A 57,671-nucleotide genomic window follows, 5' to 3' on the forward strand; every position below is an offset into this window, starting at 1 on the left:
GCTGCCGTTTTTTGCGATCTTTATGGTATTTGGCTTCTATCCGATGCTGTATACCATTTATATTTCCTTGTTCAAATGGGATATGCTCGGGGATCGAACGTTTGTCGGGCTGCGGAATTATCGGCTGCTGTTGATGGAGGACCCCTTGTTTTGGAAATCAATCGGCAACACCTTTTTAATTTGGTTTGAATCGGTGCCCTTTCAAATTTTGTTCGCCATATTGCTGGCGGTGCTGCTGAATCAGGCGTTTATAAAAGGAAAAGGCATGTTCCGCTTTTTTATCTTTTTGCCTAATATTACCTCGCTTGTGGCAGTGAGCCTGATTTTTGCCAATGTGTTTGGTGTGAAATATGGCTTGTTCAACTATTTGCTTACGGTGCTCGGCCTCGATCGAATCGATTGGGCGGGGGCGCCGTGGGCTACGCAGCTCGCTGTTGCGGCTCTCGTCTTCTGGCGGTACCTCGGCTTCCATATGGTCATTCAGCTGGCGGGCTTGCAAAGCATTCCCGGGGATTTATATGAAGCAGCGACCATTGATGGGGCAAGCAAAGCGCAGCAGTTTTTCCGCCTTACGATTCCGATGCTGACGCCGACGATTATTTTCTCGACGCTGATTGCTACAACAGGAGGTCTCCAGCTATTCACGGAGCCGTTCGCCTTCATGTCCGATTTGGCAGGCACCAATGCGGCGGTCAATGGCGGTACGAACAATCAGGTGCTGACCGTTGTCATGTATTTGTACAAAACAGCGTTTACCGACCATGCCTTCGGCTATTCTTCTGCGATTGCCAATTTGCTGCTGATCATTATCTTGTTGTTTGCTTTATTTAATTCGCTGCTTGTAGGAAAGCTAAGGAGGTAGGAGGCGACCATGCGAAATCAGACGGGGCGTTCCATCGTTTATGTATTGCTGCTGCTGTTTGTCCTCTTCTCGGTCTTTCCTTTTTATTGGATGAGCGTCATTTCTACCCGTACGGTTGGCGAAATTTCGGCGATACCACCGAAGGTGTTTTATGGCAATCGAATGGCGGAAAACTTCGATAAAATTTTCAATAATGAAAATGTCGATTTTCTGCGGACGATGGGCAATACGGCCATTATTGCAGTCAGCATCACGATATCCATGCTGCTGCTCAGCTCGCTGGCAGGCTTCGCTTTTGCCCGGCTGAATTTTACGGGAAAAGGCTTTATGCTGCTGTTCGTACTCGGGACGCTGATGATTCCGGCACAGCTCGGCATTATCCCGCAATATTTGATTATTACGAAGCTGCAATGGCTGAATGATTATCGCGCGGTCATTGTACCGGGAATGGTCAGTGCCTTTGGGGTGTTTTTCATGCGGCAGTATATCGAGGCTGCTGTTCCCAGTGAGCTGGTGGAGGCGGGGCGAATCGATGGCTGCCGAAACCTGCAGCTGTATGCCTTAATAGCTGTGCCAGCGATTGCTCCCGCCTATGCGACCCTTGGCATTTTAACCTTTATGGGGGCGTGGAATGACTATTTATGGCCGTCGATTGTGATGAAATCCAATGAGATGCTGACGGTGCAGGTGGCGCTGCTGCGCCTGGACACGTCGTCCTATTTTCAGGATAAATCGCTGGTTATGGCGGCTTCGGTTATGGCTACGCTGCCGTTGTTTCTAATCTTTCTGTTTTTCAACCGCCAATTTATAGCCGGAGTGACGGATGGAGCGGTGAAGGGCTGATATTCACCGCCTGCCGACCGTATCCTAGGTAACGCTGAACGAGGCTGATTCTCCGGCCTTCATTGGCAGACGGCAGCAGCATTTCCATTGCTCGGTGCAGACAGCGCTGCATTTCGCGCCAGCAGGATAGTATATGCTGCCAGGCGGCGAGCTGCAAATTTTCGGAAGCGGGGAATGCTGCCTCCTTGCGATGGAGGTCGCGGGCGGCTTCACTGGCGGTATACTTCGGCTTGTATGCGACGGGTAATGGCAGGCGCAGCGCTGCTCCTGCGCTGTTCGATTGGTTAGATTATGCGGCGGGGGATAGCTAGGCGGCTTTGGGGGAATTAGTTCATAGCATAGCTTTCATTTCGAAAAAAACCGCGCTGCCGGCATGGGCCCCTGCTCATGGTGTGGGCGCGGTTTATGTTGTGTAAACATGCATTCAAGAAAGGAACGGACTCTAGGGTGTGCATGCAAATCGGAGTCGGCTTACTGAGGCCAGCTGCGCCTTGCGTACCGCTTATTCATGGCCAATTTCATCTGACGATTCATGGCTGGGAGAGCGCAGCGTGCGGTAGTTGCCGGGAACAGTATTGCTGAGACTGTGCAGCTAGGGACGCTCCCTCCTTTTTGGCGGACTGAGGTTCCGCTATTTGGGCATTTAAGCTGATTTCGAGTCGCAAGCGGACAGGAAATCCGTTATTGCCCTTCTAAACCCTTCAAAATGGCGATTAGCAGTCCATTAACGGCTCCTGAGTCCGCCACTTGCGCCATACCCGCGATTTTGTTGAAATAGCTGCTCCTGAGTCCACCACTGTACCATACCCGTGATTCTTTGAAATAGCTGCTCCTGAGTCCGCCGCTTGTGGCCTAACCCGCGATTCTGTCGAAAGGACGGCTGCTGTGCCCTCCGCTCCGGGGCCATTTTTGTATCCTTATGCATGAAGCAATCCCCTGGATTACCCCTGGATCAAAGAGCATGAGGTTGACTTTGGGAATGTAGATTTAGTGACGAGCAGAGCAAAAGTAGAAGCTATACCTCATAAATAGCTGATAGCCTTAATTATTAACGGTATCAATAGGTAAGGTAATTGCACATAAATCCCAACGGCAGCACGCAGAAATCAGCCACTCGTACAAGAATTGGACATTATGTAAAATGGATTATTGTGATTATGTAACACTCTGTCTAATGTAATTAAAACTGAGTGTTATATAATATTACACAAAGATAGCGTTGATTGAAGAGAAGGAGGGATGGCATGGACGCTCCGAAGGAAAATCAACCAGTGGAAATTCGTATCGACGATATATCCATGTATTTTGGCAGCGGGGACCGCAAGGTGGTTGCGCTGCAAAATGTAAGCTTTGACGTCCGCCAGGGCGAATTCGTTTCGCTCCTCGGCCCATCCGGCTGCGGCAAATCGACGCTTCTGCGTCTAATGGCCGATTTGCTGGAGCCAGCCTCGGGCCAAATTACGATTGGCAGTCAGCATCCCCGCGAGGCGCGCCTGCGCCGCAAATTCGGCATCGTTTTTCAAAATGCTACGCTGTTCGAATGGCGCACGGTCAAGGACAACATTGAGCTGCCGCTGGAAATAATGGGATTTAAAAAGTCTGAATATTCTGAAATAACAACGCATTTACTAGAGCTTGTCGGCCTTTCCAAATTTCAAAACCACTATCCGTGGCAGCTTAGCGGAGGCATGCAGCAGCGGGTCGCGATTGCTCGGGCCTTGTCCCTTGATCCGCCTTTGCTGCTGATGGATGAGCCCTTCTCTGCACTTGATGAATTTACGAAGGAGCGGCTGCAGCTTGATTTGCTTGATATTAAAAAACAAACGAATAAAACGGTCGTTTTTGTCACCCACAGCATTCCTGAAGCGGTGTATTTATCCGATCGGATCGTCATTTTATCGGCCCATCCGGGTCGTATTCATTCCATTATCAAGGTTGAGCGGGAGGAAGGGAGCTTCGCGCATACTCGCAGAACGGATAAGTTTCATGCGATGACCGATTTGGTGCGGAGCTGCTTCCATGAGGAGAGTGATTCGCTTGACGAGCAAATCGTATAGGCAATGGGGAATCAGTCGGAATGTAGTTCTGTGGACAGTGGGCGTGCTGTTGCTATGGGAAGCATTTGCTTGGCTTATAGCTGATGTATGGCAACTGCTGGCTCCAGCTTCAAAGCTGCCTTATTTGCATCTAGTATTGAATGCAGCTGTGCAGTATTGGCCTGTTTTAGCCGAGCAGGGTGCCATTACATTCGGCAATTCGCTTCTGGGTTTCGCCATTGGCTGTGCGGTCGGCTTCCTTCTCGCGGTGCTGATGAGCTTATCCCGTACGCTTGAGCATACGCTGTCGCCGTATATGATCGCCTCGCAAATGGTGCCTATTATCGGGCTTGCGCCAATCATTTACGGCATCGTCCATGATCCGGCGCTGTCGCGGACGCTGATGTCGGGCTACGTTACCTTTTTCCCGGTTGCCCTGTATACGCTGCGCGGCTTGCAGAGCATTCGGCTAGAGCAGGAAGAGCTCATGCGCTCTTATGCGGCCTCAACATGGACACTTTACTTGAAGCTGAAGCTCCAAGCCTCGCTGCCCGGCCTGTTCGCCGGACTTAAGCTGTCTGCGCCGCTTGCTATAACCGCATCAATCATTGTGGAGCTGATGGGGGCGCCGAACGGCATTGGCGTGCTGATGATTAGCTCGCTCTATTATGGGAACGCCCAAGTATACATGTTCTGGGCTACGGTGTTAATGAGCATAGCCATTGGCTTGCTGCTGCTCGCGGCTATTAGTATGGCGGAGCGACTTATTACGCCATGGCAGCCAGAGTTCCGCTCGCAAGGGAGGGACGAGTGATGAAGGAGATGGCTGCTGTGCCTGCGAATCAATCTGCGGTGCTGTCGCGGGAGAACGCTGGTAGACGAGTGAAGAAGGGGCGAAGGCGAAGAGGAAGCAAGGCGTGGCTGCTGCCGCTGGTGTTCGGGCTGCTTTTTCTGATGGCTTGGCAAACGGGCCTATTCCATAAGCTGTTTCAGCTGGAGTTATATCAGCTGCCGCTGCCGTCGGCGATTGCCTCGTCCATTCAAGAAAATGCTGAAATGTTGTGGCGCTATTCGCTGTTTACCGGGATGGAAATCATCATGGGCTGCTTGGTCGGCTCGCTGCTGGGGCTAATCGCCGCTTCCGCTGCGTCTTTTGCTCCGAAAGCTCTAAATGGCGGCATCGCTATGCTTGCGGCACTGAATGCCGTCCCGATTATTGCCCTTGCTCCCGTAATGAACAACTGGTTTGGCAGCGGAGCAGCTTCCAAAATAGCTATTGTCTCCGTTATGACCATGAGCACGATGGCAGTCGGCGCCTACAAGGGCTTGCGTTCCATTGATCCCATGTATGTGGAGCTGATGCATGTGTATGCAGCAAGCCGCCGCTCCGTATTTATAAAGCTTCGTTTTAAAAACGGAATGCCGCATTTTTTTACCGCACTGAAAATCAATATGTCGACGAGCATCATCGGCGCCATTGTCGGCGAATTTTTTATTTCGTCACGGGGGCTAGGCTTTCTGCTTTCCGATCAAATCAAGCTCGGCAATATGCCGCTTGCCTGGTCCTGCATAACAATTGCCGCTGCGCTCGGCATTGTGCTTTTTTACCTTGTGCAGCTTACAGAGAAGCTTGCTATTCCGTGGCATGTTGCGCAGCGCAATCGGTAGCTCCCTTCTTACGGAGCCTCGTAGATCCGCCTGCCTGATCGCGGGCCTGCCGACCTCGCCCCGCCACAGCTACAGCCTAAGCTTAATCCTCAGTCTCAGTCTCAGTCTCAGTCGCAGTTTCAGCAGCTAGGGATGACCCATATAAATAGATACGATTCAATAGGGAGAGGAATGGTCTTCATGATCAAGAGAAACCGAGGAAAAAGCTTGGCGATGATGGCAATGGCATGGCTTTTGCTGCTGGCGGCTTGCGGCGGCGGAGGCAGTGAGCCAGCAAGCACCCAGATGCCTACTGGATCAGAAGCAGCGGCTGAGGCGCCGCTTACGAAGGTGAAAATTCAGCTGAAATGGGTGCCGCAGGCGCAATTCGCCGGTATTTTTGTCGCTAAGGAAAAAGGCTTCTATGAGCAGGAGGGGCTCGATGTCGAGATTATTCCCGGCGGCCCGGATGTCGTCATTGAGCAGCAGGTCGTCAATGGGGCGGCGGATATTGGGGTGACGAGCTTTGACAGTCTTTTGGTCAACCGGGATAACGGCTTGCCTCTCGTTTCGGTCGCCCAGCTTATTCAGAAAAGCTCCTACCGCTTCGTCGCCGACAAAGCGTCTGGCATCGACGAGCCGGCGAAGATGAAGGGCAAGAAGGTCGGCATGTGGACGGGCAGCCAGCAGTTTCAAGTGCTCGCCTTCATGGAGAAAAATGGCCTCGATCCCAAAAAGGACGTGGAGCTTGTGAAGCAGGGCTTCACGATGGATCAATTTTTCAATAAGCAGCTGGATGTGGCCGTTTCGACGATTTACAACGAATACCATGTTGTGCTCGAGAGCGGTGTGAAGGAAGACGATTTGTACGTCTACGATTTTGAGGATGCGGGCGTCGGCATGCTGGAGGATACGCTGGTCGTGAAGGACGATTGGCTGAAAAAGAACCGGGAAACCGCCGTTAAAGCGATTCGCGCGACGATGAAGGGCTGGAACTACGCCATTGCCAATCAGCCGGAATCGGTTGACATCATTATGAAAGCCGTAACTGAAGGCAGCACGACGAAGGAGCATCAGGCGACGATGCTGATGGAAATGGCCAAGCTGGTCAAGCCGGAAGGCTTTACAGAGGCGCAGGTGGGCTCGTTCGTAGACGAGGCTGTGCAGCGGACGGTCGATATTTCGCTGAAATACGGGCTGATCAAGAAGGAGCCGGATTTGGCGGTGGCAGTCAATAAGACGATTTTGGCGGATGCGGCGAAGCCCTAAGCCTTAAGCGGTGCGGGACTTTGAGACTGCGAGAAAGCGAGCCTTATGGAATGAAAGAACCTCTTGGGCTCGTGCATAAATGGCTGTTATAGGGCATAGACAACATAAACGGCAGATCGAGCACATAGACGGCAGTCGGCGGGAAGGATGAAGAAGCTGATGGATATCCACGAAGCAATGGATGATGAAGCTAAGCATGCAGCCACGCAAGCAAGTGCGCTAAAGGAAGCGCTGCTGGAAAAGGATCGGGCGTACCTATGGCATCATATTACACCTCACAATGATCATCCGATGATTGTCGCGTCAGGGGAGGGCAGCTGGATCACGGATGTGGACGGCAATCGCTATTTGGATGGCATGTCGGGGCTATGGTGCGTCAATGTGGGACACGGGCGGAAGGAAATTGCCGAGGCGGCTGCTGCGCAAATGACGACACTGGCTTATTCGCCGCTCATTCAATCCCATGTCCCGGGCATTGAGCTGGCGGCGAAGCTGAGAGACTGGCTGGAGGGGGAATACCGGATTTTCTTCTCCAACTCCGGATCTGATGCGAACGAGGTTGCTTTCAAAATCGCCCGCCAAGCTTTTCATCAACGTGGAAAAGCGACCAAGCACAAGTTCATTTCGCGCCACCGTGCTTATCACGGCAACTCGATGGGAGCGCTAGGCGCAACGGGGCAGGCGCAGCGCAAGCTAAAATACGAGCCGCTCGGAGTGGGCTTCTCCCACGTGCCGCCGCCCTATTGCTACCGCTGCCCATTCGGCCAGACGAGTGGTGCCTGCGAGCTGCAATGCGCCCAGGCCTATGAGGACGCGATCATCTGGGAAGGGGCAGACTCCGTCGCCGGCATTATCGTTGAGCCCGTCATTACCGGGGGCGGCATGCTCGTGCCGCCGGACAGCTATTTGCCTAAGCTGCGAGCCATATGCGACAAGCATGACGTCCTGCTGATTGTCGATGAGGTCATCTGCGGCTTCGGCCGTTCGGGGCGAAAATTCGGGCACCACAATTATGGCGTTAAGCCGGACATCGTCACGATGGCGAAGGGGCTGACGAGCGCCTACTCGCCTTTATCCGCAACGGCTGTATCCGCCGAGCTGTATGCAAGCTTCAAGGAAGCAGGGCCGGACAGCCACTTCCGCCATGTCAATACGTTTGGCGGCAATCCAGTGTCCTGTGCCGTTGCCTTGAAAAACCTTGAAATTATTGAGCGTGAAAGGTTAGTAGAGCGCTCGGCGCTAATGGGCAAGCGGATGCGCAGCCGCATGAAGCCGCTGCTCCGGCATCCGAATGTCGGAGAAATTCGGAGCTTCGGCTCCGCCGTCGGCATCGAGCTGGTCGAGGATAAGGAGACGAAGCATCCTGCGTCTGCCGCGCTGGTTGCGGGCATTATCGCAGATTGCAAGGCGCGGGGGCTGCTCATTGGCAAAAACGGGGATACCGTCCCGGGCTTTATGAATATTTTGACGCTCAGTCCGCCGCTTTCTTCGACGGATGAAGATATCGCCTTTATTATTGATACGCTGCTGGCCGTTTTCGGAGCCGCAGGCGATACGTCAGAGGAGGGGATGCGGCATGAAGCCGCTTCAGGCTAAGGAGAACAAGCATCACATTCAGGCGGAGCGGCTTCAGCAGCGGATTATGGCGCTGGCCGCGATCGGCAAGATTGGTGAAACAGGCGTATGCCGTCTCGCATTATCCCCGGAGGACCGTGCGGGAGTGGAGCTCGTAAAGGGCTGGATGGAGGAAGCAGGCATGACGGCGCGAATCGATCCCTTCGGCAATTTAATCGGTGTGTATAAGGGACGGGATGAGCAGGCGCCTGTGCTTATGCTGGGCTCGCATATTGATTCGCAGCCTTATGGGGGCCGATTCGACGGCGTCATTGGCGTCCTCGGCGCAATTGAAGCGGTGCAGACGATGGCGGAGCGCGGCATTAGGCCAGAGATGAATGTAGAGGTCGTCGCCTTTTGCGATGAAGAGGGCTGCCGCTTCAATAAAGGGCTGTTCGGCGCAAGGGGAATGACCGGGAAGCTGGAGGAGGGGGAACTGGAGCGAGCCGATAAAAACGGCGTAACTCGCAGGGAAGCGCTGCTGCAATTCGGCTGTGATCCGGCACAATATGACAGCTATTCCTTTGAGGCGGGAACAATCGGAGCTTTTCTGGAGCTTCATATCGAGCAGGGCCCCATACTGGAGGCGAAAAAGGAACCAATCGGCATCGTCAGCGGCATTTCCGGCCCCGTCTGGTGGACGGTCGAAATGACCGGCTTCGCCGGGCATGCTGGATCGGTACCGATGGCGATGCGCCGCGATGCGATGGTCGGCTGCGCCAAGGTTGTCGTCGCGCTGGATGAGCTGGCGCGGCGCGAGCCGGGTGAGCCGACGGTCGGCACCGTCGGCTCGGTCGCTGTTTTCCCGGATTCGCGCAACATTATACCGGAGAAGGTCAGCTTTACCGTTGATTTCCGAGACATTGAGCTGGAGCGGAGAAACGAGCTGGAGCGGGAGCTGCGAGCGGTAATCGAGCAGGTCAGCGTGGAGCATGGCCTCGCGTATGCGATACGCGAGGATACGAACAGCGAGCCGAGATATTGCGCGGACTGGCTGAAGACGATTTTGCACCGCGAGGCTGCGGGCATGGGACTTGCGCCGCCAGAGCTGATGAGCGGGCCGTTTCACGATTCGCTCACGATGTCTTACGTGTGCGATTACAGCATGATTTTTGTCCGCTGCAAGGAGGGCATTAGCCATAATCCGCGGGAATATGCCGCGCCGGAGGATATTGCGCTTGGAGCTGAGCTGCTGTACCGCGCGGCTGTGCACATTGCTAAGGGGAAGGAGTGAGGTGGCTTGAGCGAAAACGGGATGAGCAAGGTGTCGATTGCTTTAATTCAAGCGGCGAACGAACTGCATGGCGGCGAGTCTGTCCAGACGCATAAGGCGGCTGCTATAGAGAAGCATATCCGCATGATAAGGGAAGCTGCGGCTCAAGGCGCGCAAATCGTATCGCTTCAGGAAATTTTTTATGGCCCCTATTTTTGCGCGGAGCAGCAGACGAAATGGTATGCCGCTGCGGAAGAAATTCCGAACGGGCCGACGACGCGGCTTTTTCAGGAGCTGGCAAAGGCATGCAGCATCGTCATCATTTTGCCGATTTACGAGCGGGAGGGCATCGCCACTTATTACAACACCGCTGCCGTTATTGATGCGGATGGCGCTTATCTTGGCAAATACCGCAAGCATCATATTCCCCATGTTGCTGCGGGCGGCGGCGGGAGCGGCTTTTGGGAGAAGTTTTATTTTAAACCGGGCAATCTCGGTTATCCCGTCTTTGATACGGCGTACGCCAAGGTTGGCGTCTATATATGCTATGACCGCCATTTCCCCGAAGGGGCGCGGGCACTGGGGCTGAACGGAGCGGAAATCGTGTTTAATCCATCGGCGACGGTTGCGGGAACCTCGGAGTATTTGTGGAAGCTGGAGCAGCCCGCCCATGCGGTGGCGAATGGCTATTATGTTGCAGCGATCAACCGCGTGGGAACAGAGGAGCCTTGGAATATGGGCGAGTTTTATGGGCAATCGTATTTGGTCAATCCGCGTGGGGCGATTACGGCAATCGGGAGCCGGGATAAGGAGGAAATCGTCATGGGCGTGCTGGATAAAGAGCTGATTCGCGAGGTCCGCGAGGTATGGCAGTTTTACCGCGACCGCCGCCCGGAGACGTATGATAATCTCGTCAGCTTGTGAGTGTAAACGGACAAATGGATAAGCGAATAAGCGGATAGTGGTTCATTTTCATCACAATTAGGCGGTTCAAAAAGAGGAGGGGAAGCAGCTATGGGCATCGCCTTTATATCGGAGCAGTCGCTCCGGCGCAATTTTGCCGAGGTGAAGGCAGGCATGAAGCCGAAGGAAGCGATCGATGAATCGAATCGCTGTTTGTATTGCTATGATGCACCGTGCATTACGGCCTGCCCAACAGGCATCAATATCCCTTCTTTTATTAAAAAGATCGCTTCCGGCAATTTGAAGGGCTCCGCCAGAGCGATTATGGATGCCAATCCGGTCGGCGCGACCTGCTCGCGCGTATGTCCAACCGAGGAGCTGTGCGAGGGTGCATGCGTGCTGAATCATTCCTCCACGCCGATTCGCATTGGTGATTTGCAGCGCTACGCCACAGATTGGGCGATTCATAATGAGCAGCAGCTGTTCACGGCTGGCAAGAGCAATGGCAAGCGCGTCGCGATTATTGGCGGCGGCCCAGCCGGGCTGTCGGCGGCGCGGGAGCTGGCGCGGTTCGGCTTTGCCGTGACCGTGTTTGAGGCGAAGGAGCAGGCGGGCGGTCTAGATACGTATGGCATCGTCTCCTTCCGGCTGCCGCAGGAGGTTTCGCTCTGGGAGGTTGAGCAAGTGCGGCAGCTGGGTGTAGAAATTCGGACGAATACAAAGGTTGGCGCAGATGTGGGCATAGAGCAGCTGCGCCGTGAATATGATGCCCTCGTGCTGGCCATTGGCATGTCGAAGGTACCGTCGCTTGGCATTGAAGGCGAAACGCTGGACGGCGTATTTGACGCCATTGATTTTGTGGAGTCGACGAAAACGGCTGTGCGAACCGACATAGCGGGCAAACGTGTCGCCGTTATCGGCGCAGGCAACACGGCCATTGATGCGGCGACCTGCTCGGTACGACTCGGCGCCATGAATGTGAAAATCGTCTACCGCCGCAGCGCCGCCGAAATGACGGCCTATGCGTTCGAATATGATTTCGCCAAGCAGGATGGCGTTGAATTTCAGTGGCTGACGGCACCAGCTCGCATTATCGGGAATGCCAAGGGGCAAGTGACGGCACTCGAATGCCTCATGATGGAATTGGAGGAAACGGAGGAAGGGCGGGCGGCTCCCGTACCGATTCCCGGCTCGACGTTCAGGCTGGAAGTGGACGCTGTTGTTTTAGCAATTGGACAAACGCGCCATCTTCCACTGATCGAGCAGCTAGGCATCGCGCATAAACGCGGCATTGTAACGGTCGACGAGACCAGCTATCAAACGTCCGATCCGCAAATTTTTGCTGCTGGGGACGTTATTTTCGGTGAAGGCCAAGGAGAGGCGATGGTCGTCTCGGCCGCCCAGCAGGGCAAGAAGGCAGCTTATGCTATTTATAAGCAGTTAATCAAGCTGCAGGAGGAGCCGGCATAAGGAAAGCGGCGTCAAAATGGGCTGGGTCAGCTCCGCATGCGGTGAAATCCAGTATGTGACTGTTGCAGGGGAACGACAAGGCAGCAGGCTCATTAATCAATGCCACGCCGCTATAAAACGCAGCTGGGCAAATTCGCATCTTATCGAAGGCATAAGGAGGGGAACGACAATGGCTGATCTGCGCATTAATCTAGCGGGTATTGCATCTCCAAATCCTTTCTGGCTGGCATCTGCGCCGCCTACCAATACGGGCTACCAGGTGCAGCGCGCATTCGAGGCAGGCTGGGGCGGCGCGGTGTGGAAGACGCTGGGCGATCCCATTATCAATACATCCTCGCGCTTTGCCGCCGTACATTTCAACGGGCAGCGGGTTGCGGGCTTCAACAATATTGAGCTTATTACGGATCGTCCGCTGGAGGTCAACTTAAAGGAAATCTATGAGACAAAAAAGAGGTTCCCGAATCATGCCGTCATCGCTTCGCTGATGGTCGAGCCAAGCCGCGAGAAATGGCATGAAATCGTCAAAAAGGTCGAGGCGGTTGGCGTAGATGGCCTTGAGCTGAACTTTGGCTGTCCGCATGGCATGGCGGAGCGCGGCATGGGGGCTGCTTCCGGGCAGCAGCCGGATCTGGTCGAAGCGCAGACGATGTGGGCGAAGGAGGTTGCGCAGACGCCGGTTATCGTCAAGCTGACGCCCAATATTACCGATATTACGGCGACGGCAAAGGCGGCGACGCGGGGCGGCGCAGATGCGATCTCCTTAATTAACACGATTAACTCGCTCGCTGGCGTCGATCTGGATTCTTGGCTGACGATTCCGCATGTGGGCGGGAAGGGGGCGCATGGCGGCTATTGCGGTCCTGCCGTGAAGCCGATCGCGCTGAATATGGTTGCGGAATGCGCCCGTAATCCGCAGGTGAACATCCCGATTTCGGGCATCGGCGGCATCTCGAATTGGCGCGATGCGGTCGAATTTATGCTGATGGGCGCAACGGGCGTTCAAGTGTGTACGGCAGCGATGCATCATGGCTTCAGCATTGTCGAGGACATGATCGACGGCTTGAACCATTACTTGGATGATAAGGGACTATCGTCGGCGATGGAGCTGATCGGCAAATCGGTTTCCCGCTATTCGGACTGGGGCGATCTCGATTTGAATTATCAAGTCGTTGCCCGCATCCATGAGGAAGAGTGTATCGTATGCAACAAATGCCATATCGCCTGCGAGGATACCTCGCATCAGTGTATCGAGCGGCATACGGACGAAGGCGGGCGCGCTTTCTTGAAAGTGAGGGAAGAGGATTGCGTCGGCTGCAATTTATGCTCCATCGTTTGCCCCGTCGAAGGAGCAATCTCAATGGTAGAGGTGCCGTCTTCTGAGCTGCCGATGTCTTGGAATGAGCGCCAGCAGGCAATTGCGGGCATGGGTGGCAGCGAAGGGAATGCCAAATCAAGTGCGAGAGAGACGGTGTAGCATATGGAGAAGATGACGAAGCTCATTCGAAATGGAACGATTGTAACGGCTGCGGACACGTATCAGGCGGATGTGCTGATTGAGGGGGGCATCATTCAGGCTATCGGGACGGGGCTGGAAGCTGCTGGTGCAGCTATCGGCGCGGAAATCATCGATGCGTCGGGAAAATATCTGTTTCCCGGAGGCATTGATCCGCATACGCATCTGGATATGCCGTTCGGCGGTACGGTGACGGCGGATGATTTTGAGACGGGGACGATTGCTGCCGCGTTTGGCGGAACGACGACGATTATTGATTTTTGCCTGACGGATAAAGGAAAGCCGCTGGCGGATTCGATTCAGAAGTGGCACGCGAAATCAGCTGGAAAATCGGCAATCGACTACGGCTTCCATCTGATGATTGGCGAAATCAACGATGCGGTGCTGGCCGAGCTGCCGGATATTGTTTACACGGAGGGCATTACGTCGTTCAAGGTGTTTATGGCTTACAAAAATGTGTTCCAAGCCGACGACGGCACGCTCTATCGTACGATGCTGACGGCAAGCGAGCTGGGAGCGATGGTTATGGTGCATGCCGAGAACGGCGATGTCATCGAATATCTCATTGCCAAGGCATTGGCGGAAGGGCATACGGAGCCAATCTATCATGCGCTGACCCGCCCATCGATGCTTGAGGGAGAGGCGACGGGAAGAGCCGCGAAGCTTGCGGGCTTGACTGGAGCGAGGCTGTACGTCGTGCATGTCACCTGCGAGGAGGCGGTAAAAGCGATTGCCGAGGCGAGAGAGCAGGGCTTTGACGTCTGGGGAGAGACCTGTCCGCAATATTTGCTGCTCGACCAATCGTATTTGGAGCTGCCGGATTTTGAGGGAGCCAAGTATGTATGGTCGCCGCCGCTGCGCGAGGCCCGGCATCAGGACGTCTTGTGGAATGCGCTGCGCACGGGCGGGCTGCAAACGATCGGCTCGGACCAATGCTCGTTTAATTTCAGCGGGCAAAAAGAGCTCGGACGTGAAGATTTCAGCAAAATTCCGAATGGCGGGCCGATCATCGAAGACCGCTTCTCGCTGCTTTATTCTGAAGGCGTGGGAAAAGGACGATTGACGCTGAACCAGTTTGTCGATCTCGTCTCGACGCGCAGCGCGAAGCTGTTCGGACTGTTTCCACGCAAGGGCACGATTGCGGCAGGCAGCGATGCCGACATTGTGATTTTCGACCCGACGATCCAGAGGGTAATCTCGGAAGCAGCGCATCATATGAATGTGGACTATAATCCGTTTGAAGGGATAGCTGTAACGGGAGCCCCGGTCAGCGTGCTCTCTCGCGGCGAGTTTGTTATTCGCGATTTAGCCTTCGTCGGACGGGCAGGCGCCGGACAATATGTGAAGCGTGCGCCCTACAAACAGCCCGTGCAGGGGGAACTGCCTGCTGCTTCTTATAAAGCGGTTGGCACAAGCAGCAATTAGTAGATTCAATGATAGCGAGGAGGGCTCAGAGTGTCGGCATATCAGCAGGTTTTGGAGGAGAAGGCGAAGCTGGACGGTTATATGATCAGGCAGTTTAAATTTATCCACATTGAGGAGAATTTGAGCGGAGCGACGGTAACGCTCCAGCATCCGGGAGGCGAAGCCGCAACGCTGCAGCTGCTTACTGCCGAAGCGCGCAAATATTTAACCAATTTGCTGATCAAGCAGCTGGCGCAGGCCCGGGCATCGGCTGCTGCATCCTCTTCCAGCCCAGGCGCTGCGCCATCAGCATAATCCTCGCCATCCGCTGCCCCTTTTAGCGGATGGCTCCGCGCGTATATTCATAGGCGTTAACAGCGAGTTCAATGGCGAGCCGCTTATCGGCGTTCATAAAATCTTTGCCCAGCAGCGCAACGATTTTATCAAGGCGATGATAAAGCGTCTGCCGGGCGATGAACAGCTCGCGGGCTGTATCCTGCTTGGAGCCAGAGCGGATTAAATAGGTTTTCAGCGTCAGCAGCAGCTGGCCGTGTTTTTCCTTATCATAGGTGGCAAGCGGTTCAATGTATTCGCGGATCAGCTCATCCAGCATCCCGCTTTTTTTCAGCGCGAAAATGATTTTGTACGTATGCAGCTCGTCGAAAAAGGGGGCTGGCAGCGGCCCGGCATCCCGCTGTATAGCAAGCGTTTCTTTCGCAGTTGCATAGCTATCCGCTGCTTGGTCGAGCTGTGTGGCCAGCTTGCCAATGCCCCAAAGCCCGGAGAAGAGCGCTGGCTCCTGCTTCATCTCCGTCTTTCGCAGCCGCGCTACCGCTTGCAGCAGGCGCTCCTTCCACTTTTGGCGATCCAGTTGATCCAACTGATCCAGCAAAATAAACACAATTTGCCCTTGCAGCAGCAGCGAGAGCAAATAAAAGCCCTCCCCCTCAAAAATCGCCCGCGCCACCCGGTAGCGCTGAAGCAGCAGCGATTCAAAATCCGTCGCTTCCATGTGCGAGACTTCCAACTGAAACACGCATACCGCTACGCAGCCAAGCTTGGCTGACGGTTTACTATGGCGAATATAATCATTGATTTCGGTTAGGTCATGCTTGCCGGAAAGCCAGTCTCCAAGCCAGAGATCGTCTTGGTAGCGGCGTTTTTCCTCGACATATTGGGTGCGCATCATTTCCTGGGCTATCGCAGTCGCACAGCGATCCAGCGCAAGAATTTGAAATTCAGTCAGCTCCTGCTTCGCGTGAATGAGCAAATCAGCGAATAGATGGCCGAGCGCCACAATGGGCCGATGAGCAAGCTGTTGGCTCAGCAGCGGAGCGGGGAACATTTCATTGTAAATCCACCGCTCGTAAAATTTGTCGGCTTTCGCTTTCGTCATGAAGGGGACAAACTGAGCTTCGGCATTCAAGGGAAAAAAAGCGACCTGTGCGGCCGTTGTTTGCTGCAGCAGCTCCAGAAGAGGCCTCAAGCCCTTGCCGGACAAGAGCAGCTGACCGAGCTGCCTGGATAATGCCTCCAGTTCGGACACCATTTGATGATGCTGATTAATGAAGTAGGCATGCAGATCTTGGGTGATATCTATGTAGCGGACTTGCTCGTGGAAGAGGAGAATGGGGAAATGCTCGCGTTTTGCCAGCTCCAGCATGCGTACCGGCGGTCTGGCGGTATAAGTGACCAGCTCAATGCACAGTCCAGATGCGCCGGAATCGAGCAATTGCTGTAGAAAAATCAGGCTTCGTTCTGCATCATCCTGCCAGCCGATGCCCGTCGTCAAAATAAGCTCGCCGCCGCTTAAAAGCCGGCCAGCTTGAATGACCTCCATAATGTGAACCCATCTGACGGTGCGGTTTAAGGCTTCTTCACTTGCGTGCACCTCGGCTTTCTGGAACAGCGGCCGTTTTAAAATATCGCGGATTGTCGGCTGCAGCAGCGTTTGTACGATAGTGTCCACCCCCTCATGTGAAGATAGTTAACACTATTATACAGGATTATTAGTTGAAAGTAGATCCCGACCCTAATGTATGCGGCTTGAAATCATTTGTTTCAGCCGCTGCTGATCTGGTGGGTTTGGTGGTCGACACGTTTGCCGAAGGGCGCAACGGGTAGGCGAGAGGAGCAAGCCTATAGTTAAAAAAGAAAAAACAGCATGACCGATTCAGCGGTCATGCTGTTTTTTGATGGTTCACCCAGCAGCTGCCTGAAGCTTAAGGCGATAACGCTGCGTAATTTTTTTGCATCCTATTAAGGATTAAGGTGCTGTTTGTGGATCAGGCTGTTGCTCTGGCTGCTGCTCAGGTTGTGGCTCTTGCTCGGGTTGTGGCTCCTGCTCTTCTACTTGCTCTTGCTCATCAGAAGGTCTATTGTTATCTACAAAGTTCAGACCGCTTGCAGGACTCGTATTCGAGAAGGTATTAACATCCGTGAATGTCACTTGACCGTCCGTGATGGTCATTGTGAATACCGTCCAATAAAGCTCGTTGCCTTTATCCGTTGGTACTTCGTACACTTTAATTGGTGTAGGGGAAGAGCCACGGTAAACTTCGATTTTCGCACCGGAAGCCGAAATCGTGCTTGCTCCGGAGAAGTGATGCACATAGAAAGTGTACGTGCCGTTTGTGTCTTTACGGATCGTAGTGGTTTCAGGTCCATACGAGGTTACATCATCCAAGTCTAGATCAACCATTTTGGAATTGTTATAATTATAAATTTTACTCCCATACCAAGTGTGAAAGATTCCGCCTTGTACGGCTGGTCCAATTAGATGCGAATCCAGATCGGCAGGGTCCTTGCCCCACGTTAATACGATACGCGTTTCATTTTCAGACGGGATGCCGATTGCAGTTTGGTTTTCATTCTGGTTATTTACATTGACAGCCGATACTGCGGTCATATAGGTCGTTACATATGGCGTGCCTACGCCGCCCAGCTCACCTGTGTAAATGCCAGGAGCTAAATAAATGTAATATCTTCCGTTAGCATCGGTTACAGCTGTTCCAACAACGGGACCGCTTGTAGCGCCAAGACCTTTGCGGAACTCAATCGTCAGGTTAGCTACAGGATTGCGCGCAACATCAATAATGGTACCGCCAAAGCCTGTCAGTTTAACCGAGCCGCTTTGGCTGCCTGCGAACTTGGTCTTAGCTTCATTCGCTTCAACATGAACGTACAGCGTAGAGCCATAGCTTTGAACGGGATTAAAGGTAATTTTGCCATCTGCATATTGCAAGCCGCTCAGCTCATAAGCTGCGCCGTTCACCGTTGCGGAAATTGCGAAATCAGACAGATTCACATCATCTACTTGCTGATCAAAAGAAACATCAACTGTGCCGTTCGTCACTTGTACCGCCGAAATCGTCGGGTACCCTTGCTCATAAACGGCTACCGTTACAGGAACCTGTACATTGTACAAGCCATAGGTTGCTGTAATGTAGGTCGTACCTTCGCCAACCGCTTTAACCTTGCCATACACAACTTCGGCTACAGAAGCATCTGAACTGGTCCAGTTGGAATGCGTTGTAATATCTTTAGCGTTAGCCGTGTATTTCACGCCCGTAGCAACGATTTGACGAGTTGCTCCAATAGCTGAAAGCTCAAAGCCTTGTGCAGGCTCCGCAATGATGCTGGAAACCGCAGGATCTGCTTGCAGGTTTGGCTGGCTTGGCAGCGAGCTGAAGTCCACGCCGTCTGCATTGACCACTGCATCAGTGATCGAACCTTGTCCAAGGAAGGAAACAATCGCATCAAGTACGGCATTTGCAACGTTAGAGCCTTGTTCGAGGTGGAAAACAGTATTCAGTGCGCTTGCGAACACATTCATTTGACCGATAGAGCCGTTCTCGCCTAGCGTGATGGCTGCTTGCTCGGCATAGACGGAAACCGAATTAAATACGCCGTTTAACGAAACTTGCGCATTATGTGGAACGTTGCTTGAGATATTGATGTTTCCAACTTGTCCAACCCCCGGCTGTGTTTCGATAATCGCGCCAGAGCGAATGGTAACCTGCTGCACATCTGTTCCGTTCTCCAATACGAGACGAATGCTTCCGTCTTGCTTGTCTACAATGACGGTTGCCAGAGTGGAGTTTTGTACGTGAATACTGTTAGGGCCGCCGCCATTGATGGTCGTCGATCCGCTAACGGTAACGTTCTGGAGCGTTACATCGCCATTGCCGATGCTTGTTTCCAAGAACAGATTACCCGTAATCGTTGTGTTTTTAAGCGTTACATTGGCAGCGTAGATGCGTACATCGCCTGTAACTGCACCCAGCGTGTGCTCACCTGCAGTATTAATGGAAGTGCTCGTCGAGCCACCGTTATTTCCACCATTGCTCCCGCCATTGTTTCCACCACTGCTGCTGTCTGATGACTTCGGCGGATTTGTTGGAGTCGGTGCAGCAGATGGTGCTGGTGTAGCAGTTGCACCAAGCGAAGCTGCTGCCAGCTCATAGGTCGTCTTGTTGAAGACGAATTCGTAAGCTAGACGTGCTAAAGCTTGACGATCAGCTACGCCAGAAGGATTGAAGCGAGTCGTGCCGTCTGCATGGGCTACGCCTTTAATGAAGCCGATTTGATAGGCAAAGGAAACGTAGCTTTTCGCCCATGTCGACACGGTGGAGATGTCCGTTAGCTTCTCATCCAGCGGTACCGCTAGAGCAGCTTGCTCCAAGCCAAAGGCACGAACAAAAAATACAGCGAGCTCCTCGCGTGTAACGGTTTTGTTCGGAGCGAACTGGTCGGCGGAAATGCCTTGCGTAATGCCGGATTTCACCAGTGCGCCAACATAGCCGCTATACCAGCTTTTGCTGTCAACATCTTTGAAAGATGCGGCGCTTGAAGCATCCTGCTCTTTACCTAGAGCGAGCACAAGCACTTTAGCTAGCTCGGCGCGTGTAATGGAGTTCGAAGGCTTAAAGCTGCCATCGCCATAACCGCCGAGTATACCTTTTTCTACTAGAGCGGTTACTTCATCCTTGGCATAAGATTTCTCGATGTCGGTGAACGACACGGAGGAGGAGGCTGCCTCTGCCCCAAATGCGATGTAGTTCGTGGAAAAAATCGATAAGACCATTGCAAAAACAAGTGCGACAGAAATACGTTTGCTTGCCATATTGCCAATCATCATAACTCTCTCCCTTATCTATTCTCTGTTTGTAAAACAATTGCATATTGTGCATAGGACCTAAAACATTAAGACTATGTACTCAATCTGGAAGAAAATAAAAATAGGTCTTTTTGCTCAATAGTATAATACTACCATGGAAAATTATGTGGAGGGAAGATGTTTTATTGAATTTATCAAAAAAATTTGTTGAATAAAGTTGAAAAAAGCAGAAAAAACGCATGTATACGTAGGGATTCAAGCGATAAACTAAATTTGGGTAATTGATGTAAATTTACAAAACGTCAAGGCCATCTTTACATTCCCCTATCAATTCTCTTATAGACTAGTTGTGTTGAAGCAATATCCAATCCAATCTAGTTAATAGGGGGATGTACATGTTAAAGAGGTTCCATGCTCGTGCAGCCAAGGTGGCACTTGCCGTAGCGACTATTGTGGCAGTAACAACTGTAGGGGGAAACAGCGGAGTGAGCGCAGAGGATGAGCAATCGCCAATTAAAAATGTGATCATTCTCATTCCTGACGGCATGGCAAATGATGCAACGGCGCTCGCCAGATGGTATAAAGGCTCTTCGTTAACGCTTGATCAAATGGCGAGCGGCATGGTCCGCACCCACTCGGCAGATGCGCCGATTGCGGATTCTGCCCCTGCGGGTACCGCTTTTGCCACTGGACATAAATCGCATACGGGGTTTGTTGGCGTTTTGCCGGATAAGGCTACAATGCCAGGCCAGAAGGCGATTGCACCGGGCGATGAGCGCAAGCCTGTCGCTTCTGTGCTGGAAGCCTCCAAGCTTGCGGGAAAAGCGACGGGCATCATTGCAACCTCGGAAATTATGCATGCGACTCCGGCTGATTTTACCGCCCACTACCCAGACCGTAAAAACTACGATGCCCTGAGCAAGCAGCAGGTATATAATCAGGTGGATGTTGTACTAGGCGGCGGCAGCGATTATTTGGTTCCGTCTGGCCGCAGCGATGGTGAAAATTTGGTTTCTTCCATTAAAGCGCTTGGCTACGATTATGTGACGACGCCAGCGGCGATGAAGGCCTCCAAATCGGGCAAGCTGTGGGGCATGTTTGCTCCGGCGGGCCTGTCCTATGATATGGACCGCGATCCCGCTAAGCAGCCAAGTCTCGCGGATATGACGCAAAAAGCGATCGACATCCTTTCCCAGGATAAAGACGGTTTTTTCCTCATGGTAGAGGGCAGCAAGGTGGATTGGGCCGCTCATGCCAACGATCCAATCGGTATTATCAGCGATGTGCTGGCCTTTGATAATGCGGTTAAGGTAGCGCTGGATTTTGCGAAAAAGGACAAGCAGACAGCTGTTGTTGCTGTTACCGACCATGGCAATGGGGGCTTGACGATTGGCAACGCTGCAACGACAGGCACTTACGATAAAGAGCCATTGTCCACCTTCATCGGCCCGCTGAAGAAAGCGAAGCTGACGGGTGAAGGCTTGGAGGCGAAGCTGGATGCGAAGAGAACGAACATTAAATCGGTGCTGCAACAATATTATGGCATTTCGGATTTGACTTCGGAGGAAATGGCCGCGATTAAGGCTGCGGAGCCGGGCAGAATGAATTATGCAGTAGGCCCGATGATCAGCAAGCGCGCAGGTATTGGGTGGACAACTGGCGGACATACAGGTGGAGATGTAGTGCTGTACACGTACGCTCCGAATAATGACCGGCCATTTGGCGTCATCGACAACACCGATGTTGCGAAGTATATGGCCCGCGTTCTGGATCTTGATCTGGATGCGGTCAGCAAGCAGCTATTCGTACCAGCGAAGCAGGCTTTCACCGCTAAAGGTGCGAAATACGAGCTCAACCTGAAGGATGCGAAAAACCCTGCCATCCTCGTGACGAAGGGCAGCCAGAAGCTGGAGCTGCAAATATACAAAAACATCGCCGTCCTGAACGGGAAGAAATCGAGCCTTAACGGCGTTATCGTTTACAACGGAACCGATGCGTTTGTGCCGCAGGATGCTGTAGATCTGATTAAATAAACGATGGATTGTGAAAATGGTGCAAAGAGCAAGAGCCCGCATTGGCCGCGGGCTCTTCTTTCTATGCTGATGTGGACTGTATTGGCTATGGAATGGTTAGCCTGTTATGCGGAGGGCCGCTTATTTCTCCACAATGCTTGCAGTGGAAAACTCGCCCAGTGCTCGCAGTGTCAACAGAACATGCTCTAGCAGGCTCGAAATATCCTCCATTTGCTCCTCGTTGATTTTGCGCTTGAACGGCAGCTTAATCTCATTCTTATGTGTCGCCGCCCCCTCTGAGTAAACAAAGCTGAGCGTCTGCACAGGGACGGGATTTTCCGGCCAAATCCGCTGAAATACCGCTTCAATCTGCGGACATTGTTGCTCGAAATCCTTCACCCTCATATGAAAAAGCAAGCTCAGCTCGCAGCCGGGCGCCTCTCCCGGCAGCTCCAATAGCTCGGCAGCCAGCTCCTTCAAGGAGGCTTCGAGCCGCAGCTCGGCGGTTACCGCTTCCTGCCCGGTCAAATGGAAGGCAAGGCTGAAGGCTCGTCCCATCACGGACATTTCCATCGTATCTTTGCGGCCTGTTATCTGAATCGTTTCGTCCAGCGTATCCAGATCGTACAGCTGATTCTCAAAAGCAACCTTCAAATTATCGAATACGGTTGGATCAAACATCGTTTTTCCCTCGCAATGGTCGTATTTTATATGTCTAAGCAAATATTGAAGCGTTTCAATAGAGCTGTGTTTATTATACAACGATTTTCTGGTGGAGGTGGGAAAGAGCGGTTATACTATTTTTAACATTAGAGATTTAAATCGTTGGAGGTGCCATATGGAGCTGAATTTCAAATCATATGTGGTGAGTGATGATAAGCTGCGTATTCAGGTGCAGGTGGTCGTGGATTATTTAGCAACCAGCTATTGGGCGAATAATCGGCCTGCTGAGAAGATTATCAAATCAATTGAAAATTCCATTTGCTATGGCGTTTACGAGCTAGAGAACGAGCAGGAGCAAATGATTGCTTTTGCCAGAATCATTACCGACTGTGCAACGACCTATTATTTATGCGATGTGTTTGTGCTGGAGGCTTACCGTGGTCAGGGCATATCCAAAAAGCTGATAGAAACGATAACGAATGCCCCGGAATTCCAAGGGATGACAGGGCTGCTCGGCACGAAGGACGCGCACGGTCTGTATGAGCAATACGGCTTTGAACGGGATCAGACACGGTTTATGCGCAGACCAGTGCAAATTAATAAGGTTTGAGGGTGGTGATGATGGGGTGAATGAATCTCATTTAGATCACTTTTTAAGGCGTTATTTTAAAGGCCTGCCTTTAAAAAGCCCGTTATTTTATAATGCGCCAGTAGGCATTAGATTTGAAATGGGTGGAGAAGTATGTGTTGCTAAGGCAAGAGCAGAGAAAGTCAAAAGTAGAGCGATGGCCTTATTTAATGCGGTGAATCATCGCGATGATCTTATTTATTTTGTGCTGTTCATGGACAGCTGGGACGAGCACCCGGTTACTCTTTTTGAAAAAGAAGTGTATAAGACTTTCAATGATTATGTTAGCGGCATTCATATAAGTGAAGTATCAAAACAAGAGCAGGAATATCGATACAAGGACCCGCATGATGCGGATGATATTATGACGGTGAGGTACTATGCCCGCGTGAAGCTTCAAAATTTGAACATTAGTCCTCTTTTAGAGGCGATTGCAAATCGTTCGGCTGGTCTTGAGCCTATTATTGTTGGGGACATCTATATCATTAATGAAACAAACAAAACGATTTTTCACCTCTATGATGACAGAGGACTGGACATTTTAGCTGAAGAAGTGGAGACGTTAAGGTGGATATATGAGCATTACAATGATTGGATTTTAGATTATGATCGAAAAAAAGTGGACGAATTATTTAGGCTGTGAAATTTTTGATGTGAATTTTTGAGGGATAATTGGAATGGACGAGCATTATAAGCATTTGCAAAAAAGTCAACAGTAAAACCCACCGCTAGCCTTTATCCGGCTGTTGGTGGGTTTGCTTTTTTTAGATGTATGCGTACCTTGATCCGATTAATCCACTGTAATCTTCAACACAACTGGATAAGGGCTGCGAACCCCATTCGTCCTCACCACGAGTGCTTCTGCTGTGCGTTCCCAGACAGGCTGCTCCTCGAAGCCAAGCACCTCGATCTGCTGAATGATGCCTTGGAAATCGTGGGATTTCGCCTTCAGCGACGTAATTTTCACCTCGCCGTCCTCGGGATAGACGAGCACAGTCGCATACAGGCAGCTTCCCTTCACGGTAAAGCGGATATCCTGAGGCGTGAAAATTTTGCTTTTACCGTCCGTGAACTGCCCTTCCTCCACCTTCGTCGGTCCCTCTCCATAAGTACGCCAGTAGCTCGTTTCATAGATCGCCTCGCCGTTCGTCTTAAGCCAGCCGCCAATGGCAAGCAAAATGTCCTGATCCTCCTGCGGGATCGTGCCATCGGCTTTCGGTCCAACATTGAGGAGCAAATTGCCGTTTTTGCTGACGATATCGACCAAATCTTGAATGAGCTCCAGCGGCGATTTATAATCATTGTTAGGCGTATAGCTCCATGAGTTGCGGGCTACAGCGGTATCCGTCTGCCAGTAATAAGGCTTCAGCTCGGCAAATTGTCCGCGTTCCACATCTGGAACAGCACTGCCCAGCATATAAGCATCATGCTTATAGTTAATAATGCCTTGGAAGCCGAGCTCTGCGGATTTATTGTAATAATACGCCGCAAGCTTTTTCAAATACGGCTTGAACGAGGCATGCTGAATCCACCAGTCAAAATATAAAACTTTCGGCTCATAATTATCGATCAGCTCACAGCAGCGAATGAGCCAGTCCTCCATATATTCATCGGTCGGAGGGGATTCATATAAGTTATGATGATCCGGCTCCGGCATAGAAGGCCAATACAAGTCGCCGCACGCAAGCGGTTCATGAATATCGGATTCAAACTCCTTGCCATGCGATAGGAAGAACCAGTGCTCCGCACGATGGGACGAGGCGCAGAAGGTCAAGTTCTTTTGCTCAAAAGCGATTTTCATTTCATTCAGCAAATCCCGTTTAGGTCCCATTTCGTAGGCGTTAAAGCGGGAGATGGCGCTTTTGTACATTTGAAAGCCATCATGATGCTCCGCAACGGGCATCACATATTTCGCTCCCGAGCGCTGGAACAGGTCAGCCCACTCTTCGGCGTTGAATTTTTCAGCCTGAAACATCGGGATAAAATCCTTATAGCCAAAGTTTTTATGCTCGCCATAGGTGGCAATATGATGCTCATATTCCTTGCTGCCCTGGATATACATATTTCGCGGGTACCATTCGTTGCCGAAGGCCGGAACGGTGTACACGCCCCAGTGAATGAAAATGCCGAATTTAGCTTGCTTATACCAAGCCGGAATTTCAAAATCGCCGAGCGATTCCCAATCGTCACGATAAGGTCCCTGTGCAATGGTTGCGGCTATTTGGTTCAAATATTTTTGTTTATCCATGGTTTCTGCTGCCGTCCTTCCTGAATTGAAATCTACATGGCTATTCTAGCAAGCGCTAACCGGATTAAGAATGTGGGACACTAACTTTTATTTGTATAAAATTAACCATGGAAGCAGGTTTGCCTCATGAATGCTCATTCCTTGCTCGCCTATTATTTGTCCCATATGCAGGTCGAGCTATTTATCGCCCATCACAATACGGTCAGCACCGAATGGCGCGATCTCGATTTTACACCGGATTACAGCAAATTCTATTTCATCGAGCATGGCAGCGGCTGGCTCAAAATTGGCGATGAGGAGTATGCTCCTGTTCCGGGCCAGCTTATTCTGATGCCGGAGGGAGTGCCCCAATCGTATTCGGTCATAGAAGGGAGCGACACCTACCGCAAATATTGGTGTCATTTCAGCGCCAAGGTCGGGGAAATCAACCTGTTCAAGCTGCTGGATATGCCTTATCTTTGCACGGCTGCTGATCAGGAGCGGGTACGGACGATTTTTGCCGAGCTGGTGTTTTATGCGAACGATCAGACGATCTACGCCAAGCTGCTTGCCAAAGCGAAGCTGCTGGAGCTGTTTTCGTTGTTCGTTATGCAGCAGAGCGAGGAGAGCATCAGCTTGAAAAAAGCGGCTGCCACTCAGCGGCTGACGGAAATTTTGAGCTATATCCATATGAATAGCGGCAGCGATATTACCATTCAAGATCTGGCGCAGCGGGCGTGCCTGCATCCGAACTATTTTATAAGAATGTTCAAGGAGCAAATGGGCGTGCCGCCAATTCAATACATCGCTCGTTTGAAAATTGAAAAGGCGAAGGAGCTGCTGGCCGACTCAACGCTCAGCGTTAGCGAGGTTGCCGAGCAGGCGGGTTTTAATGACCTGTTTTATTTTTCAAAGCAATTCAAGAAAATCGCGGGCCTGTCTCCAACGGAGTTCAGAAAACAAGGACCGTAAAGGGATACATAGGACTACAGTAGATTACAGAGTTCTAAAAACATAACTTTATCCCCTCCATCTTCTCATTACGGATATCGTTCCCTGATGCAGCAAATAATAAAGTGTCGCAGCTTATTGGCGCCGTCAGAGGAATCCAATCTTGAGAATACTGGAGGCAGATGCATGTTCAAACGCTTGGATGAAGTGTTGATCGAAATTCCGAATGTCGGGCGGCCTGAGCCGAACGCGGCGGCTGCGGTGCAAGAGCTGCTGGGCGGGAAATTTGGCGAAATGTCCACGCTGAACAACTATTTGTACCAATCGTTTAATTTTCGCTCGAAAACGAAGCTGCGCCCTTTTTATGACTTGGTTACGAGTATCACGGCGGAGGAGCTGGGACATGTCGAGCTTGTCTCCCACGCGATTAACCACTGCTTGCATGGCTCCACTACGCCGGGCAAGCCGGATGAATCGCCGCTGAAATCCGTCAAGGACTGGCGCATGTCGCTTCCGTTTCTGACAGGTGGACAAGGCGCTTTGCCCGTTGATTCTATGGGCCGGCCTTGGACAGGCGTACATGTATTCAACAGCGGGAATCTAGTTGAAGATTTGCTGCATAATTTCTTTCTGGAGGTTGGCGCCAGAACTCATAAAATGAAGGTGTACGAAATGACCTCCCATCCAGCTGCGCGCGAAGTGGTGGGCTATTTGCTCGTGCGGGGCGGCGTCCATGTCGTTGCCTATGCCAAGGCGCTGCAAGTGGCGACCGGTGTCGATGTAACCAAGCTGATTCCGATCCCTTCGCTTAATAACAAAGCGTTCAATGAAGCGCGCAAGTATGAGGAGAAGGGCGTTCATACGAAGCTGTATACGTACAGCGACAACGATTTTAAAACGATTGACCAAATTTGGAAGGGCACGCATCCAGAGGATGGGCAGCCGCTAGAGGTTATTCATGGGTTGCCGAAAGGCGTGCCTGTACCGGAATATCCAGAGGTGGAGGAAGAATTTGCTCCTGGCATTTCCGCGGAGGATTTTGCCGCCATTGCCGAGCGGCTGAAGGCCGCGGGAAATATTCATTAACTTAGCCTGAAAAAGAATGCTAAACAGCCAGCGCCTGCCGTCTCTTTTCGGCTAGTGCTGGCTGTTTGTTTTTCAAAATCAGTGTGCTGCGAGTGCTGCGGCTTATTTCAGTTCAGCAACCTAAACCAGCAGCGCTAAGAGCCGGTCGAGCGGTAGCGCCGAACGCCGATTTGCCAGATGAGCAGACAAGGCACGAGAAAAAGCAGTCCTGCCAGCGGCAGAAAAGCATACATCGGACTTTCCACGCGGCCAAGTATGTATTGCAGCGGCAAATAATTGGCACAGCCGAACGGGATGATAAAGGTGAAAAATTGCTGAATGCGCCTATGGTAGATGCTGAGCGGGTATTGCGCCATTTCCCGGCCGCCGTCGGTCAAAATATTGGCGATTTCGAGCCCCTGCACGGTCCAGAAGCTGAAAGAGGCACATAGAATAAAGATGCTGGCAAAAATAATAACTCCGGATGCTTGCGCGAGCACAAGCGCGGTTATTTTCAGTGGCGTCCACGGGATGTCCAGATTCGTAATCGCCCAGATCAGCACGCCGATACCAAGCAGCAGGCGCCCGACACGGGAAAATTCAAATTTGGAGCCGAGCACCTGAAGAATGGTTCCCCGCGGGCGAACGAGCAGCCGGTCGAAATCCCCGCTGATAACTAGGGAGGAGAACATATCAAATCCCCGGGCGAAGCATTCGGTAATCGAGAAAGCCATATGCGTAATGGCAAAGCACAGCATCACCTCGTAAAAGCTCCAGCCTTTCATTTCCCCGAAGCGCTCGAACATGAAATATAGCCCGGCAAATACGGTGAACGGCGTTAAGCATTGTCCAAGCACGAGCAGCAGAAAAGAAGCGCGGTACTGCATTTGCGCTTTGAACAGCAGCAGCATGTATTTAAAATAAAGCGTCATCGCCCCATCAGCCTCCTTGTACAACGACGCGTCGCAGCGCCTTGTTCATCGCGATTTTGCCAAGGAAAATAAGGGCGGCAAGCCACAGCAGCTGAAACAGCAACCCGGTTGCGGCATCCGTCGTGGAAATGTTGCCGGTGTAGACGCGAAACGGGAAGTCAACGGTCCAGTGGAAGGGCAGAGCGTAGACGATCCGCTGCATCCAATCCGGCATAAGCGGCACCGGAATAATCATGCCGGCGAAAAACTCGCCAAACACGCTGAACATCAGCAGGGAGCCAGCTGGTGACATCGTAATAAATACGGAAATATAAATAAGCATAGAGATGGCTACGATCAGGAACAAGCCTATGATAAGCGAGCAGACGAATAGGAAGAGGGCGGTAAAGTCAGGCGGCAGCTCAAGCCTGTAGGGCTGTGGCAGAAACAAGCTCACCAGCAGGATCGGCAGGCAGCGAAGCAAAGCGCTGGACAGCCGCTGGGCAAGCAGCTTGGCATACCAGAGGCCGTAAATGCCGCTTGGCCTGCACAGCTCATAGGCAATATTTCCGCTTGTAATGAGCTGAAACAGTTCATTGTCCCGCAGCCATAAAACGATGAAGGCAAGGAACGCCTGCTTGAGCCAGCAGTAGGCGACAACCTCGGAGAGGCTCATCTGAGGTGCGGCTGCACTAGCCTGGGCATAAAAGGCTTCAAACACCATAATGAAAATAAAGCCGAAAAAAAACTGCGTCCCGATGCCTGCATATGCGGCGGCACGGTATTGCAGCCCGTTGCTGAGCCGCAGCCTGAGTACGGCGTAATAAGGTTTGATCATAGTGCGTACTCCTTGTACATTTGCACAACAATGTCTTCGATAGACAGGCTGTCGTTAAAATGGCCCTGTTCAGACGTTGAAGCGGATGCCTGTTGCAGCTGTGAAGCTTGAGCCGCCTCAACTTTTCCGCCATAGCGGCTGCGCAGCCCCTGCACGGTGCCGTCATAAAGCAGCTTGCCTTTGCCGATGAGCAGCAGGCGGCTTGCGAGTGCCTCAATATCAAACATATCATGGGTCGTTAAAATGACGGTAACGCCTTTTTCCTCATTGATCGTCTTAATGAACTGCCTGACGGCGATTTTCGATACGGCATCGAGCCCAATCGTCGGCTCATCGAGAAACAGCAGGCTGGGATTGTGCAGCAGCGAAGCGGCAATTTCACAGCGCATGCGCTGTCCAAGACTGAGCTGGCGAACGGGAGTATGCAGCAGCGCTTGTAAATCCAGCGTTTCCACGAGCAGTGCCAGAGTAGATCGGTATTCCAGCGGGGGAATGCGATAGATATCGCGCAGCAGCTCGAAGGAGTCCAGTACCGGAACGTCCCACCATAGCTGAGAGCGCTGTCCGAACACGACACCGATATTTTTCACATATTGAACGCGATCCTTCCAAGGGGTGTACCCCATAATCGAACACGTCCCGCTATCTGGTACAAGAATGCCGCTCATCGTCTTAATCGTTGTCGATTTTCCGGCTCCATTCGGGCCAATGTAACCGACAATTTCGCCAGAGCCAATCGTGAATGAAATATTCTGCAGCGCCTCCACGACCGTGTATTCCCTCCGAAAAAGCGATTTCACCGCATGCGCCAAGCCCGGCGGCCGCTTCGACACCAGGAATGACTTGCTAATTCCGTTAACCTCAATCAAGTGCTTTCCTCCTCACGTTGTTAAAATGACAGGGAGAAGATAGTATCATTTTTTGGGAAGCGCTGTCAATTGGTTTTTTTATATAAGCCATTATCAAGATAGGGTTGTGAATGATAACGTTTATCAATTATGATGAATAATAAATAACGTTAAAGGCTTTTTTGGAGTGAGAGACAGGGAGTGTATAAGGTGTTAAAGCTGAATGAACATACGGCAGTATGGAATCGTGCTTCGATAAGGCTGCTGGATATAAGGCGCGTCGTATTAGGCATAGATGAGGAGCTGTGTGCTTACCGTGTTCCATCGAGCTTTTTTTTATATGCGCTGCGCGGCAGTGCTGAGGTGGAGCTGGACGGCGGGACCAGCAGCATGAAGCGATTTCACGTTTTGCACGGCGGCAAAGGGGCATGTTTGGACATTAGGCCGTCAGCAGAGCCATTCGAATATGTCATCGTATTTTATAAGGCGGTTATTCCGCTTCCGAGCAGGCAGGAGATTTTGGATTTGCTGCATCAGCATCGTCCCTTTCAGCTGCAATACCGCTTAGTGCCGCATTCTTCCTTGGCTTTATTTTCAAGAATAGAAGAGCTGGAGCGAAGCTGGAAAAAGGGCGGAGAGCTGGAGCATTTCCACGCTAAAGCTTTATTTTATCAGTGTGTGTACGAGCTGCTATGGCAGCTTCACAGGGATGGCGTACAGCTGGCGCGGGCCAATCTTGTTTCGCAATCGATCCGTTATATGGAGGAGCACTATGCCAGCTCTATTGCCCTGGACGCTCTTGCGGACCTGCTGGAATGCAGCGTAGGTCATCTCGTCAAATTATTCAAGAGGGAGACAGGTGTTAGCCCGATACAATATTTAACCCAAATCAGGCTGAAGCATGCCAAGGAGCTGCTGCTGAACTCGGAATCGACCTTGGAAGAAATAGCGATATACGTAGGCTGTCCAATAAATATTATTTTGGACGGATGTTCAAAAAACATATCGGCCAGTCTCCTATACGATTTCGGACCCAGAGGGGACAGCTCGAAAAAGGAGCAAAAAATCCAGCGATCGGGCGCATATTCTCCATTGGCAACTATAGCTCCAAGCTTTATAGTGAGGATGATAATTATTATCAACACAGTAGAGAAGAGGAGTTACCTATGTTTAGCCATAAAAGATTGTTAGCTACGATGCTGATCAGTTTAACCTTGTTTTTGAGCGCTTGCTCGGGTGCGACGCCGCCGCAGGGAGCTGCTTCCGGCAATGCTGGAAATGTACAAGCATCAGCAGAGCAGAAGTCGCCTGATGCATCGCCGCAAGCTGAAGCGGCAAGTGGAACGCGGATTATTAAGACCATAAAAGGAGATATAGAAATACCGAATCAGGCGCAGCGCGTCGTAGTCGATCTGTATTTGGGCAGCTTTATTGCGCTTGATGTGAAGCCCGTTGGCACGCCGCAAAAAAACCTCGAAAATCCCTACTATAAGGCCGAGCTTGCCGGCGTAGAAAATATCGGCGAATACGAAAGTATATCGCTGGAGAAAATTTTGGAGCTGCAGCCCGATTTGATCGTTACCGGCAATGAAATGGCCTATGAATCCTTTAGCAAAATTGCTCCAACCGTGCTCGTGCCCTTCGGCAATTTGAAAACGGTACACGAAGAAATTGAGTTTTTCGGCCAAGTGCTAGGCAAGGAACAGGAGGCAGAGGCATGGCTTGCCAATTTTGATAAGCAAATTGCACAGGCGCGCGAGCAGGTTGCGCAGCATGTGCCAGCCGAAGCGACTTTCTCCCTCATGGAAGATTGGGGCAAAACAGTAGGCGTATTCGGGGATAATTTTGGCCGTGGCGGACAAGCCGTTTATCATGCGCTTGACCGCAAACTTCCACCAAAACATGCAGCTAAAGTCATGAAGGAGCAGTCGCTCGAAATATCGATGGAAATATTGGAAGAGTATGCAGGCGACTATATCATTTTCACTTCCGAGACTCATACACTTGAGGATTTAAAGGTAGATACGATCTGGGGAACACTGGATGCCGTTAAAAATGATCGGGTGTATATCTGGCACGGAGATAAATCCTGGTATTTTGATCCCATTGCCACTTCGGCACAATTGGAAGAGCTTACTGCTTGGCTGGTGAAATAATAGCGCTGCAGCCTACATTAATCCATTGTCTCCCAACGCTGTTTTCTATATCTTTTTAAAGAGACAGATGATAAGGGGGATTGGAGTAAGCTGATGATACGTCGTTTTTTTTCTTATTACCAGCCTTATAGAGGGCTGTTCATGCTGGATTTTGGCTGTGCGGTGCTGGCCGAGCTGTCGGAGGGCCGGACGACGCTCGTTATTGCGCACCGATTGGCGACGATCAAAAACGCTGACCGCATCGTCGTCGTTACCCCGCAAGGCATTGAGGAGCAGGGCCGTCATGAGGAGCTGGTTCACCAGGGCGGCATTTACAGCAGGCTCCATCAGGCACAGTTTGGTTAATAGCCAAAGCAGATTACTTAGATTAAGCGGATCAACCCAACAACCAGAGCAAGCAGATCAAGAGAAAGCAGAGCAAGAAGCAGAGCAAGAGAAAAGCAATTCTCTTGCTCTGTTTTTTTATTTGCCTATTGGAACAGGAGAAGTGTTCAGAATCAGTTCAGTTTTATTTTATATAATAAATAGTAAATGGTTAAAAGCGGATTATAGAATGTACGCTCAAAGAGGTGATAGAGCAGATGATAATAAAAATAGCGCTCGTATCCGATGCCGAAGCCCTTATCGCGCTGAAGCAAGCAGCGAGCAGAGGACTTGCAGGCCGATTTGGAGCATACAGGCTGGAGCCTTCCATTTCGTCCTTGGCGGCTATAAGGAAGCAGTTTCAAGACCATATTTTTCTCAAAGCGGTTGTGGAGGGCGACGCGATCGTCGGTTCGATTCATTTGCATGTGCGAGGGGACGTTCCCTATATTGGCGGGCTTATCGTACATCCGGAATATTTGGACAAAGGGATAGGAGAGCAGCTGATGCTGGAGGCGGAATCGCTGTTCCAGATGGGCCAGCAGCTTGAGGCTCCTATATCGCTTTATGAGGAGCAAGACTATCGCAAGACAACATTCGTCTATAAGCGTTTAATAAGGTTTCATTGAAAAATACGGCAAAAAAATAAACGCCCTTCTGGCGCAAAAGATCGTGAGAAACAAAAAACAGCTGCAAGCAGGGTCTAAGAAGACCGATGCTTGCAGCTGTTTGCTATGCTATCTTATTCAGCGCTGCCAATCGTTTCTCCTTGCACAGGCTTCATGCCGCCTTCCCATTTCACTGCAATTGCTGATGAGGTGAACAAATCCTTACCGTCAGACAGCTGAAAATGCAGATGGGCCTCGCTGGAGTTGCCGGAATTGCCCGTCTGTCCAAGGACATCACCTTTGCTGACTTTGTCGCCTGGCTTTACAACTGCTGAACCCTTTTTCATATGGGCGAGATAGCTGTATTCGCCTCCATGATCGATGACAACCATATTGCCGGCAGGCACCTTTTCATTCATGACGCCCACGGGCTCGTTATCGGCAATGTCGTTAACGACCGATACGACCGTACCGTCCGCAGGGGCTAGAATATCCTGGCCAAATGCGAAGTAGCTTTCATTTTTCAATGGATCGCCTTCGTAGGAATAACCGTCCTTCGCCTGTACAAAATCATAGGCGTACCGCTGACTCTCATATTCATAGTGATAATTGACTAGCGCATTATTTCCGCCCCAAATGACAAGCCATTCCCCGTGAAACGGCAGGCTGTAGCTATTTTTTGTCAGGATGCTGTCTGTTTCCGTTGCAGGGGAGAGCTCCTTCACTTGAAGTCCAATAATCGTGCCTTCCGCATCAAAAATGCCGACAATTCCCTTCGTTCCGGAATCGCTCACCCATGTTCGCTTTTCAGCGCCGCTTTTGTTCAAAATGGAGGATTTTTCGAGCGATTTCACGCCGCTCATAAACGACTCGGCCATTTTAATAAAATCAGCCTCGCTAACCGACTCCTTAAACGGGGCGCTAAAGCGCTCATAAATCCCTTTATAATTGCCTGCAAGCAGAGCCTCTGGCAATTGCTCCGGTGTTACCGGCGCTTCACTTGGATTTGCTGCTGACTCCGTCGCAGCTGGCGGAATTGAGGCAGCGCTTTCTGCCTGATTAGCTGCTGCGGCGGAATTTGTTGCCCCGCTATTGCTGGTTGCCGCTGTATCCTCGCCCCCGCAGGCAGTTAAAATCACGGCTAGCGTGCCGACAGCAGCAGCTATTTTAACCGAAGTTCCGGCACGTTTAATCCTCTTAAATGATGGTTTCTTCATTCCAATCTCCTCCTCTATATTCCTATCATCTATAACCCTATAGTAGCAGGCCACTCTTAGCTGCTATGAAACCGCGGCTTAACGCTGCCTTAACTTTCAGCGCTGCGCCGTTATGACGAATTAAGCTTCCGTTAAGATGGCCTAGCGTTTTTAATCAGGGCTATCATGCTATGATGGAGAAATAGCGTAATTACAGCACAGATAATGAAGGGAGGCGGTATAATGGAAAATGCAGCAATTTTGCTAGTGGATGATGAACAGGCGCTGCTGGAGCTATTACAGACAGTGCTGCGCAAGGAAGGCTATACGAATATTGACAGCGTTGGAACAGGAGAAGCGGCGATTGCTGCCTGTACGGCGAAAAAATATGATTTAATCGTTCTGGATGTGATGCTTCCGGGGCGCAGCGGAATCGAGGTATGTCCGTTTATCCGGCAAACGACAGATGCTCCGATTTTATTTTTGAGCGCGCGCACTTCGGATTTCGACAAGCTGACCGGCTTTGCCATCGGTGGCGATGATTATATTACGAAGCCCTTCAATCCGCTTGAGGTGGTGGCGAGGATAAGGGTGCAGCTGCGGCGATATTTTGGCACGTCTACTTCAATAAATGGCGGCAGTGTAGTGGAGACGGAGCGAGGGTATGACAGCCCTGTTTTTGATTATGGACGATTTACATTGGATGAAGCAGCGGGCGAGCTGACGGTGGAAGGGCAGGCGGTTGCCTGTCCGGCGCTTGTCTTTCAACTGCTGCTGTTTCTATGTAAAAACCCGAACCGGATTTTCAGCAAAAGCGAGCTGTACGAGAAGGTATGGGGCGACGATGCCTTCAGCGACGATAATACCGTAATGGTTCATATTCACCGGATTCGGGAACGAATTGAAGCTGATCCATCCAATCCCCAATATATCGTCAATGTGAGAGGGCTTGGCTACAAGCTCGTTCAAGGGCCGCTGCGGGAGAATGGCACGCGATGAATATGCGGCGGCAATTGACAATGAGATTTGTCCTCCAGTTGGGGATTGCGGGCACAATCGTATTGCTCATGTCTGCTGTAACGGTAGTCTGGATGCTGCAAAAGTTTAACGAAGTTAGCATTACGCGTGATTTTGCCAGCGTGGGGCTGGAGAAGCTAGTTGAATCTTCGGAGCTTGGAGCAGAGGGTATTCGCTTTGATCCCAGCCTGCTGAAGCAGGTGAAGGAAAATGGCGGCTGGCTGCAAAGCCTGGATGAGCTCGGGCAGGTGGAAAGCTCCTATAATACGCCAGCGGATGTTCCCAAGCAATATGGGCCGGGCGAGCTGGTCGCATATTGGACAGGGAAGCAGCCGTTTGCTTACCACTTGGCCGTCTGGATTCAACAGAAGAACGGCAGGCTTTACACGCTCGTTTATGGCGCGCCGAATTATTTGCAGCCGGTACTAGCACAGGTGAACGATGGTGGATTTGCGGCGCAAGACGGGCAGCTTCTGCTTCCTGATGAGATGGGATTCGGGCTAAAGAAAGGCCAAGTGTTTGTGCAACTGCTGGATCAGGCAGGCAAGGAGCTTGCTTCCTATAATAAGCCGGATGCCATTCCGGGGCAATATTCCGTTCAGGAGCTGGTACTTCGGACGCTCTACTCCGACAGGTACGGCTATCTCATTCAATCTTCCTATAATGAACAGACGAAGCAGACATGGATTGTTGGGCAAAAAAATGCTGGAACAGGGGCAGCAGGAGAGGAGCCGCTCATTCCAGCCGAAGCGCAAATTGTCATCATTGGCGTCGTTGCGATGTTTGCCGCGATGCTGATCCTGTTCCTGCTGCTGTCGCTATGGCAGGCGCGGCGGTTTGGCGCTCCATTGCTGCATATGCTGGTATGGCTCGATGCCATCGGCAATGCCGTTTACCTAGAGCCGCTGGATCGCAAGGGTTTGCCGCGTAGCCGGCTGCCTTCTGGTAAATGGCGGCGGCGATACCGTGTTTTTGCCGATGTCATTTTATCCATTGACAAGCTGTCTGCCGCTTTGCAGCGCGAGCAGGAGATGCGGAAGCAAACGGAAAGCATGCGGGAGGAATGGATTGCCGGTGTTACCCATGATTTGAAGACGCCTTTGTCCTCCATCACGGGCTATGCCCATCTGCTGGTGGAGCCCAAATATGATTGGTCTCAGGCGGATGTGCGCAAATTTTCAGCAACGATGCTGGAAAAATCGGCTCATATGGACATGCTGATCAGCGACCTGGCGATGACGTATCGATTAAAGACGGGAATTTTGCCACCTGAGATTGAAGAAGTGGAATTGAATGGCTGGCTGCGAGACACGCTGCAGCTGGCGGCAGATGATCCTCTGTATGGAAAAAAACGAATCAGGTTTGAGGCATCAGCCCAAAAAGTCGTGAGGGTTCAGCTCTATACCCCGTGGCTGGAGCGTGTCGTTAACAATATTGCTGCAAATGCGCTTCTGCATAATGCACCGGAAACTGTTCTAACCGTCTCATTGATCGTTGCGGATAAGCAGAGGAATGGAGGTATGACGATCGAATTTGCCGACAATGGCGGCGGCATGGACGAGCGCACGCTGAATCGGCTGTTTGAACGTTATTATCGCGGTACGGATACGGCCTCCTCGCCGAATGGCTCGGGCCTTGGGATGGCGATTGCCAAAGGGCTGACCGAAGCGATGGGCGGCAAAATCACGGTCGTGACTACTCTGGGGCAAGGCACGATCATTCGGCTCATTTGGAGTGATATAATAGTGAAGGCAGATGCGGCTGGGGCTTCTGACTAGAGAAGCTTTAGAGGAGACAATGTTTTTTTGCTTCCTTCCGGTTAGGGGGAAGGTTGGAATGGTGAAAGGCTGGATGCATAAAGCGTCCAGCCTTTTTTGTTAGGGGAGTGATGCTTTTGTTATATTTTATAGTTTTTTCACGTGATGTAGAATGCCGCGAAAACAACGCAATAAGCTTTTGATTGGCCCGAAAAGAAAAATGGAATGGCATAAAACCTGACTTGTTTCTTATTTTTGCGCTTAAAATTGAGTTTTTACACAAAATCACGGATTTATATATCAATTGATGTCAGATGTCACTTCTTATAACTTTTAAAGAAAACTAACGTGACAATGGACGAATTGAATATTTTTTTGCATTTTTATCAAGAAAATTCTTTTAATATGCAGATGAAAAAGGTAAAATGAAAAAAACTCATTGTCGGTGCAATTCGATGGTGCGCGGTCGCGGTAAAGCGGCAGTTTTCAAGCAGACCAATTTAGAGTGAAGGAATGATTTCGAAAATGACAGTCGTTGTTGCAGAAGAAACATTAAACCCTTATAAAATTGCCCAGCAGCAAATCGATACGGCGGTTGCCCATCTTAAGCTGCCTGAGCATGTGACTCAAATTTTGAAGCATCCGATGCGCGTGTTGTCCGTTAACTTCCCGGTTCGTATGGATGATGGTACTGTACAGGTTTTTGAAGGCTACCGCTCCCAGCACAATGATGCGATTGGGCCGACTAAAGGCGGCATTCGTTTCCACCCGGACGTTACGCTTGATGAAGTTAAAGCATTGTCGATGTGGATGAGCTTCAAATGTGGCGTTGTTGGCTTGCCTTATGGCGGCGGCAAAGGCGGCGTTATTTGTGATCCTCGCAAAATGAGCAAAGGCGAGCTGGAACGTGTAAGCCGCGCATTTATGGAAGCTATTGCCGACTTTGTTGGACCGGATAAAGATATTCCTGCACCAGACGTGTATACGACGCCGCAAATTATGGGCTGGATGATGGACACGTACAGCAAGATGAAAGGCAGATATTCCCCAGGTGTCATTACGGGCAAACCGCTTATTATCGGTGGCTCGAAAGGTCGTAATGAAGCGACAGCTCAAGGCTGTGTTTATACGATTTTGGCAGCCCTCAAGGATAAGCATCTTCCGGTACAAAATGCGACCGCAGCCGTTCAAGGCTTCGGCAACGCAGGAAGAATTGCAGCTCGTCTGCTTAGCGAAGCAGGCTGCAAAATCGTTGCGATCAGCGATTCGCGCGGTGGCATCTACGATCCAAACGGATTGGACATCGATCAAATTTCCGACCTTAAGGACAATGCGTCCATTTTGGACTATGGCGAATCCTTCGTTATTTCCAACGAAGCTTTGCTTGAGCTGGATGTTGACATCCTGGTACCAGCTGCGCTGGAAAATGTTATTACTGCTGCAAATGCAGACCGCATTCAAGCGAAAATCATCGCTGAAGCAGCCAATGGCCCAACGACGCCGGAAGCAGACCGCGTTCTGTTCCAGAAGGGCATCGTTGTTATTCCTGACGTCCTTGCAAATGCAGGCGGCGTTACGGTATCCTATTTTGAATGGGTACAGAACCTGATGAACTACTACTGGAGCGAGGCTGAAGTGCTTGAGAAGCTGGAAACAAACATGATTCAGTCGTACGTGGCTGTTCGTGATTTGGCGAAAGAGCACAGCACCGATCTTCGTACAGCAGCTTATATGATTTCCATCAAGCGTATTGCTGCAGCGATGGAAGCAAGAGGCTGGGTGTAGGACGACCTTTAATACCCGATCGGCTTGCAATCATTTTTACAATCATTAAAAGGTGGCGATACACATGGCTGAACAAATTCGCATTGGCATTGTAGGTTACGGCAACTTGGGCCGCGGCGTAGAGCTTGCCATCAAACAAAGTCCGGATCTGCGTCTGGATGCTATCTTTACCCGCAGAAATCCAGATTCTATTCCGTCTGAGACGAAAGCTTATTCCATTGAAGACGCAGAGAAATTCACTGGCGACATTGACGTTATGATTTTGTGCGGCGGCTCGGCAACAGACCTGCCGGAGCAGGGTCCTGCTTTTGCCCGTCTGTTCCACACCGTCGACAGCTTTGATACGCATGCCCGCATTCCTGAATATTTTGAGCAGGTAGATGCAGTTGCGAAAGCAAGCGGCAAAATCAGCGTCATTTCCACAGGCTGGGACCCGGGTTTGTTCTCCCTTAGCCGTCTGCTGGCGGAAGCGATTTTGCCGGAGGGCAAGGAGTACACGTTCTGGGGCAAAGGGGTTAGCCAAGGCCACTCCGATGCGATTCGCCGTGTCAATGGCGTCAAGAATGGCGTGCAATATACGATTCCCGTTGAAGAGGCGGTCAATCGTGTACGGAGCGGGGAAAATCCTGTGCTCACAACGCGTGAGAAGCATCTTAGAGAATGTTATATCGTAGCAGAAGAAGGCGCGAATCAAGAAGCGATTGCCGATGAAATCCGCAATATGCCGAACTATTTTGCCGACTATGATACGGTTGTGCATTTTGTAGACGAAGCGACGCTGAAAGCAGAGCATTCCGCAATGCCGCATGGCGGCACGGTACTTCGCAGCGGCAAAACCGGTGCGAACAGCACGCAAATTATTGAATTTGGTCTTACGCTGGACAGCAACCCTGAGTTCACAGCAAGCGTGCTTGTCGCTTATGCGAGAGCAGCCTACAAGCTTGCTCAAGAAGGTGGAGCTGGCGCGAAAACCGTCTTTGATATTCCGTTCGGTCTTCTGTCGCCGAAATCCGCAGCGCAGCTGCGTAAGGAATTGCTGTAATTCGTTCCACATCAAGCTAGCTTGCATTTTTTTGCTAGTTATTATTGCTATTAAAGAAAAAGAAGCCGTCCTTCAGCCGTTCATTCTGCTAAGGGATGGCTTCTTTTTCTTAAATATTGGACATGTGAATTTCTTCATCATGCTCGCTTGATGAGGTTTTCAACGATATGTTATTTCCCAATCGTGTCTGCTCCTTTAAGGAGTAACTATTCAGTCAAAACGCCCATTTTCACCAACTGCTCCTGCAAATCCGCATAGCCAGACATTATGTAGGCAGGAGCATGCTCCGTTAACGGCTGCACCTGGCGGTGGTTGAACCAAATGGAGATCCAGCCCGCCTGCAGGGCGCCTACCACATCATTATTCCAAGAGTCGCCGATATAGATGCTATTCTCGGGCAGTGTGCCTGTACGCTCATTTACCAGCTTGAAAATCCGCGGGTCGGGCTTGTCCCAGCCTACTTCGCCGGAAATGAACTGACGGTCACGCGGGACCAAATCGTCGATATCCATCGCTTCGATTTTGCGGCGCTGATGGGCGCCAGCTCCATTGGTAATGAGGCCAACGATATACCCGGCTTTCACAAGCCGCTCAAGCATAGCTTTTGCACCCGGAAACATTATGATGTCGTATTGGCAGCCAATGTAGGCAGTCTGCATCGACTTGGCCTGCTCGTCAGCGAGCGTTACATCGAACTCGCCTAGTGCCAGCTGGAAGCGGCGCGTCCGCATCAGCTCCGTCGCAGCCCCAGCCTCCAGTGCGCCAGCGCCGCCCATTTGCTCCGTCAGTACGTCGCTGTAATGCCGCATGCGGCGATAGGCTGCTTCATAGGGGAAGGCTTCACCAAGGTTAAGCACTTCTTGTACCGCTTTCGTGAAAGGGGGCAAATGGTCATAAAGCGTATCATCCACATCGAAAAAAATGCCTTTTACAGCGGAAGCTGCGGGATGCTTTTCTGGTGCAGCGTCATAAGCGAATCTATTTGTTAAGCTGTTATCCTTCATGGCAAGTTCTCTCCCATTTTCGTCTATTTCATCGTTAGTGCTCTAATAGTAACCCAATTCGTCCTCGCTTTTCCAGCAGCAATTGCGTCTATACAGGCGCAGCTCCTCCCGGTAGACGTGCGAAAGCGTATAAATTTTTTTCAGCAGAAGCTGGCGGGCTACATAGTACAGCTCAACATCACTGGCATTTTTACGAAGAATGAGGTCAATTATATCGCTTGTCAGTTCTGTTTTCGGCGGACGGTTGTCATTGGCGTTTTTTTTGGAATAGACTTTCGGCTCCCAGCCCATTGTTTTCATAAACAAAAATTGCGATTCCGCATACAGCTCTGTAATCCCGGCAAACGAAACCTGCTGCTTCAGATTTCTGGTCGCCAAGCTCAAATTAGGGGTCATGCTGCCCAGCTCTCCGCTCAGAAAACGGGTTTGCACATTCACATATTCGGGATCGAAATACGAATTATTCAAAAACTCCTCGAACGTGAGATAGGGATTATAGCTTTCGAGATAATTGATATTTTTGTATTTAAAATAAAAGAAGGAGGCGATCTGATCCACCGGATCACGCAGCATCGTTACATATTGGCAGGGGCGGGTGGTCGTATGGTGGAGGCCGAAGGGGAGGTGGCCGCATAGCGCATCGGCCTGTTTGAGGGTTTGCCGCAGCAAATCTGGTTTATTCGCTACCTGAAAATAGTAAACCATGTTCGGGCAATGCTCGACAATCGCCTGCGTGAAGGAGGTTCCCCCGGTTTTCGGAATGTGTACATACAGCAGCAATGGCTCTTTGGATGTTTTCATGATGCTGCACCTCACCTCATTTGTGAAAATTAGCTGGTGCCGACGCCGCTGCTTATAGGCAGCCGTTGTCTCTTAAATAATCTAAAATGATGCGGACGGACTCCTTAAGCGTATGCCTGTCGCTTGCGATCATTATTTCAGGCTGTCCTGGCGCTTCGTAAACGGAGGAAATGCCTGTGAAATCATGGATTTTACCGGCACGTACTTTTTTGTATAGCCCCTTCGGGTCCCGGCGCTCACATTCTGCAAGCGGGCATTTGACATAAATCTCAATAAACTCGTCCTCGGAAAAAAGGGATCTGACCCGCTCGCGATCTGCCCGATAGGGTGAGATGGCAGCGACCAGTACGATCAATCCGGCATCGGCGAACAGCCGGGCGGCTTCGCCAATGCGGCGGACATTTTCACTGCGGTCCTCTTGGCTGAAGCCGAGCCCTTGATTTAAGCCAAGCCGAAGATTGTCCCCATCCAAAACATAGCTGTGCATATGACGCTTAAACAGCTCATGTTCCACAACGGACGCTAAAGTCGATTTGCCAGAGCCCGATAATCCGGTAAACCATAGCACGCAGCTTTTATGCCCATTCAGCTGATGCCGCTCGTCCTTGCTTACTTTGGGAAAATGCCGCACGTTAGGGGGCGTTTCATGTTTCATATTACCACTTCGCTTCCGGGGGGGGCTACGGTCCTTTATCTACTAAAATATGTTGTACAGCGACAATCGTTCGTATAAAAACACAAAATCAGGCACAGTGGCCTGTGCCTGATTTTGTGGGGACGGAGCTGCCTGTTTATGCCCGGCCATATTGCTTTGCTGGACAGGCTGACGCTGAGTTCTCCGTCATCTCGATTGAACCTGCAGCGTTAACGCAGCAAATAGCCGCCGTCAGGATGCAAGGTCGTGCCTGTCGTGTAGCTGTTCGTCATTAAATAGACAACCGTATGGGCGGCTTCTGCCGCTTCTCCAACTCGGCCCAGCACATTCATATCCGTGTAAGCATCATAGGAGGCATCGCGGGTTGCCTGTTCGGCACCCTCCCAATTAAATGCCGTATAAATCGTGCCCGGCGAGATGACATTGGCTCTTATTTTCTTCGGTGCGAGCTCGACGGCGAGTGCCTTGCCCAAGCTTTCAATCGCGCCGTTGCAGGCGGCATAAGAAGCGCCATCCGCGAGCGGCCGCTGGCTGAATGCGCCTGACATGAGCACGACGGAGCCACCCGGCTGAACATAAGGGAGTGCATATTTTACCGCATAATATTGCGGCCAGAACTTCGCCTTGAAGCAGCTTTCCGCTGTCGCTTCATCTGAAGTGATGGGCCCCCGCACATAAGAGGCTCCCGGGGTGAAGAGGTGGTCGAAGCTGCCCATTGTTTTAAAAAAGAGCTCCAACTGGCCGTTGTCGCGATTATCCAGCACGTAAGTCTCCACCTTGTCAGAGCTGAGCGTCTGGCGGGCTGCTGCCAGCTTCGCTTCGGACCGTCCGGCAATGACGACGGACGCCCCTTGTTCAAGTGCCTGCTGGGCCGTCGCCAGGCCGATTCCCGAGCTGCCGCCAATAATGACGACGCGTTTATTTTTTAAAGATAGATTAGTCATAGGTAAGCCTCCTGATTTTATTCGATGGGCGAATTTCGCCATTACCGTTATTATTGAAGAGATTGTAAGCGCTGCCAAGTATGCAGTTTCTTCGTACATAGTCCGAAATTTCGTACCATCAGCAAGCGCGCGGAGGCTAGGCGGCAGGTGTACAGGATCGGCATTTAACTGGTATGATGGTAGAGAGAGGAGTAGACTGGGGTGAATTTACAAGAGCCGAGATTGGCAGGAGTTATTGCAACGCTGGAGGTAATCGGAGGCAAATGGAAGCCGCTCATCCTGTTTATTTTACTCGTAGAAGGTACGAAACGGTTTGGCGAGCTGAGGCGGTTAATACCCGATGTGTCGCAGGGAACACTTGCGAAGCAGCTTCGTGAGCTGGAGGAAGACGGGCTTGTGCAGCGCGAAATATTTCAGGAGATCCCGCCCCGTGTGGAGTACAGTCTGACCGAGCATGGGCTTAGCGTATCGGCAGTGCTGGACAGCATGTGCGGCTGGGGCAGGAAGCATGCCCGATTTGTGCAAGAGCTGGAAACCAATAAGGCCACGGATTCCCGGCCAGCGGCATCAGCCGAGGCGAAAGGGAAGACGGACCGGACGTATGAGGAGATGAGTTCAAATGCAATTTCGTAATTTAGGAAAAAGCGGTTTGAAAGTCAGCGAGATCAGTCTGGGAAGCTGGTTGACATATGGGGGTTACGTGGAGCGCGGCAACGCCGTCAAAGCGATTGAGACCGCCTATGGCTTAGGCATTAATTTTTTTGATACGGCCAATGTGTATGAGCGGGGCGAGGCCGAGAAGGTGATGGGCGAAACGCTGCGTGCGTATCCCCGCGAATCCTACGTGCTCGCAACGAAAGTGTTTGGCAAAATGGGCGATGGTCCGAATGACCAAGGGCTGTCTCGCAAGCATATTACGGAGCAGTGCCATGCCAGCCTGAAGCGTCTGGGCGCCGACTATATTGATCTTTATTACTGCCACCGTCATGATCCGAATACGCCGATGGAGGAGACGCTGCGGGCGCTGGACGATCTGGTTCGTCAGGGGAAAGTGCTGTACGTCGGCATCAGCGAATGGACTGCGGCACAGATGGCGGAAGCGCATGCGATTGCCGACCGTTATTTGCTGGACCGCATCATAGCGAATCAGCCGATTTATAATATGTTCAACCGATACATTGAGAAGGAAGTCATCCCTTTCGGGGAGCGTGGCGGCATTGGCCAAGTGGTGTTCTCGCCGCTGGCGCAAGGCTTGCTGACGGGCAAATACAGCTCGGCAAGTGAGCTTCCGGCGGACAGCCGGGCAGCAAAGCTTGAAAACATGCGTAAAAATGTGACTGATGAAAAAATTGTCAAGGTGCAGCAGTTGGGCAAAATCGCCGCGGAGCTGGAGCTGTCGGTTGGGCAGCTGGCGCTGGCCTGGATTTTGCGCCAGCCGAATGTGTCCAGTGCGCTTGTGGGCGCCAGCCGCCCGGAACAGGTCGAAGAAAATGCCAAAGCAGCGGGTGTAGAGCTTAGTGCTGACGTTTTGGAGCGAATCGAGGAAATATTGGCTTAATAAGTGATCGAAATTAGTGAGTGTAAATAGAGCTGGCCGCTTTGGGGTTATTCCTCAAGCGGCTTTTTATATTGGAAAGAATTCATGTTCTCATTTTTTTGAAATAACGCGATTAAAGGGAATGAAAGAATCGTACCAAAAAAATGAAATATAAAGCAAGAATAAAGAATAATCGACTTCCTCCGAAGTGAATCTTATCTGCACTGTTTTCAGCGAATGCTTAATCCGATTTTAGACCGTAAGCGGACAGGAAATCCATTATAGCGATAACCCGTGATTTTGTTGAAATAGCTGCCGCTGTGTCCGCCAACAGACAGCATAGACAGCATTTTATTAGATTTGTATAAACGATTGTTCTATTTTGTCCATTGCACTTTACTGGAATAGAAGGCTACAATGAATAAATAGTGAGAATGAATATCAAATTCATGTATTGGGAGGAAAAAGTGTGTCGGAACAGTTAGAATTATACGATGTAACGATTATTGGCGGCGGTCCAGCAGGACTATATGCTGCTTTCTATAGCGGGATGAGGGATATGAAGACGAAGGTGATTGATGCTCAGGAAGAGCTGGGCGGGCGGATGCTGATTTACCCGGAAAAAATGATTTGGGATGTAGGAGGCGTCACCCCGATTTTATGTGAGAAGCTTATTGGACAGCTCAAACAGCAGTCGCAAACCTTTGACCCGACTATTGAGCTTGGGCAGCAAATTCGCAATTTGACGAGACTTGAGGACGGGACGTATATGCTTGAAGCATCTACGGGAGAGAAGCATTGGACGCGGACCGTTATTTTGGCGATTGGCCGGGGCATCTTGAAGATGGCAAAGCTGGAGCTGGAAGGCGCCGAGCGCTACGAAGTATCCAATTTGCATTATACAGTGCAGGAGCTGGAGCCGTTTCGAGGCAAGCGGGTGCTTATTTCCGGCGGCGGCAACTCGGCTGTCGACTGGGCGAATGAGCTGGAGCCGATTGCGGCGCAGGTGACGGTCATTCATCGCCGGGAGTATTTTGGCGGCCATGAGAAGAACGTCATCAAGATGAAAACCTCCTCCTGCGACGTCCGCACGCCATGGGAGGTCTCGCAGCTGTACAGCGGCGACGGATCGACGATCAGTAAGGTAACGGTGAGACATTTGGAGACGGAGAAAACGGAGCAACTGGAAGTTGATGCGGTCATCGTCAACCACGGGCTGAAGTCTGATTTCAGCGGCATTAGAGATTGGGGCATCGGCATGGATGAGTGGTGCGTATACGTCACTCCGAAGCTGGAGACGAATTTGCCGGGCATTTTCGCCGCAGGCGACTTTGCTTCTTATGACAGCAAGCTGAACCTGATTGCCGGAGCGTTTACGGATGCCACGCTAGCGGTCAACAGTGCCAAGCTTTTCATAGACCCGAAGGCGGATGGGGTTGCTTACGTATCCTCGCATAATTCCCGCTTTAAGGAGAAAAATCTAGCCCTCGGCGTTAAAGAAGAAGATGCTTAATGAAGGAAAGAAGATTAGCTTAGATAGGATGTGAAAAATGATGCTGCTCTCTTCGGCAAATGCTGGCCTGCCAAAGGCTCAGCATAGCTTCTATATGCCTGTGCGGCTGCGGGAGCTTCAGCAGGGCCAAGGCGAAAAACATCAGGAAGAAGCAGCCCCTCTCTACCGTATGCTTATCGTATGGGGCGGGGAGGGCGCGCTTTATATTCATAACTATTATCATGAGCTATCCCGGGGCAGCGTATGGCTCAGCGGCCCTTCGCTGCCTAAGCTTCAGTTAGAGGCAAATACGGAATTGCGAGGCATTTTGCTGGAATACAGCTGTATTCCAGCTGCTGGTGAAACAGGAGCGTCCCTGGAGCATCCGGTTCCGCTGCAGTGCTGCCCAGCGGTCATCCTGCAGCTTGCGAGCGAGCTGGCGAATGTGTGGAATCAATGTGATCCACATTCGCCTTTTCGCGTTCAGCAGCTTTTTACGCAGCTGCTTGCCGAGCTGCACCGGGAGCTGGCAAGCCGGAAAAAACCAGCCAGCTCATGGCTGGAGCAAGCAGAAGCTTATATCGAGCGGCATTTCAGCGAGGATATTACGCGGGAGCAAATGGCAAGCCGTGCTGGGGTCAGCCCAGAGCATTTTTCGCGAATGTTCCGCAAGCATACGGGCAGGACATTCAATGCCCATTTGACGATGCTGCGTATTCGCAGCGCACAGCAGCGCTTGCTGGCTGGAACGGCCCCTGACCTTGGCACGTTGGCGCACGAGGTTGGCTACAAGGAGGGTGTGTACCTCAGCCGCAAGTTTAAGGAAGGCATCGGCTTGTCGCCGACGGCTTATTTGCGCAAGAACAAACGGCTCGTTTCGCTGAACTTGAACCATACCGGTAGCTTAATGGCGCTCGGCATTATTCCGGAGCTAGGCGTATATACGCCCTGGCTGGACGGGATGCGGGGAGGCTTGCAACTGGGTGGTAGCCAGAGCCAGAGCGGGAGCGGGAGCTTCAACCCCTATGGGCATACGCCGCAAACGTTTTACGAGGCGATTGCAGCAGCTAAGCCGGATATCATCATCAACTATAGCGGGGCAGAGGAAAACAGGAGGCTGCTGCCGCTTGCTCCCGTTATCGAGCTGCCTTTTCGGACGATGAACTGGCGCGAGCAATTTTTGCTAATTGCAGGCATAGTAGATCGCAGACAGCAGGCGGAGGAATGGCTGGCGCAATACGATGAGCAGATCTACATCATTAACCGCAAGCTTGACCGAGAGCTGGGCAGCCGGGGTACGGCAATTGTTTGGGAAATTGGCCGAAATACAGCTTATTGCTTCAGCAGCAGCTTTGGAAGGGGCTGTCAGGTTCTTTACGATGATATGGGCTTTCGCCTTCCGGCAAAGCTGGAGGAGCAAAATATTTCCGCCAAGGGCTTTATTGAAACGGGTATTGAGCTGCTGGCTGCTTATCCGGCGGATCATATTTTTATAACAGGATCGCCAACTAACCCAGGAGACAAGCAGCGGCTGCGGCGTTTATTCCAATCGTCAAGCTGGAGAAAGCTGGACGCTGTGCAGGGAAACCGCGTACATGTGCTGAAGGAGAAGGGGCAGTTTTACGGGTATGACCCGTTGTCCTCGCAGGCGCAGCTGCAGGAGCTAATCGGCTTGCTGGCTCCGCATCACAAATTTGCATAGTGCGGGATCATTTTAAGGCATAGTCATTTGCTCGCTTACACGTTAAAGTGTAAATGAGAATGATTATCGACATAAAATGAGGGGGATTTACACGTGTTTTTGAAAAATCAAAGCCAAAATCATAAGCGCCGCATGGCTGCTATGCTGGTTATGCTGCTGCTATGCGTAAGCATCTTTACAGCATGTGGTACAGCAGAGTCGAACGAGACTGGCAAGACGAATGCTGAAAGTGAAGCGACAGCGCAGGCATCCAGCGAAGCAAGCAATGGCGGAGCGACAGAAGCGACAACAGAGGCTAGCGCTGATCCTAACGCAGTCAGAACGATTTCTACTGTAAATGGCGATATCGAAATTCCAGCTCAGCCCAAGCGTATCGTGGCTGAAGAATACCTCGGCAGCTTGATTGCCCTTGACGTTGTGCCAGTCGGGGCGCCGGGATTAACGATAAAAAACTATTATTTTAAAGAGGCGCTTACCGGCGTTGATGATACGGGGGAATATGGCAAGCCGTCTGCCGAGAAAATTGCAGCTCTTGCTCCCGATTTGATTATTACGGCCAATGGAGAAAGCTACGATCTGCTCAGCAAAATTGCACCTACTCTCCAAATTCCGTATGGCGATCTCAAAAATGCTCATGAAGAGCTGACGTATTTTGGGAAGGTGCTGGGCAAAGAGCAAGAGGCGAAGACATGGCTGGAGGAATTTGACCGTCGCATTGCTGAAGCGAAGGCGAAGGTGGATGCGGCCATTCCGGCAGACGCAACCTTTTCCATTTTTGAGCATATGGAGAAATCGACCTATGCCTACGGCGATAATTTTGGACGCGGCGGTCAGCCGGTGTATCAAGCGCTTGGACGCAAGCCGCCAGCTGAAATAGCAGACGTCATTATGGAGAAGCAGTGGGCCGAGCTGTCAGCAGAGATTGTCCCGCAATATGCTGGGGATTATATTATCATGACCTCGAACAACTGGACACAGGCTGATTTTGAGGCTGATCCGATTTGGAGCAACCTTCCGGCAGTGAAAAACGGCAAGCTGTATGTATGGCCAGAGGAGCGTTCTTGGTACTACGATCCGCTCGCGGTACTGGCTCAGACCGAGGAGCTTGCGGAATGGCTTTCTAAAGGCAATTAATCATTAGCAGCATTAAGCTTTCAAAATGAAAAGCCGCCGAAGTGATTTCGGCGGCTTTTTTTCGATGTATGCCCAGCATGGGCGTCATCTTTAGGGTGAAAGTCCCGAACGGGGCTGGCGAGCGCCTACCGTTAGCCAAGGGGTGGTGTGAGAGGACAGGGGCTCGCCACCCCTTCCTACTCGATTTTGAAGGCAGCAGGTTAAAGCTTGTCATAAATGGTTGAACCATAAGAACATATGTTCTATAATATAGAGGGTTGACTGAAGCGAATTGGAATGAGAGAGGGCTGGATCAGACTATGCCATTAAATATTAATATAGTTGAACGTATGGCGCATTATAGAGTGGCGGGTTTAAGTGCTGCGTTTATACGGCAGGGGCAGTTAAGCGCGGCAGAGAGCTTTGGTGTTCTGGAGCAAGGAGCCTCGCATCTGGTGAATAGCGATACGATTTTCAACGCATGTTCCATTAGCAAGTTTTTAACGTCCATGCTCGTTATGAAATTAGTCGAGGATGGTCTTCTAGCATTAGATGAGGATGTAAATGATAGGCTCACTTCATGGAAGGTTCCGGGTCATCCATGGACTGCTAGCAGCAAAGTGACTCTAAGGAAGCTGCTTAGTCATCAAGCGGGCATTGTTGATCCAGAGGGGGGATTTGGCGAGCTTCATTCCAAGGCGCTTTTTCCTCCAATGGTGACGTTGTTAGAGGGAGAGACGACTTATTGCAAAGTGCCTATTAAGGTGGAATATGAGCCGGGAAGCGACTTTCAATATTCAGATGCAGGCTATTGCATCATTCAGCAGCTCATAGAGGATGTTTCAGGAAAGCCCTTTGAAATCGTCATGAGCGAGCTTATATTTGAACCTTTGCATATGAACAACAGCACGTTCCGTCCATCCTTATTAGAAGCAATGAGCGGGAGAGTTTGCTGTGGACATGATAAGCAGGGAAAGGCAGTGGAAGGGAAATATCCGGTTTATCCTTATCCGGCAGCAGCCGGGCTTTGGACAACGCCGTCGGACTTGGCCATTTTAGTTGTGGAATTAATGAATGCTCTTAAAGATCAAAGCGAAATAGGATTGTCCGCAAGCTATGCGAAGGAGCTCGTTACTCCTCAAGGCGTTACAGAATGGACAGGGCTAGGTCTTTTTCTAGACCATTCCAAGCATGAGTTGGAAATTTCCTCGCTCGGCTGGGGCGTAGGCTTTCAATGCATGCTAGTCGCTTTCCCATACACAGGAACGGGAACCGTTATTATGACGAATACCGATTTGGGCATTCATCAGTTAAAAGGGATGATTGGGGAAATGCTCTCTCCGCCGAGAGGCTGAGGTAATATCCGCTTTCCGTTCAGTGAAATACTGGATAAAGGTCCGTTCCGGTTACCCTGTCCATTCCTTTAAAGTTAAGGCAAGAAGCTAATAGGGAATGGATGGGATTATATGATTAGGAATTTAGGTGTGGAAGCGGGCCCGCAATGGGAGGAGCCAGCAAAGAAGGTTCGCCTATTTCAGGGGGAGGGCCTGCTGGCGTCGCTAGGCATACTTGGCTTTGTGCTGGCAGCGGTATGCGTGGTCTGGATGCTGCTCTATGGTGGCGAGGTTGCGCCAAATGGGGATGTAAGCAAAGCGGCTTCCTTTAATGCGGCATTGGGTATTTTTTTGCTCTCGACAGCGGCGATATTGCCTTTGTCCGCTATGAGTGCAAGAGGCAAGGCGATTTTTCGCTGGTCTTATGCATTTCTTTCCATGTATTCGTATTTTGCTGAAAATGTGCAAAATATGCGCGGCATGAATCCGCGTTTTGCAGAAGGCGGTACAGTCTTTGATATAGCTGTGGCAGCCGGTTTTGGCCTTGTGGCCATGCTGCTGATCGTGTTTTATTGCGTGCTGGCCATCACTTTCTTCCGCAGCAGATCGTATAAGCTAAGACCGGAGCTGGTGCTGGCGATCCGCTATGCGATTATGGCGGTATTGCTTTCCTTCGCCGCTGGCATTTGGATTTCCTTGACGGGGAGCCGCATGACAGGCGGGAATGGAAATATCATATGGCTTCATGGTCTGGGTTTTCATGCGATCCAAGCTGTGCCGCTTGTTGCATGGCTGTCGGAGCGTACAAGGCTGCGCCCGCAGGCGCGTCGCAAGTGGGTACATGTCGCCGGCGCTGCCTATTTGCTAGGGCTGTTTGAAGTAGGCTGGCAAACTTGGATCGGTGGAGCCATGCTGGAATGGTCGCCGCTGCCACTGCTCGCTTTGTTCTTCTTCTTGCTGTCTCTCGGGGCTGGCTGCTATATGTTTTGGCAGTTCGCAGCAGGCGGGAAGAGTACAGAGGTGAGCAGCCCGTCGCTAGAACGAGAGGGATAATTACGTTATAGGGAGAAGCCTTGCATTCTTGTGCAGAGAATGCAAGGCTATTTTATGTTATTTTAGATATAGTAGTAAACAGAGGAGGGCTGGGTTATGGATTGGGTATTGCATATGAACGCGGCCATTGGCTATATTGAGGATCATTTGGCTGATGAAATTGATTATGTAGAAGCAGCCCATATTGCGGGATGTTCACTCTATCATTTTCAGCGAATGTTCCCGTATATTATGGAGGTATCGTTATCGGAATACATTCGCAGGCGACGGCTCAGTCTGGCAGCGTTTGAGCTGCAAAACAGCACGGTAAAGGTCATAGATGTGGCGCTCAAATATGGTTACGATTCCCCCGAAGCGTTCGCCCGTGCTTTTCAGCAGCTGCATGGTACTACACCGACTGCTGCGAGAAGTGCCGGTACAAAGCTGAAGGCCTATCCGCGGCTATCCTTTCAAATTTCAATAAAAGGAGCGGCAGCTATGAATTATCGAATTGAGGAGCTTGGTGCATTTGCCGTCGTGGGCATTTCCGAGCAGGTGCGCAATAGCGAGGTGTTTGAGACAGTACCGCGTTTATGGGCTGAGGCAGCACAGGCTGGCCTGTTCGAAAAGCTATGGGAAATCCGCGCATCCGAACCCGGTATCCGAGGCATACTTGGCGTATGTGCGGACGGAGGGCATGGGCAAAATGAGTTTTTGAACTACATTTTAGCAATTGAAACGGAGCAAGAGGCTCCCGAAGCTATGGTCCGCCGACAGTTTTCGCCTTCATCATGGGTGGTATTTGAAGTGGAGGGAGGACCGGATCAGCTGGGCGGTATTTGGAAGCGGCTGTACACGGAATGGCTTCCTACCTCGGCCTACCAGCTCGCCAATTTGCCTGCTATCGAATGTTATTTGCCGCCAGAAGAAAACCGTAACGAGCTGTGGGTGGCGGTTGAGGCGAGAGCTTAATAAACGGACAACTGGGCTGTTGCACAATTTACGATTTAGCCGACCATTTACTCATAATTCAGCCATTCAGTTCGTGTGAAATATAGCAAAAGAAGAAGCCGTCTTCGCCTCGCAGCATAGATGGCTTCTTTTTTCTTTGCTTGAAGACATTTGTAGCCTACTGCCAGCTACTTGCTGTTCACTAAATGATCCGCATGGGTAATGCGGTACTCTCCCCAATCCATAGAGGCGGTTGTTGTGCAATATCGTTCTGCGGCAACGATCGCTTTTTCCTGATCGTCGCCCATTATGGTGACAATAGGAGAAAAAGGTGACTTCTGCAAACTGCCTCGCGCTATGCGGGTCTCTGGAGCAGAAGCTTTTTTCCAATTCCTTGCTTAATTCCTAGTGCTCGCTATTTTGCATAACAATGGGCGCCAAGTAGCTGGCCCGGTTAATGAAATTCATTTTCATCACTCCAGCACATCCTGGGCGTAACCCTCTAGGTCATATATTTTTTTCCAGGAAAGATTAATTGTCCAGCTAATTGTTAATGTTGTAACGAATTGATTATTTTCATGAATACTTTGAGGTTGTCTTTCAGGTAATCCTTCGGTTTCTTCATAGGATTCAGGGCTGACTTTAGCCTATATTTATGAAATTCAGTAGGAAAGCTAGCATGAATATAAGAAAGCTGAATGCATAGGGCCAATTCTGATAGAGCTGGTGCGCGAATACTAGCTGGATTTAAGTTTTTCCTTTTGCAGCCGATAACTATAAGAGCAGCTTTTCTTATTTTTACTAAAGAACAGGGTCAGTTAAGCAAGGAGGAATAGCACGACCATGTCACAATCGATCAAAACTCTACGCCAGCGGTGGGGTGGAGGCCATATAGAAGAATATCGCAAGTCCACCGCATCGTTCGTCCCCAAACAGCAATTCGAAAGCATTTCCCTTCAAAAAAAACCGTTGATTACGGCTTTCCACGATAGCCTCTCTACCATTAAGGATCATCTTACAGGCAATTATTTATTTCTGCTGACTGACGCGAAGGGCGTTCTGCTGGGCATGGATTACAGCGACAATTTGAAACAGACGGTTGCCAAATCGAAGCTGCGCCTCGGCATGTATTTCACTGAAAAAAGCTGCGGCGTCAATGCGATTTCGGCAGCGATGGCCTCGAATGGACCAGTTTATTTGTTGCCGGAGCAGCATGGAAGCCCTCTTTTTCAAAGCTGGCACTGCTTCTCTACCCCTCTTGAGGTGAATGGGGAAACGGCTGGTTATTTGGATGTGTCCACGATTAATGCGGATATGAAAAGCGAGCTGATTGCGATAGCCAAGCTGATTCCGACCGACATGCTGTTCCGTTACGAGAAGCAGCAGGCTGCGGAGGATTTGGAGCAAGGGCTGGGCACGGTGCAATTAACAGAAAGGCAGCTTAAGGTGCTGCAGCTGATTTCACAGGGAATGAAGGTCAAGGCGATTGCATTGAAGCTAAAAATTAAGGAGAGTACGGTCAATCATCATAAGCGAATGATTTTTGAGAAGCTTGGTGTGCAATCGAGTACAGAAGCGGTATCTATCGCCAGTAAATGCGCTTATTTGTAAAAATCAACCTATAGTTTTTTGTAGGTGGAAAATAATAGGGTTTATGCTACACTTTCGTAGTACACAAATAGAGAATATTTATCGGAGGGTATTATGTCTAAAATGTCTAAAAAGAAGCTAGGTTCCTTATCGCTGCTGCTCGTGCTTGTAGCTGTATTGGTTGCAGCATGCGGAGGCAGCTCGAAAGATGTTGATTTAGGGACGACAGCAAAAGGAACGTATAGCAATGAATATTTCGGTGTGTCGCTGAACTTCCCGGAAGAGTGGGAATATCAAGATGCTGAAACGATGAACCAACTGACGAGCGAGGTTGGAGAAGCGATTGTGGGCAACGATGATAAAAAGAAAAAACAACTGGACTATGCTCAAACGAAGACGCTAAATTTGTTGATGGCTTCGCAATATCCGATTGGTGGAGAGCAGACGGGTGCGTCCGTTATGGCGATTGCGGAAAAGCTGAGCATGCTGCAAGGCATCAAAACAGGCAAAGACTATTTGGAAGCATCCAAAAAATTCATGGTCGATAGCCAATTGCCTTACGAATACAAAGATATTGTCTCGACGACAGTTGGCGGCAAAGATTTTGATATGATGGAAGTTACGATCAATGCAGGCGAAGTGACGGTTACGCAGCATTATTATAGCGCGATTCTGGAAGGTTATGCGTTCAACCTGATTACGACTTACATGGATGATGAAACGAAAAAAACGACGGACGATGTAATAAGCTCCGTTACGTTTAAATAAGCAAGCACGATATTTGTGGTTGAAAATAAAGCAATAACAGCCTGGCAGCTGTCATGAATGGACGTGGACGCTGCCGGGCTGTTATTTTTTATATGGTTGCAGATATGTCGAGGAAAGGCTGTGTTTATCAGTACTTTACTCTACACTAGTCTTCACTACATTAAGCATAATGCTTAAAGCTGCGAATGAGGCTTACCAGAAAAATCTGCCCGCCAATACGTTTTCTTGCAGTAGCTTCAAGATATCCGCTGGCAGTTCCTTTTCCATACGGGAAAGCACATCCGCTTTCTTATAATATTCATTCGACATATGAATCGTCTGATGCTCATTCGAAGCATCCAGACGCAAAATGCGATCAGCGCCATCCTTCGCCGTCCACGGTGTCCATGCTGGCAGGGAGCTGGCATTTGGATTGCCGGTGTAGAGGAAGTTTTTCCAGTAAGCGTGTATGGCTGCTGTCAGTTCATTGCGACCAGGCTCATTTTGCTCGGAGAAATAGCCGTCAGGGAAATACGCAGCAATGCCAGCTTTGCGTCCGAGAATGAAATCCATGTCTGCGCCGTGCGTTGCGCCAATCAACTGCTGCAGGCTGCTCGAAATGACGCCATCCTGTGTTCCCCATGCAAAACGGTACGCATAAACGGCGGGCTGTCCAGAGCGTGCCGTCAGTACCTCGGCTGCGCGCTCTGCATTGAAGCCGGAATACAGCTCGCTTCCATATTTGACAGCTGCTGCATATTGTGGCCCCTTCACCGGGTCCTTCAGCAGGCTGCCGTCAGCGAAGCCAGCAGCGAATGAGGGATCGCTCAAGGCGAAGGCGGAAAACTCCGTCGCTGTGCTGCCCAAAATCATCGGAAGCTGCGCATATTTGCCGCTCTTCAATACGTTAAAGCCCTCCGCTGGAAGTACCGTGCCATCGCTGAATAAATGCGGGAACGGCGCCATGCGGATGGCCGTTCCACCGAACTGCTGCACGAGGTCCGCAGCAGGCTGCTTGCGCAAATACGCCGCGAGCTGCTCGGCTGTTTGGCCAGCTACCCACTTGGCAGCCGCCGCTTCATCGGCGGCTGTGCCATCCGCAGCGGCCAGCTTTGCCAGCACGCTGTTCACCTTGGCGTCGCCGTCCGCCGTAGGCGCGGTCGTCATGCCGCCGCTGAGCACAATGGCTTTCTGAAACAGCCCTTGGCTCAGTGGAGAAATGACGGCCGCCATGACATCGCGGCCGCCGGCCGATTGGCCGGAAAGCGTCACATTGGCCGCGTCTCCGCCGAATCCGCCAATGTTGCCCTGTACCCATTTGAGCGCCTGGAAAATATCCAGCAGCCCATAGTTGCCTGAATCCTGAACCGCATCGCCTGTTGCCAGAGAAGGGTGATGGAAGAAGCCGAGCGCACCGAGGCGATAGTTGATTGATACGACGATGCTGTTCGTCGCTTCGGCAAGCAGATCGCCTTTGAAATCTTTGCCGGAGCCGGTCATATTGCCGCCGCCGTGCGCGAAGACGAGAACGGGCAGGCTTGTGCTGCTGTCAGCCGGCCGCCAAATGTTCAAATACAGGCAGTCCTCGCTGCCTGCTGCCTTGCCAGCTGCGAGCTGGGTGCAATTCGCAGCGAAAGCGGTCGTCGCAAGCGTGCTTGTCCAAGCTGCTGGCGCTTGCGGGGCTTGCCAGCGAAGCTCGCCGACTGGCGCCTTCGCATAAGGCACGCCGAGCCAGCTAAGCGTGCTGCTCGCTTCATCCTTGGCGCCTTTAATCGCGCCATAGGCGGTCTGCTGCGTCACATCCGCAGTGAAAGGCGCTTGTGCCGCTTGTTTTTTCATAATCGCTGCCAGCGTTTCGCCGCTGATTTTATGCTTTGCTTTGAGCGCTTGCGCCGTGGCGGTTGCAAGCTGGGCATTGGTCAGCTTGCCGCCTGTTATCAATGCGGCTAGCCCTTGCTTGGCTGCAAAAGCCAGCACATCGGCTTCTTTATAATCTACGCCAGCTTCATAGCCGAGCGCCTTCAGCAGAACCCGGGCATATTCCTGCGCGGTGACAGCCTGCAGTGGCGCGAAATGGCCATCCTTATCTGCAAGCCATCCGAGATGCGGATGAGCTTTCAAATAGTTAACAAGCGGCTGAAGCACTTTGCCTGCTTTCGCCGCATCAGGAAAGGAATCGCTTCCCGAATAGCTAAGTGCTTCTTTCTCTAAGCCTTTCAAACGAAGAAACAGCGTCGCAGCTTGTGCGCGAGTCGCTTGCTTGCTCCAATATTTTTCGCTGAGCGCTTTGCCATTGCCCTTAATCATTCCTTGATCGATGAGCGACTGAATCTCGGCAGATACTGCCGCAGCAGCAGGCACCGTCGTGCTCGCGTAGCTGTAAATGGGCATGCTTCCGAATAAAACAGCAAGCAGTAAAGCAACAACGCTTATTTGTCTGACCTTCCCCATTGTACAATCATCCTCTCTGTTGTCATCCTTTATGATGCCTTTTCATTATAAGAAGTCGCTTTCAATGCCACTACGACGATAACGACATCTAACATGTTCAAATCCGACTTATTGTAATCGCTTTCATTTAAATGATCATTTTGTATAAACGGGTTTGTCGAAATGCCGCCAAATATCGAACACATGCGTGCTCAGCGAGCTAAGCGAACTGGCGGACGCTGCTGCGAACCGTAGCCGTTTATTTTGGACGAGTGGGGCAAGCAGGGCAGGTCATATACAGACGGAGGCAGAGGCTTTGCTGCTGCGGTTTTGTATGGAGATTTGAGATTATGCCCGTCGCCGGCGGTACAGATAGGTT

The 57,671-nt window shown here is 51.0% G+C and carries 50 protein-coding genes and 2 pseudogenes (2 of these 52 cut by a window edge); 38 read left to right on the forward strand and 14 right to left on the reverse strand.

The window, feature by feature from the left end:
- From ABEW34_RS05540 to ABEW34_RS05605, 14 genes are all read left to right on the forward strand, one after another.
- A protein-coding gene (locus ABEW34_RS05540) for a carbohydrate ABC transporter permease (RefSeq protein WP_430155697.1) crosses the window boundary here: on the forward strand, positions 1–862 show its 3' portion. 83 nt of this gene lie to the left of the window's left edge; only the last 862 of its 945 coding nucleotides appear in the window; the start codon falls outside the window, past its left edge; it ends in the stop codon at positions 860–862.
- A gap of 9 nt (positions 863–871) precedes the next feature.
- Complete coding sequence (locus ABEW34_RS05545) at positions 872–1,705, forward strand: carbohydrate ABC transporter permease (protein WP_430155700.1); 834 nt, start codon at positions 872–874, stop codon at positions 1,703–1,705.
- A gap of 61 nt (positions 1,706–1,766) precedes the next feature.
- The gene (locus tag ABEW34_RS05550; RefSeq protein WP_430156181.1) at positions 1,767–1,835 is read left to right on the forward strand and encodes a hypothetical protein; all 69 of its coding nucleotides are present in this window, start codon (positions 1,767–1,769) and stop codon (positions 1,833–1,835) included.
- Between the two features lie 1,114 nt (positions 1,836–2,949).
- Complete coding sequence (locus ABEW34_RS05555; RefSeq protein ID WP_430155702.1) at positions 2,950–3,762, forward strand: ABC transporter ATP-binding protein; 813 nt, start codon at positions 2,950–2,952, stop codon at positions 3,760–3,762.
- Complete coding sequence (locus ABEW34_RS05560; RefSeq protein ID WP_430155704.1) at positions 3,725–4,555, forward strand: ABC transporter permease; 831 nt, start codon at positions 3,725–3,727, stop codon at positions 4,553–4,555. The genes ABEW34_RS05555 and ABEW34_RS05560 overlap by 38 nt, the downstream gene beginning before the upstream one ends.
- Complete coding sequence (locus tag ABEW34_RS05565; RefSeq protein ID WP_430155706.1) at positions 4,555–5,409, forward strand: ABC transporter permease; 855 nt, start codon at positions 4,555–4,557, stop codon at positions 5,407–5,409. Before ABEW34_RS05560 ends, ABEW34_RS05565 begins: the two co-directional genes overlap by 1 nt.
- Positions 5,410–5,589: 180 nt before the next feature.
- Complete coding sequence (locus ABEW34_RS05570) at positions 5,590–6,657, forward strand: ABC transporter substrate-binding protein (RefSeq protein WP_430155709.1); 1,068 nt, start codon at positions 5,590–5,592, stop codon at positions 6,655–6,657.
- A gap of 177 nt (positions 6,658–6,834) precedes the next feature.
- Positions 6,835–8,253: an aspartate aminotransferase family protein gene (locus ABEW34_RS05575; RefSeq protein WP_430156183.1), complete on the forward strand. Its 1,419-nt coding sequence runs from the start codon at positions 6,835–6,837 to the stop codon at positions 8,251–8,253.
- Positions 8,234–9,505 carry a M20 family metallo-hydrolase gene (locus ABEW34_RS05580; RefSeq protein ID WP_430155710.1) on the forward strand — a complete coding sequence of 424 codons (1,272 nt, stop codon included), beginning with the start codon at positions 8,234–8,236 and terminating at the stop codon, positions 9,503–9,505. The genes ABEW34_RS05575 and ABEW34_RS05580 overlap by 20 nt, the downstream gene beginning before the upstream one ends.
- A 21-nt stretch (positions 9,506–9,526) precedes the next feature.
- Positions 9,527–10,408, forward strand: coding sequence for a nitrilase-related carbon-nitrogen hydrolase (locus tag ABEW34_RS05585; protein WP_430156186.1), 882 nt, complete (start codon positions 9,527–9,529; stop codon positions 10,406–10,408).
- Between the two features lie 90 nt (positions 10,409–10,498).
- A complete protein-coding gene (locus ABEW34_RS05590) occupies positions 10,499–11,857 on the forward strand; it encodes an NAD(P)-dependent oxidoreductase (protein ID WP_430155711.1) in 1,359 nt (452 codons plus the stop codon).
- 169 nt (positions 11,858–12,026) lie between these two features.
- On the forward strand, positions 12,027–13,331 hold the full coding sequence (preA, locus tag ABEW34_RS05595; RefSeq protein WP_430156188.1) for an NAD-dependent dihydropyrimidine dehydrogenase subunit PreA: 1,305 nt from the start codon (positions 12,027–12,029) through the stop codon (positions 13,329–13,331).
- Positions 13,332–13,343: 12 nt separating this feature from the next.
- A complete protein-coding gene (gene hydA / locus ABEW34_RS05600; protein ID WP_430156191.1) occupies positions 13,344–14,795 on the forward strand; it encodes a dihydropyrimidinase in 1,452 nt (483 codons plus the stop codon).
- A gap of 30 nt (positions 14,796–14,825) precedes the next feature.
- Positions 14,826–15,089 (forward strand): hypothetical protein, encoded by a 264-nt coding sequence (locus ABEW34_RS05605; protein ID WP_430155714.1) that lies wholly within the window; start codon positions 14,826–14,828, stop codon positions 15,087–15,089.
- A gap of 22 nt (positions 15,090–15,111) precedes the next feature.
- On the opposite strand, the gene ABEW34_RS05610 is transcribed toward ABEW34_RS05605, so the two are convergent.
- On the reverse strand, positions 15,112–16,743 hold the full coding sequence (locus ABEW34_RS05610) for a PucR family transcriptional regulator (RefSeq protein WP_430155716.1): 1,632 nt from the start codon (positions 16,741–16,743) through the stop codon (positions 15,112–15,114).
- A 297-nt stretch (positions 16,744–17,040) separates the two neighbouring features.
- Positions 17,041–19,914, reverse strand: a complete 2,874-nt coding sequence (locus ABEW34_RS05615) for an S-layer homology domain-containing protein (protein ID WP_430155719.1) — start codon at positions 19,912–19,914, stop codon at positions 17,041–17,043.
- A gap of 374 nt (positions 19,915–20,288) precedes the next feature.
- Between ABEW34_RS05615 and ABEW34_RS05620 the strand changes: the two genes are divergently transcribed.
- Positions 20,289–21,926 carry an alkaline phosphatase gene (locus tag ABEW34_RS05620; protein ID WP_430155722.1) on the forward strand — a complete coding sequence of 546 codons (1,638 nt, stop codon included), beginning with the start codon at positions 20,289–20,291 and terminating at the stop codon, positions 21,924–21,926.
- A 120-nt stretch (positions 21,927–22,046) separates the two neighbouring features.
- On the opposite strand, the gene ABEW34_RS05625 is transcribed toward ABEW34_RS05620, so the two are convergent.
- Complete coding sequence (locus tag ABEW34_RS05625) at positions 22,047–22,586, reverse strand: hypothetical protein (RefSeq protein WP_430155724.1); 540 nt, start codon at positions 22,584–22,586, stop codon at positions 22,047–22,049.
- 157 nt (positions 22,587–22,743) lie between these two features.
- Here ABEW34_RS05625 and ABEW34_RS05630 point away from each other — a divergent pair, with 157 nt between their 5' ends.
- On the forward strand, positions 22,744–23,178 hold the full coding sequence (locus ABEW34_RS05630) for a GNAT family N-acetyltransferase (RefSeq protein ID WP_430155726.1): 435 nt from the start codon (positions 22,744–22,746) through the stop codon (positions 23,176–23,178).
- A gap of 16 nt (positions 23,179–23,194) precedes the next feature.
- Positions 23,195–23,839 carry a DUF3885 domain-containing protein gene (locus ABEW34_RS05635; protein ID WP_430155728.1) on the forward strand — a complete coding sequence of 215 codons (645 nt, stop codon included), beginning with the start codon at positions 23,195–23,197 and terminating at the stop codon, positions 23,837–23,839.
- 147 nt (positions 23,840–23,986) lie between these two features.
- On the opposite strand, the gene ABEW34_RS05640 is transcribed toward ABEW34_RS05635, so the two are convergent.
- On the reverse strand, positions 23,987–25,444 hold the full coding sequence (locus ABEW34_RS05640) for an alpha-L-fucosidase (RefSeq protein WP_430155730.1): 1,458 nt from the start codon (positions 25,442–25,444) through the stop codon (positions 23,987–23,989).
- Between the two features lie 126 nt (positions 25,445–25,570).
- Between ABEW34_RS05640 and ABEW34_RS05645 the strand changes: the two genes are divergently transcribed.
- A complete protein-coding gene (locus ABEW34_RS05645; RefSeq protein ID WP_430155731.1) occupies positions 25,571–26,395 on the forward strand; it encodes an AraC family transcriptional regulator in 825 nt (274 codons plus the stop codon).
- A gap of 165 nt (positions 26,396–26,560) precedes the next feature.
- A complete protein-coding gene (locus ABEW34_RS05650) occupies positions 26,561–27,460 on the forward strand; it encodes a manganese catalase family protein (RefSeq protein WP_430155734.1) in 900 nt (299 codons plus the stop codon).
- A gap of 134 nt (positions 27,461–27,594) precedes the next feature.
- Here ABEW34_RS05650 and ABEW34_RS05655 read toward each other — a convergent pair whose 3' ends face one another.
- Genes ABEW34_RS05655 through ABEW34_RS05665 form a run of 3 tightly spaced genes read right to left on the reverse strand, consistent with a single transcriptional unit; the run spans position 27,595 to position 30,057 of the window.
- Positions 27,595–28,371 carry an ABC transporter permease gene (locus tag ABEW34_RS05655; RefSeq protein WP_430155737.1) on the reverse strand — a complete coding sequence of 259 codons (777 nt, stop codon included), beginning with the start codon at positions 28,369–28,371 and terminating at the stop codon, positions 27,595–27,597.
- Between the two features lie 7 nt (positions 28,372–28,378).
- Entirely contained in the window at positions 28,379–29,188 is an 810-nt protein-coding gene (locus ABEW34_RS05660) for an ABC transporter permease (RefSeq protein WP_430155739.1), read from the reverse strand.
- Entirely contained in the window at positions 29,185–30,057 is an 873-nt protein-coding gene (locus tag ABEW34_RS05665) for an ABC transporter ATP-binding protein (protein WP_430155742.1), read from the reverse strand. The genes ABEW34_RS05660 and ABEW34_RS05665 overlap by 4 nt, the downstream gene beginning before the upstream one ends.
- Positions 30,058–30,246: 189 nt before the next feature.
- On the opposite strand from ABEW34_RS05665, the gene ABEW34_RS05670 reads away from it, so the two are divergent.
- The 4 genes and pseudogenes from ABEW34_RS05670 to ABEW34_RS05685 all read left to right on the forward strand — a co-directional run bounded on the left by ABEW34_RS05670 (position 30,247) and on the right by ABEW34_RS05685 (position 33,184).
- Positions 30,247–31,227 carry a helix-turn-helix domain-containing protein gene (locus ABEW34_RS05670; protein WP_430155743.1) on the forward strand — a complete coding sequence of 327 codons (981 nt, stop codon included), beginning with the start codon at positions 30,247–30,249 and terminating at the stop codon, positions 31,225–31,227.
- Positions 31,203–32,192, forward strand: coding sequence for an ABC transporter substrate-binding protein (locus ABEW34_RS05675; RefSeq protein WP_430155745.1), 990 nt, complete (start codon positions 31,203–31,205; stop codon positions 32,190–32,192). Before ABEW34_RS05670 ends, ABEW34_RS05675 begins: the two co-directional genes overlap by 25 nt.
- 165 nt (positions 32,193–32,357) lie before the next feature.
- Positions 32,358–32,537, forward strand: a pseudogene (locus ABEW34_RS05680) (multidrug ABC transporter ATP-binding protein); the annotation flags it as partial.
- Between the two features lie 236 nt (positions 32,538–32,773).
- Positions 32,774–33,184, forward strand: a complete 411-nt coding sequence (locus tag ABEW34_RS05685) for a GNAT family N-acetyltransferase (protein ID WP_430155748.1) — start codon at positions 32,774–32,776, stop codon at positions 33,182–33,184.
- Between the two features lie 113 nt (positions 33,185–33,297).
- Here the strand turns inward: ABEW34_RS05685 and ABEW34_RS05690 are convergent, their stop codons facing one another.
- Positions 33,298–34,380, reverse strand: coding sequence for a peptidoglycan DD-metalloendopeptidase family protein (locus ABEW34_RS05690; RefSeq protein WP_430155751.1), 1,083 nt, complete (start codon positions 34,378–34,380; stop codon positions 33,298–33,300).
- A gap of 222 nt (positions 34,381–34,602) precedes the next feature.
- Here ABEW34_RS05690 and ABEW34_RS05695 point away from each other — a divergent pair, with 222 nt between their 5' ends.
- The 4 genes from ABEW34_RS05695 to ABEW34_RS05710 all read left to right on the forward strand — a co-directional run bounded on the left by ABEW34_RS05695 (position 34,603) and on the right by ABEW34_RS05710 (position 39,960).
- The gene (locus ABEW34_RS05695; protein WP_430155753.1) at positions 34,603–35,358 is read left to right on the forward strand and encodes a response regulator transcription factor; all 756 of its coding nucleotides are present in this window, start codon (positions 34,603–34,605) and stop codon (positions 35,356–35,358) included.
- Positions 35,355–37,154: a sensor histidine kinase gene (locus ABEW34_RS05700; RefSeq protein WP_430155756.1), complete on the forward strand. Its 1,800-nt coding sequence runs from the start codon at positions 35,355–35,357 to the stop codon at positions 37,152–37,154. The genes ABEW34_RS05695 and ABEW34_RS05700 overlap by 4 nt, the downstream gene beginning before the upstream one ends.
- Before the next feature lie 504 nt (positions 37,155–37,658).
- Positions 37,659–38,918 carry a Glu/Leu/Phe/Val family dehydrogenase gene (locus ABEW34_RS05705; protein ID WP_430156193.1) on the forward strand — a complete coding sequence of 420 codons (1,260 nt, stop codon included), beginning with the start codon at positions 37,659–37,661 and terminating at the stop codon, positions 38,916–38,918.
- 64 nt (positions 38,919–38,982) lie between these two features.
- Positions 38,983–39,960, forward strand: a complete 978-nt coding sequence (locus ABEW34_RS05710; RefSeq protein WP_430155759.1) for a diaminopimelate dehydrogenase — start codon at positions 38,983–38,985, stop codon at positions 39,958–39,960.
- A gap of 206 nt (positions 39,961–40,166) precedes the next feature.
- Here ABEW34_RS05710 and ABEW34_RS05715 read toward each other — a convergent pair whose 3' ends face one another.
- From ABEW34_RS05715 to ABEW34_RS05730, 4 genes are all read right to left on the reverse strand, one after another.
- Positions 40,167–40,964, reverse strand: coding sequence for an HAD family hydrolase (locus ABEW34_RS05715; protein ID WP_430155762.1), 798 nt, complete (start codon positions 40,962–40,964; stop codon positions 40,167–40,169).
- Between the two features lie 42 nt (positions 40,965–41,006).
- Positions 41,007–41,765: a sulfotransferase family 2 domain-containing protein gene (locus ABEW34_RS05720; RefSeq protein WP_430155764.1), complete on the reverse strand. Its 759-nt coding sequence runs from the start codon at positions 41,763–41,765 to the stop codon at positions 41,007–41,009.
- A gap of 52 nt (positions 41,766–41,817) precedes the next feature.
- Entirely contained in the window at positions 41,818–42,420 is a 603-nt protein-coding gene (cysC, locus tag ABEW34_RS05725; RefSeq protein WP_430155767.1) for an adenylyl-sulfate kinase, read from the reverse strand.
- Between the two features lie 209 nt (positions 42,421–42,629).
- Complete coding sequence (locus ABEW34_RS05730) at positions 42,630–43,364, reverse strand: SDR family oxidoreductase (protein ID WP_430155769.1); 735 nt, start codon at positions 43,362–43,364, stop codon at positions 42,630–42,632.
- Positions 43,365–43,565: 201 nt separating this feature from the next.
- Here ABEW34_RS05730 and ABEW34_RS05735 point away from each other — a divergent pair.
- The 8 genes and pseudogenes from ABEW34_RS05735 to ABEW34_RS05770 all read left to right on the forward strand — a co-directional run.
- A pseudogene (locus ABEW34_RS05735) lies at positions 43,566–43,886 on the forward strand (winged helix-turn-helix transcriptional regulator); the annotation flags it as partial.
- A 97-nt stretch (positions 43,887–43,983) separates the two neighbouring features.
- Positions 43,984–44,922 carry an aldo/keto reductase family protein gene (locus ABEW34_RS05740; RefSeq protein WP_430155771.1) on the forward strand — a complete coding sequence of 313 codons (939 nt, stop codon included), beginning with the start codon at positions 43,984–43,986 and terminating at the stop codon, positions 44,920–44,922.
- Between the two features lie 448 nt (positions 44,923–45,370).
- A complete protein-coding gene (locus ABEW34_RS05745; protein ID WP_430155774.1) occupies positions 45,371–46,414 on the forward strand; it encodes an NAD(P)/FAD-dependent oxidoreductase in 1,044 nt (347 codons plus the stop codon).
- Between the two features lie 37 nt (positions 46,415–46,451).
- The gene (locus ABEW34_RS05750; RefSeq protein WP_430155777.1) at positions 46,452–48,095 is read left to right on the forward strand and encodes a helix-turn-helix domain-containing protein; all 1,644 of its coding nucleotides are present in this window, start codon (positions 46,452–46,454) and stop codon (positions 48,093–48,095) included.
- Positions 48,096–48,188: 93 nt separating this feature from the next.
- Positions 48,189–49,229 carry an ABC transporter substrate-binding protein gene (locus ABEW34_RS05755; protein WP_430155780.1) on the forward strand — a complete coding sequence of 347 codons (1,041 nt, stop codon included), beginning with the start codon at positions 48,189–48,191 and terminating at the stop codon, positions 49,227–49,229.
- A gap of 299 nt (positions 49,230–49,528) precedes the next feature.
- A complete protein-coding gene (locus ABEW34_RS05760) occupies positions 49,529–50,563 on the forward strand; it encodes a serine hydrolase domain-containing protein (protein WP_430155783.1) in 1,035 nt (344 codons plus the stop codon).
- Between the two features lie 111 nt (positions 50,564–50,674).
- Entirely contained in the window at positions 50,675–51,595 is a 921-nt protein-coding gene (locus tag ABEW34_RS05765; protein ID WP_430155786.1) for a hypothetical protein, read from the forward strand.
- 96 nt (positions 51,596–51,691) lie between these two features.
- A complete protein-coding gene (locus ABEW34_RS05770) occupies positions 51,692–52,546 on the forward strand; it encodes an AraC family transcriptional regulator (RefSeq protein ID WP_430155788.1) in 855 nt (284 codons plus the stop codon).
- Between the two features lie 167 nt (positions 52,547–52,713).
- Here ABEW34_RS05770 and ABEW34_RS05775 read toward each other — a convergent pair whose 3' ends face one another.
- Positions 52,714–52,869 (reverse strand): hypothetical protein, encoded by a 156-nt coding sequence (locus ABEW34_RS05775; RefSeq protein WP_430155790.1) that lies wholly within the window; start codon positions 52,867–52,869, stop codon positions 52,714–52,716.
- 499 nt (positions 52,870–53,368) lie between these two features.
- On the opposite strand from ABEW34_RS05775, the gene ABEW34_RS05780 reads away from it, so the two are divergent.
- Entirely contained in the window at positions 53,369–54,136 is a 768-nt protein-coding gene (locus ABEW34_RS05780) for a LuxR C-terminal-related transcriptional regulator (protein ID WP_430155793.1), read from the forward strand.
- 93 nt (positions 54,137–54,229) lie between these two features.
- Positions 54,230–54,883: a hypothetical protein gene (locus tag ABEW34_RS05785; RefSeq protein WP_430155795.1), complete on the forward strand. Its 654-nt coding sequence runs from the start codon at positions 54,230–54,232 to the stop codon at positions 54,881–54,883.
- 192 nt (positions 54,884–55,075) lie between these two features.
- Here ABEW34_RS05785 and ABEW34_RS05790 read toward each other — a convergent pair whose 3' ends face one another.
- Complete coding sequence (locus ABEW34_RS05790; RefSeq protein WP_430155798.1) at positions 55,076–57,313, reverse strand: carboxylesterase/lipase family protein; 2,238 nt, start codon at positions 57,311–57,313, stop codon at positions 55,076–55,078.
- Positions 57,314–57,556: 243 nt separating this feature from the next.
- On the opposite strand from ABEW34_RS05790, the gene ABEW34_RS05795 reads away from it, so the two are divergent.
- A protein-coding gene (locus ABEW34_RS05795; RefSeq protein WP_430155800.1) for a hypothetical protein crosses the window boundary here: on the forward strand, positions 57,557–57,671 show its 5' end (the start). It continues 212 nt past the right edge of the window; the window shows 115 of its 327 coding nt (coding positions 1–115); the start codon lies at positions 57,557–57,559; the stop codon falls past the right edge of the window.

It is taken from the genome of Paenibacillus algorifonticola (assembly GCF_050481745.1).
GTDB classification, from domain to species: domain Bacteria; phylum Bacillota; class Bacilli; order Paenibacillales; family Paenibacillaceae; genus Pristimantibacillus; species Pristimantibacillus algorifonticola_A.

Bases quoted from the DNA above. Each gene is read 5' to 3' on its own strand.
- hydA (WP_430156191.1), top strand. From the start codon at position 13,344: ATGACGAAGCTCATTCGAAATGGAACGATTGTAACGGCTGCGGACACG.
- ABEW34_RS05645 (WP_430155731.1), top strand. From the start codon at position 25,571: ATGAATGCTCATTCCTTGCTCGCCTATTATTTGTCCCATATGCAGGTC.
- ABEW34_RS05705 (WP_430156193.1), top strand. From the start codon at position 37,659: ATGACAGTCGTTGTTGCAGAAGAAACATTAAACCCTTATAAAATTGCC.
- ABEW34_RS05765 (WP_430155786.1), top strand. From the start codon at position 50,675: ATGATTAGGAATTTAGGTGTGGAAGCGGGCCCGCAATGGGAGGAGCCA.
- ABEW34_RS05585 (WP_430156186.1), top strand. From the start codon at position 9,527: ATGAGCAAGGTGTCGATTGCTTTAATTCAAGCGGCGAACGAACTGCAT.
- ABEW34_RS05620 (WP_430155722.1), top strand. From the start codon at position 20,289: ATGTTAAAGAGGTTCCATGCTCGTGCAGCCAAGGTGGCACTTGCCGTA.
- ABEW34_RS05710 (WP_430155759.1), top strand. From the start codon at position 38,983: ATGGCTGAACAAATTCGCATTGGCATTGTAGGTTACGGCAACTTGGGC.
- ABEW34_RS05760 (WP_430155783.1), top strand. From the start codon at position 49,529: ATGCCATTAAATATTAATATAGTTGAACGTATGGCGCATTATAGAGTG.
- ABEW34_RS05570 (WP_430155709.1), top strand. From the start codon at position 5,590: ATGATCAAGAGAAACCGAGGAAAAAGCTTGGCGATGATGGCAATGGCA.
- ABEW34_RS05560 (WP_430155704.1), top strand. From the start codon at position 3,725: ATGAGGAGAGTGATTCGCTTGACGAGCAAATCGTATAGGCAATGGGGA.
- ABEW34_RS05660 (WP_430155739.1), bottom strand. From the start codon at position 29,188: ATGATCAAACCTTATTACGCCGTACTCAGGCTGCGGCTCAGCAACGGG.
- ABEW34_RS05555 (WP_430155702.1), top strand. From the start codon at position 2,950: ATGGACGCTCCGAAGGAAAATCAACCAGTGGAAATTCGTATCGACGAT.
- ABEW34_RS05700 (WP_430155756.1), top strand. From the start codon at position 35,355: ATGAATATGCGGCGGCAATTGACAATGAGATTTGTCCTCCAGTTGGGG.
- ABEW34_RS05625 (WP_430155724.1), bottom strand. From the start codon at position 22,586: ATGTTTGATCCAACCGTATTCGATAATTTGAAGGTTGCTTTTGAGAAT.
- ABEW34_RS05695 (WP_430155753.1), top strand. From the start codon at position 34,603: ATGGAAAATGCAGCAATTTTGCTAGTGGATGATGAACAGGCGCTGCTG.
- ABEW34_RS05575 (WP_430156183.1), top strand. From the start codon at position 6,835: ATGGATGATGAAGCTAAGCATGCAGCCACGCAAGCAAGTGCGCTAAAG.
- ABEW34_RS05565 (WP_430155706.1), top strand. From the start codon at position 4,555: ATGAAGGAGATGGCTGCTGTGCCTGCGAATCAATCTGCGGTGCTGTCG.
- ABEW34_RS05790 (WP_430155798.1), bottom strand. From the start codon at position 57,313: ATGGGGAAGGTCAGACAAATAAGCGTTGTTGCTTTACTGCTTGCTGTT.
- ABEW34_RS05750 (WP_430155777.1), top strand. From the start codon at position 46,452: ATGATGCTGCTCTCTTCGGCAAATGCTGGCCTGCCAAAGGCTCAGCAT.
- ABEW34_RS05675 (WP_430155745.1), top strand. From the start codon at position 31,203: ATGTTTAGCCATAAAAGATTGTTAGCTACGATGCTGATCAGTTTAACC.
- ABEW34_RS05615 (WP_430155719.1), bottom strand. From the start codon at position 19,914: ATGATGATTGGCAATATGGCAAGCAAACGTATTTCTGTCGCACTTGTT.
- ABEW34_RS05740 (WP_430155771.1), top strand. From the start codon at position 43,984: ATGCAATTTCGTAATTTAGGAAAAAGCGGTTTGAAAGTCAGCGAGATC.
- ABEW34_RS05580 (WP_430155710.1), top strand. From the start codon at position 8,234: ATGAAGCCGCTTCAGGCTAAGGAGAACAAGCATCACATTCAGGCGGAG.
- ABEW34_RS05715 (WP_430155762.1), bottom strand. From the start codon at position 40,964: ATGAAGGATAACAGCTTAACAAATAGATTCGCTTATGACGCTGCACCA.
- ABEW34_RS05780 (WP_430155793.1), top strand. From the start codon at position 53,369: ATGTCACAATCGATCAAAACTCTACGCCAGCGGTGGGGTGGAGGCCAT.
- ABEW34_RS05545 (WP_430155700.1), top strand. From the start codon at position 872: ATGCGAAATCAGACGGGGCGTTCCATCGTTTATGTATTGCTGCTGCTG.
- ABEW34_RS05685 (WP_430155748.1), top strand. From the start codon at position 32,774: ATGATAATAAAAATAGCGCTCGTATCCGATGCCGAAGCCCTTATCGCG.
- cysC (WP_430155767.1), bottom strand. From the start codon at position 42,420: ATGAAACATGAAACGCCCCCTAACGTGCGGCATTTTCCCAAAGTAAGC.
- ABEW34_RS05770 (WP_430155788.1), top strand. From the start codon at position 51,692: ATGGATTGGGTATTGCATATGAACGCGGCCATTGGCTATATTGAGGAT.
- ABEW34_RS05730 (WP_430155769.1), bottom strand. From the start codon at position 43,364: ATGACTAATCTATCTTTAAAAAATAAACGCGTCGTCATTATTGGCGGC.
- ABEW34_RS05655 (WP_430155737.1), bottom strand. From the start codon at position 28,371: ATGACGCTTTATTTTAAATACATGCTGCTGCTGTTCAAAGCGCAAATG.
- ABEW34_RS05640 (WP_430155730.1), bottom strand. From the start codon at position 25,444: ATGGATAAACAAAAATATTTGAACCAAATAGCCGCAACCATTGCACAG.
- ABEW34_RS05785 (WP_430155795.1), top strand. From the start codon at position 54,230: ATGTCTAAAATGTCTAAAAAGAAGCTAGGTTCCTTATCGCTGCTGCTC.
- ABEW34_RS05650 (WP_430155734.1), top strand. From the start codon at position 26,561: ATGTTCAAACGCTTGGATGAAGTGTTGATCGAAATTCCGAATGTCGGG.
- ABEW34_RS05690 (WP_430155751.1), bottom strand. From the start codon at position 34,380: ATGAAGAAACCATCATTTAAGAGGATTAAACGTGCCGGAACTTCGGTT.
- ABEW34_RS05720 (WP_430155764.1), bottom strand. From the start codon at position 41,765: ATGAAAACATCCAAAGAGCCATTGCTGCTGTATGTACACATTCCGAAA.
- ABEW34_RS05590 (WP_430155711.1), top strand. From the start codon at position 10,499: ATGGGCATCGCCTTTATATCGGAGCAGTCGCTCCGGCGCAATTTTGCC.
- preA (WP_430156188.1), top strand. From the start codon at position 12,027: ATGGCTGATCTGCGCATTAATCTAGCGGGTATTGCATCTCCAAATCCT.
- ABEW34_RS05630 (WP_430155726.1), top strand. From the start codon at position 22,744: ATGGAGCTGAATTTCAAATCATATGTGGTGAGTGATGATAAGCTGCGT.